The sequence below is a fragment of the Campylobacter sp. TTU-622 genome, assembly GCF_016598965.1.
Lineage (GTDB): Bacteria > Campylobacterota > Campylobacteria > Campylobacterales > Campylobacteraceae > Campylobacter_D.
In genome coordinates this window covers 1-41,071 of the sequence record NZ_JAENKR010000004.1, presented here as the reverse complement: position 1 = coordinate 41,071, position 41,071 = coordinate 1, and the positions used below count along the sequence as shown (strand labels likewise).

The 41,071-nt window shown below is 27.7% G+C and carries 41 protein-coding genes; 30 read left to right on the top strand and 11 right to left on the bottom strand.

Going from position 1 to position 41,071, the window contains the following annotated elements; all coding sequences use genetic code 11:
• Positions 1 to 2 precede the first annotated feature (2 nt).
• Complete coding sequence (locus JG677_RS01275) at positions 3 to 443, top strand: hypothetical protein (protein ID WP_325099496.1); 441 nt, start codon at positions 3 to 5, stop codon at positions 441 to 443.
• 3 nt (positions 444 to 446) lie between these two features.
• On the opposite strand, the gene rpsR is transcribed toward JG677_RS01275, so the two are convergent.
• Genes rpsR through rpsF form a run of 3 tightly spaced genes read right to left on the bottom strand, consistent with a single transcriptional unit; the run spans position 447 to position 1,647 of the window.
• Complete coding sequence (rpsR, locus tag JG677_RS01270; protein WP_131162951.1) at positions 447 to 707, bottom strand: 30S ribosomal protein S18; 261 nt, start codon at positions 705 to 707, stop codon at positions 447 to 449.
• Between the two features lie 11 nt (positions 708 to 718).
• Complete coding sequence (locus JG677_RS01265; protein ID WP_200284738.1) at positions 719 to 1,261, bottom strand: single-stranded DNA-binding protein; 543 nt, start codon at positions 1,259 to 1,261, stop codon at positions 719 to 721.
• Between the two features lie 8 nt (positions 1,262 to 1,269).
• Entirely contained in the window at positions 1,270 to 1,647 is a 378-nt protein-coding gene (gene rpsF / locus JG677_RS01260; protein WP_200169562.1) for a 30S ribosomal protein S6, read from the bottom strand.
• 211 nt (positions 1,648 to 1,858) lie between these two features.
• Here rpsF and JG677_RS01255 point away from each other — a divergent pair, with 211 nt between their 5' ends.
• Both JG677_RS01255 and JG677_RS01250 read left to right on the top strand, forming a co-directional pair.
• The gene (locus JG677_RS01255) at positions 1,859 to 3,133 is read left to right on the top strand and encodes an MFS transporter (protein ID WP_200217401.1); all 1,275 of its coding nucleotides are present in this window, start codon (positions 1,859 to 1,861) and stop codon (positions 3,131 to 3,133) included.
• Positions 3,130 to 4,131, top strand: coding sequence for a sugar phosphate isomerase/epimerase family protein (locus tag JG677_RS01250; protein ID WP_200217402.1), 1,002 nt, complete (start codon positions 3,130 to 3,132; stop codon positions 4,129 to 4,131). Before JG677_RS01255 ends, JG677_RS01250 begins: the two co-directional genes overlap by 4 nt.
• Here the strand turns inward: JG677_RS01250 and JG677_RS01245 are convergent.
• From JG677_RS01245 to JG677_RS01230, 4 genes are all read right to left on the bottom strand, one after another.
• Positions 4,124 to 4,978: a VirK family antimicrobial peptide resistance protein gene (locus JG677_RS01245; protein ID WP_200169565.1), complete on the bottom strand. Its 855-nt coding sequence runs from the start codon at positions 4,976 to 4,978 to the stop codon at positions 4,124 to 4,126. The genes JG677_RS01250 and JG677_RS01245 overlap by 8 nt on opposite strands.
• Positions 4,975 to 6,078, bottom strand: a complete 1,104-nt coding sequence (gene rseP / locus JG677_RS01240) for an RIP metalloprotease RseP (RefSeq protein ID WP_200169566.1) — start codon at positions 6,076 to 6,078, stop codon at positions 4,975 to 4,977. Before rseP ends, JG677_RS01245 begins: the two co-directional genes overlap by 4 nt.
• On the bottom strand, positions 6,075 to 6,599 hold the full coding sequence (gene pgsA, locus JG677_RS01235; RefSeq protein WP_200169567.1) for a CDP-diacylglycerol--glycerol-3-phosphate 3-phosphatidyltransferase: 525 nt from the start codon (positions 6,597 to 6,599) through the stop codon (positions 6,075 to 6,077). The genes rseP and pgsA overlap by 4 nt, the downstream gene beginning before the upstream one ends.
• A 218-nt stretch (positions 6,600 to 6,817) precedes the next feature.
• A complete protein-coding gene (locus tag JG677_RS01230) occupies positions 6,818 to 7,906 on the bottom strand; it encodes a CinA family protein (RefSeq protein ID WP_200169568.1) in 1,089 nt (362 codons plus the stop codon).
• Positions 7,907 to 8,009: 103 nt separating this feature from the next.
• Between JG677_RS01230 and ileS the strand changes: the two genes are divergently transcribed.
• The 23 genes from ileS (at position 8,010) to feoB (ending at position 34,059) form a co-directional block, all read left to right on the top strand.
• Positions 8,010 to 10,766: an isoleucine--tRNA ligase gene (gene ileS / locus JG677_RS01225; protein ID WP_200284736.1), complete on the top strand. Its 2,757-nt coding sequence runs from the start codon at positions 8,010 to 8,012 to the stop codon at positions 10,764 to 10,766.
• A gap of 106 nt (positions 10,767 to 10,872) precedes the next feature.
• Positions 10,873 to 12,237: an Asp-tRNA(Asn)/Glu-tRNA(Gln) amidotransferase subunit GatA gene (gene gatA / locus JG677_RS01220; RefSeq protein WP_200169570.1), complete on the top strand. Its 1,365-nt coding sequence runs from the start codon at positions 10,873 to 10,875 to the stop codon at positions 12,235 to 12,237.
• Positions 12,238 to 12,245: 8 nt separating this feature from the next.
• Positions 12,246 to 13,703, top strand: a complete 1,458-nt coding sequence (guaB, locus tag JG677_RS01215; RefSeq protein WP_200284734.1) for an IMP dehydrogenase — start codon at positions 12,246 to 12,248, stop codon at positions 13,701 to 13,703.
• The gene (gene xseB / locus JG677_RS01210) at positions 13,700 to 13,873 is read left to right on the top strand and encodes an exodeoxyribonuclease VII small subunit (protein ID WP_200217409.1); all 174 of its coding nucleotides are present in this window, start codon (positions 13,700 to 13,702) and stop codon (positions 13,871 to 13,873) included. Before guaB ends, xseB begins: the two co-directional genes overlap by 4 nt.
• The gene (locus tag JG677_RS01205) at positions 13,866 to 14,651 is read left to right on the top strand and encodes a carbon-nitrogen hydrolase family protein (RefSeq protein WP_200284731.1); all 786 of its coding nucleotides are present in this window, start codon (positions 13,866 to 13,868) and stop codon (positions 14,649 to 14,651) included. Before xseB ends, JG677_RS01205 begins: the two co-directional genes overlap by 8 nt.
• An 18-nt stretch (positions 14,652 to 14,669) precedes the next feature.
• Positions 14,670 to 16,487: a motility associated factor glycosyltransferase family protein gene (locus tag JG677_RS01200; protein WP_200284729.1), complete on the top strand. Its 1,818-nt coding sequence runs from the start codon at positions 14,670 to 14,672 to the stop codon at positions 16,485 to 16,487.
• 138 nt (positions 16,488 to 16,625) lie between these two features.
• Positions 16,626 to 17,921: a UDP-N-acetylmuramate--L-alanine ligase gene (murC, locus tag JG677_RS01195; protein WP_200284727.1), complete on the top strand. Its 1,296-nt coding sequence runs from the start codon at positions 16,626 to 16,628 to the stop codon at positions 17,919 to 17,921.
• Positions 17,914 to 18,264, top strand: a complete 351-nt coding sequence (locus JG677_RS01190; protein ID WP_131162936.1) for a hypothetical protein — start codon at positions 17,914 to 17,916, stop codon at positions 18,262 to 18,264. Before murC ends, JG677_RS01190 begins: the two co-directional genes overlap by 8 nt.
• Positions 18,257 to 20,464: an endonuclease MutS2 gene (locus JG677_RS01185; protein WP_200284725.1), complete on the top strand. Its 2,208-nt coding sequence runs from the start codon at positions 18,257 to 18,259 to the stop codon at positions 20,462 to 20,464. The genes JG677_RS01190 and JG677_RS01185 overlap by 8 nt, the downstream gene beginning before the upstream one ends.
• An 11-nt stretch (positions 20,465 to 20,475) precedes the next feature.
• Positions 20,476 to 22,422 (top strand): HsdM family class I SAM-dependent methyltransferase, encoded by a 1,947-nt coding sequence (locus JG677_RS01180; protein WP_200284723.1) that lies wholly within the window; start codon positions 20,476 to 20,478, stop codon positions 22,420 to 22,422.
• A complete protein-coding gene (locus JG677_RS01175; protein WP_200284721.1) occupies positions 22,412 to 24,079 on the top strand; it encodes a restriction endonuclease subunit S in 1,668 nt (555 codons plus the stop codon). Before JG677_RS01180 ends, JG677_RS01175 begins: the two co-directional genes overlap by 11 nt.
• Before the next feature lie 61 nt (positions 24,080 to 24,140).
• Positions 24,141 to 24,836 carry an SIR2 family NAD-dependent protein deacylase gene (locus JG677_RS01170; RefSeq protein WP_200284719.1) on the top strand — a complete coding sequence of 232 codons (696 nt, stop codon included), beginning with the start codon at positions 24,141 to 24,143 and terminating at the stop codon, positions 24,834 to 24,836.
• Positions 24,836 to 25,435, top strand: a complete 600-nt coding sequence (locus JG677_RS01165) for a LysE family transporter (protein WP_200284717.1) — start codon at positions 24,836 to 24,838, stop codon at positions 25,433 to 25,435. Before JG677_RS01170 ends, JG677_RS01165 begins: the two co-directional genes overlap by 1 nt.
• 3 nt (positions 25,436 to 25,438) lie before the next feature.
• Entirely contained in the window at positions 25,439 to 26,536 is a 1,098-nt protein-coding gene (gene dapE, locus JG677_RS01160; protein ID WP_200284715.1) for a succinyl-diaminopimelate desuccinylase, read from the top strand.
• 41 nt (positions 26,537 to 26,577) lie between these two features.
• Complete coding sequence (thiS, locus tag JG677_RS01155; protein ID WP_200217417.1) at positions 26,578 to 26,769, top strand: sulfur carrier protein ThiS; 192 nt, start codon at positions 26,578 to 26,580, stop codon at positions 26,767 to 26,769.
• The gene (thiF, locus tag JG677_RS01150; protein ID WP_200284713.1) at positions 26,766 to 27,575 is read left to right on the top strand and encodes a thiamine biosynthesis protein ThiF; all 810 of its coding nucleotides are present in this window, start codon (positions 26,766 to 26,768) and stop codon (positions 27,573 to 27,575) included. Before thiS ends, thiF begins: the two co-directional genes overlap by 4 nt.
• On the top strand, positions 27,565 to 28,329 hold the full coding sequence (locus JG677_RS01145; protein ID WP_200169584.1) for a thiazole synthase: 765 nt from the start codon (positions 27,565 to 27,567) through the stop codon (positions 28,327 to 28,329). The genes thiF and JG677_RS01145 overlap by 11 nt, the downstream gene beginning before the upstream one ends.
• Positions 28,330 to 28,346: 17 nt before the next feature.
• The gene (dcm, locus tag JG677_RS01140; protein ID WP_200284711.1) at positions 28,347 to 29,309 is read left to right on the top strand and encodes a DNA (cytosine-5-)-methyltransferase; all 963 of its coding nucleotides are present in this window, start codon (positions 28,347 to 28,349) and stop codon (positions 29,307 to 29,309) included.
• Entirely contained in the window at positions 29,302 to 30,069 is a 768-nt protein-coding gene (locus tag JG677_RS01135) for a type II restriction endonuclease (protein WP_200284740.1), read from the top strand. Before dcm ends, JG677_RS01135 begins: the two co-directional genes overlap by 8 nt.
• A gap of 3 nt (positions 30,070 to 30,072) precedes the next feature.
• Positions 30,073 to 31,218, top strand: coding sequence for a 2-iminoacetate synthase ThiH (thiH, locus tag JG677_RS01130; protein WP_200169585.1), 1,146 nt, complete (start codon positions 30,073 to 30,075; stop codon positions 31,216 to 31,218).
• A complete protein-coding gene (locus tag JG677_RS01125; protein ID WP_200284710.1) occupies positions 31,208 to 31,819 on the top strand; it encodes a thiamine phosphate synthase in 612 nt (203 codons plus the stop codon). Before thiH ends, JG677_RS01125 begins: the two co-directional genes overlap by 11 nt.
• A gap of 183 nt (positions 31,820 to 32,002) precedes the next feature.
• The gene (locus tag JG677_RS01120) at positions 32,003 to 32,227 is read left to right on the top strand and encodes a FeoA family protein (RefSeq protein WP_200217422.1); all 225 of its coding nucleotides are present in this window, start codon (positions 32,003 to 32,005) and stop codon (positions 32,225 to 32,227) included.
• Positions 32,224 to 34,059, top strand: coding sequence for a ferrous iron transport protein B (feoB, locus tag JG677_RS01115; protein ID WP_200284709.1), 1,836 nt, complete (start codon positions 32,224 to 32,226; stop codon positions 34,057 to 34,059). Before JG677_RS01120 ends, feoB begins: the two co-directional genes overlap by 4 nt.
• 34 nt (positions 34,060 to 34,093) lie before the next feature.
• Here the strand turns inward: feoB and JG677_RS01110 are convergent, their stop codons facing one another.
• Entirely contained in the window at positions 34,094 to 34,579 is a 486-nt protein-coding gene (locus JG677_RS01110; protein ID WP_200284708.1) for a peptidylprolyl isomerase, read from the bottom strand.
• Between the two features lie 9 nt (positions 34,580 to 34,588).
• Positions 34,589 to 35,296, bottom strand: coding sequence for a YebC/PmpR family DNA-binding transcriptional regulator (locus JG677_RS01105; protein WP_200169590.1), 708 nt, complete (start codon positions 35,294 to 35,296; stop codon positions 34,589 to 34,591).
• Positions 35,297 to 35,373: 77 nt separating this feature from the next.
• Between JG677_RS01105 and JG677_RS01100 the strand changes: the two genes are divergently transcribed.
• The 4 genes from JG677_RS01100 to JG677_RS01085 are packed head-to-tail and all read left to right on the top strand — an operon-like array spanning position 35,374 to position 39,173.
• Entirely contained in the window at positions 35,374 to 35,907 is a 534-nt protein-coding gene (locus JG677_RS01100; RefSeq protein WP_200284707.1) for a GNAT family N-acetyltransferase, read from the top strand.
• A gap of 8 nt (positions 35,908 to 35,915) precedes the next feature.
• On the top strand, positions 35,916 to 36,851 hold the full coding sequence (locus JG677_RS01095; protein ID WP_200284706.1) for a cation diffusion facilitator family transporter: 936 nt from the start codon (positions 35,916 to 35,918) through the stop codon (positions 36,849 to 36,851).
• A gap of 1 nt (position 36,852) precedes the next feature.
• Positions 36,853 to 37,053 carry a heavy-metal-associated domain-containing protein gene (locus JG677_RS01090; RefSeq protein ID WP_200169593.1) on the top strand — a complete coding sequence of 67 codons (201 nt, stop codon included), beginning with the start codon at positions 36,853 to 36,855 and terminating at the stop codon, positions 37,051 to 37,053.
• A complete protein-coding gene (locus JG677_RS01085) occupies positions 37,053 to 39,173 on the top strand; it encodes a heavy metal translocating P-type ATPase (protein WP_200284705.1) in 2,121 nt (706 codons plus the stop codon). The genes JG677_RS01090 and JG677_RS01085 overlap by 1 nt, the downstream gene beginning before the upstream one ends.
• 86 nt (positions 39,174 to 39,259) lie before the next feature.
• Here the strand turns inward: JG677_RS01085 and JG677_RS01080 are convergent, their stop codons facing one another.
• Together JG677_RS01080 and JG677_RS08760 are read right to left on the bottom strand one after the other, a co-directional pair.
• Positions 39,260 to 40,798: a DNA polymerase III subunit gamma/tau gene (locus JG677_RS01080; RefSeq protein WP_200284703.1), complete on the bottom strand. Its 1,539-nt coding sequence runs from the start codon at positions 40,796 to 40,798 to the stop codon at positions 39,260 to 39,262.
• Between the two features lie 199 nt (positions 40,799 to 40,997).
• On the bottom strand, positions 40,998 to 41,071 hold a 74-nt coding region (locus JG677_RS08760), incomplete at its 5' end, for a hypothetical protein (protein ID WP_234284611.1).

Below are 41,071 nucleotides of genomic sequence, written 5' to 3'. Positions count from 1 at the left end.
ATATATTAATCAGTGTTGTTTTTTTAATTACTTTAGTTTCTTTTCTTATAAATTTAAGTTTTAATATTTCAAGTTATATACCAAGAATGTTAAGAGATGAATATTATTATATTCAAGCTAGAATTTTAAGTCTTAATGCAAAAGAACTTTCTAAATATTTTTTATATAAAGCTAAGCAAGAAGGTAAAGAATGTATTGATTTTGTAAAATTTAATTATCCAAAATACAATGACATAGTAAGAATTGATTATTTTTATCCTATTGCTGAGTGTGATAATTTTAAATTTAAAAATATCAATCAAGATGCCAATCTATCAAAAGATGGAGTTATTATTATAAATATTAGTATTCTTTTAAATTCAAATCAAGCAGTTAATGAGGAAATTTTTATCAATAAAAAAGAGTTAATTTATACAAACCAAGACTTTTGGAAGTCTTGGTAAATATTATAAACCTTCAAAAGGGTTTTCTTTAACTTGTTTTCTATCTACTATATAAGGGATAAGAGCCACGTGTCTTGCACGTTTAATTGCAACTTCAACCATTTCTTGGTATTTTTTGCTTGTTCCAGTTAAACGACGTGGCATAATTTTAAATCTTTCAGATAAAGCGTGTTTTAACATTGCAGTATCTTTATAGTCGATAAATTCAACTTTTGCTTCTGTATATTTACAATATTTACGTGAGTATTTTCTTTTTTCTGCCATAATTTTTTCCTTTAAAATGGTAAATCTGTATCATCGCTTTCGTAAGCGTCAATATCTATTTCTTTAATTTTTTCTTGGTTTTGGCTAGGACTTTGTTTTTGTGGAGCATTTTGTGGAGCATTTTTTCTAAAATTATCACTCATATAAGGATCATAGCTTTGACTCTCATAATTGTTGTTATAATTTCCATTATAGTTATTTGTATTATTGAAATTTCCATTTTGCTGTGGAGCATTTCCACCTAGCATTTCCATATTTTCAACCTGAACACTATGTTTAGAGCGATTTTGACCATTTTGATCACTCCATTGTTCAAATCTCAAACGACCTTCTATAAGAATTTTGCTACCTTTAGAGAGATATTGATTGGCTATTTCAGCCATTCTTCCATAGAAAGTAATATCAATAAAACAAGTTTCTTCTCTTTTTTCTCCATTTGTTGTAAATCTTCTAGTTACAGCAATAGCTGAAGCTCCTATAGCATTACCACTTTGTGCATAACGCATATCTATATCTCTAGTAAGATTTCCTACCAAAACAACTTTATTAAACATTTTTTTCCTTATTGAATTTCTGGAGCCTCTATAGGTTTAATTTCTTTTTTTGATTGCTTAATACCTTGGCTAAGCTTTTCCCATGCTGCAATTTCTTTTTTATTTTCATATTTTACAATTAAAAATCTTATCACTTCTTCAGTAATTCTTAAAACCCTTTCAAGTTCTTTGATTAAATTTGTAGGAGCTTTAAAATAAATTACAAAATAAGTTCCTCTTTCATATTTTTTGATTTTATATGCAAGTTTTCTAGTTCCCATTGGAACAGTTGTTTCGATGCTTGCACCATTTTTTGTAAGGACTTCTTTAATGAATTCCAACTTAGTATTTACTTCCTCTTCTGTTAAAGTAGGCTTTAAAATAAATAAAACCTCATAATGTTTCATTGTTTTCTCCTTGTGGATATTAAGCCTTAAAGATTATCTCTTGTAGGCAAGGAACTTAACATTATATCAAAAAATACTTAATATATACTTTTTAAAATTATTACAAAAAGTTACAAAATTTTAAACATTGATAATAAATTTTTAATATATGATTAATATTGATTTATTTTTAGTTATTATTTATTTCAAATTAATTAAAAAAGGTTTTATTATGTCAAATAATAAACAGCCTATTCGTTGGCTTACTTTTATTGTTTTGGTTATGGGTGGAGGGACTGTATTTAAACTTTCTTCATTAAAAGATGCTTTTTATGTACCTATGCAAGAATTTATGAGTCTTAGTAATACTCAAATTGGTCTTGCTCTATCTGTTTATGGTATAGTTCAAACAATCGGAAATTTTGCTTCTATTTATATTGCTGATAGATTTTCTAAAAAAATTCTTATCCCTTTATCGTTAATTTGTGTTGGACTTATTGGAATTTATATTTCAACCTTTCCTTCTTTTTATGGAATTTTAATTGCTTGGGGATTACTTTCTTTATTTGGAGAAGTGATTTATTGGCCTGTGTTATTAAAAGCTATCCGTTTGCTTGGAGACTCTACACAACAAGGAAGACTTTTTGGATTTTTAGAAGCAGGACGCGGAGTTATTGATACTATAGTTGCTTTTAGTGCTTTAGGAATTTTCTTATTTTTGGGTTCAGGTGCTGGTGGTTTAAGAGCTGCTATACTTTTTTATAGTGCTTGTGTAATTGTAGCTGGAATTTTGGCTTATTTTTTACTTGAAGATGATAAAATAAATACCAAAGATGAAAAAGGTAATGAGATTAGTAAAAATAAAGCTGCTTGGAATGGAGTATTAAAAGCGGTTAAAACACCAGAAATTTGGGTAGTATCATTAACTATTTTTACCATTTATTCAGTTTATTGCGGGCTTACTTATTTTATCCCTTTTTTAAAAGATATTTATGGTATGCCAGTAGCTTTAGTAGGTGCTTATGGAATCATTAATCAATATACTTTAAAATTGGTTGGCGGACCTATTGGGGGATATTTAGCAGATAAAAAATTTCACTCATCTACTAAATATTTACGTTTTGCTCTTATTTTGGCCGTTATTGCAATTTTGATTTTTATTTTTATGCCTCATCACAGTTTAAATATCTATTTTGGAATGAGCTTAACTCTAGGTTTTGCAGCTTTAGTTTTTACAATGAGAGCAACATTTTTTGCTCCAGTAGATGAAATTCAAATCCCAAGAGAAATTAGTGGGGCAGCTATGAGTATAGCTTGTATATTTGGATATTCTCCGCAACTTTTTTGCTTTGCACTTTATGGTTTTATTATTGATAAATTTCAAGGTTTGTTTGGATATCAAATTGTTTTTGGGCTTATGGGATTTTTTGCAATTTGTGGAGTTATTGTAACTTCGATTTTACTTAAAATGATAGCTAAGAAAAAATTACAAGGAGTAATTCAATGAAAATAGGTTTAGAGACAGAAAGTATGCATCTTTGGTTTCAAAATGGTAAAATGGATATATTTTCTTATATAGATTTTGCTAAAAATTTAGGATGTGATGGTGTTATTATAAATATTATTAAAGATTTTGGATTAGATGAAGAGTGGGGATGTTTAGGAAGTGATGATGAAAAACATCTTTTAAAGATAAAGGCTAAGCTTGATGAATATAAAATGTATTGTGAAATTGATGCTAAAGGTTTTGATTTAAACAAATTTGAAAAAATCAGTAAAGTTTGTAAAATTTTAAATGCAGATATTATAAGATCTTATGTGCCTTTAACTGATAACACCAAAAAGGTAAAAAATGCAAGTGATGGGGCTTTTGATGATTCTAAAATTACTGCAAGATTTAATAAAGAAGAATTTTTAAGCGTAGCCAGTGAGATTAAAGCTTTAATTCCACTTCTAGAAAAAAATAACTTAAAACTTGCAATTGAAAATCACGAGTATCAAACATCTACTGAATTGCTTGAGCTTTTAAATTTAATCAATCATCCTAATATCGGCTTTTTGTATGATTTTGGAAATTCGATGATGGCTTATGAAGATCCAATTGTTGCTTGTAAAAATATGGCTAAATATACTTTTAGTACTCATTGTAAAGATCATATTGTTTTTATAGAAGATGATACTGCATATGTTTGTGGAGTTCCTTTGGGTGATGGTAATTTAGATATAAAAACTTGTATTAAGATTTTAAAAGATCAAGGTTTAGAAAGGATAAATATAGAGCAATGTTTTCCATATTGTGCTACTTTTAAAAGAGAAAAAGGTACAGGTGGAGTAAAAGAATTAGGTAGTGGAGCTTTTAAAATAGAACAACCTTTGTTTAATGATTTAAAAGCGATGCAGTATTATTATCCTCAAGAAGTTTCAAATGAATATTTAGAAAAACTTTTAAAACTTCAAAAACAAGGTTGTGAAAAAAGTATTAAATATTTAAAAAGCATTATTTAGACAAAATTTGATTTAAATTTTGTCCAATTTCTTTAAACATAATAAAACGTTTTTTATACATAGAGCGTTTATTGCTAGGTATTTCTTCTAGACTTTTTTGTTCGTGTGAAAGCTCATAATATTTGTGATTATTTATTTTAACGAGCTTTCCTCCATTTTCAAGCCAAATTTTTTTATAATTAACAAAATAACCTTTATCATATCCCTTTTGAGATCTGATTTGGTTTTTTTCATAAACTCCAAGTGTAACGTTAAGTTTTAAACATTTGCAAAGTATTTTAACACATTCTATAAGTAAAGCTATAGGACGTGATCCATGACATTTTTTGGTAAAGATTTTATTTATATCTAAAGCATTAAAATTAGCGTGTTTATAACCTTGAATGCAAGAAATTAAAAGATTGTTTTCCAAAGTAAAACAAAAACAACATTGTTCAATAATATGCTTTTGATATTTAAGAGAAAAAGCCCAAAAACCTTCTTCGTGGACATGATGATTTTTTCCTAAATAAAGTTCAAAATCTTCACCAAAATTAAAGATAAGTTGATCTTTGGGTAAAAATTTAAAATTTTTAAGTCCTTGATTTGCGTCATAGATTAAAGTTTTGACACGCTCATTTGCATTAAAACTTTTATCACAAAATCTTCTTATGGCGTTATAGCAAATTTCTGGTTTATTAAAAAAATTTTTTAAATGTTTGTTTTCTTCTATATTTAGTGTTTTTTCGAGAAATCTAATTTGAGGATAATATAAAAGTTTTCTTAAATAAAAACGTATGCGACGTCTAAAGCTAATCATTTTACTTTTATCATCAAATTTTGGCGTAGGGAATTTAAATTGATTCATTGTATTATTCTTTTAATATCATTAAATGTTGCAAAAAGCATTAAGGCTAATAAAATAGCCATACCACCATAGCTTAAATATTCAAAAACTTTTTGTGGAACCTTACGTTTAAAAATCATTTCATATAAATTAAAAAGTATGTGCCCTCCATCAAGCATAGGTATAGGCAAGAGATTTAAAATTCCAAGATTAATGGAGATTAAAGCTGTAATAATTAAAAGCATCGAAATACCATTATGCGCTGCTTTAGAAGTTATATCGACCATAGTGATAATGCCACCTAAATTTTTTGCATCAATTTCAGAACTTAAAAGTTTTGCTATACCTTTTATGATAAGTGTTGAAGCATTTAAACTTTCATCATAGGCATATTTTAAAGCACTAAAACCTTTATAATATATAGTACTTAGCTCTCCATTTGGTGAAATTCCAATCAATGGCTTTTGAACTGGCTGTAAAAATTCATTATAAGAAGATGCTATTTTTGGTGTTAGTTCTATTTGTAATTTTTCATTATTTCTTTGGATTAAAATTTGTAATTTTTCATTTTTAACTAGTTTAGAAATTTCATCAAAACTTTTAATTTTATGATTATTGATCTCTAAAATTGTATCATTTTTTTGGATTCCTGCGTGAAAAGCAGCAGAATCTAAAGCTACATTTCCAACTATAGGAGAAAATTTTTGTATGCCTAAATTTGCGATTATGATATAAAGTAAAAAAGCTAAAAATATATTAAAAAATGGTCCTGCAAAAAGTATGTAAATTTTTTTTATAGGATTTAAAACACTATAGCTATCTTTATCTAAATTTTCAACCCCTGGTCTCATATCATCTTGTCCTTTGAGTTTTACATAACCTCCAAGTGGCAAGGTGCTTAATCTATAAATTGTTCCTTTAAAGTTATATTCTAAAAGACTTTTTCCAAATCCTATGCTAAAAATTTCAACCTTTACTCCTAAAGATTTTGCTGCCAAAAAATGTCCAAGTTCGTGGAAAAAAATTAAAAATGAAATAACCAATAAAGTAACAAGAAAATTAATAGAATAAAATTTAAATCCTATTATAAGAATTAAAGCTAAAAATAATAAAGATCTCATTTTCTTCCTTTTATATAAGCATAAATATATTCATAGCCAGAATAAAGAGTAAGGATTAAAGCAATATAAAGCAAAATTTGTGCGAAGGGCCACTGCATTATTAAAAACCCAATAGCTACCATTTGAAATCCGGTTTTTAATTTTCCAGCAAATGATGCGCTAATATCTAAATTTTCACTTACCATAACGACGCGAAATCCTGTGATAAAAAATTCTCTTACCAAGATAATATAAATAATCCACTCATTAGCTCTACCCATCATTAAAAGTCCAATAAATGCTGCTAAAATGAGCATTTTATCAGCTAAAGGATCTAGAATTGATCCAAGTTTTGTTATTTGTCCCCAAGTCCTAGCAATATATCCATCAAAAAAATCACTTAAAGCAGCTAAAGAAAAAGTTAAAGCCGCAAAATAATTAATCCAACTTTGATGAATTTCTTCAAAAGAATGAGTAAGTAGAAAAAATAATAAGGGTGCAAATATAATTCTTAAAGATGCTAAAGCATTTGGCAAATTCATAAAAAACCTTAAAATAATAAAATTAATTATATTTTATAAAAATAAGACAAAAACTTGGTAAAAATTTTTAAAAAATAAGAATAAAATTTTTATAACAATTAAAATTTTCTCAATATTATATATTTTAATTTATTACTTAAAGTAATTTAAATATTTGTCAATTCTTTTTTAAATACTAGTTAGATTTAATTATAACATACTATGAAAGTAAAAAAATATTAAAATTCAAAGATTTCTGGTTTTAATTTAAGCATTAAACAAAAGGCCCCTAAAACTGCTTGTTCTTTTACAAATTCCCTATCTCCTTTAAGATAGAGTATTTCTTGTATATAGGTTCCATCTTTAAACATTGCTCCAATGTAAATTGTTCCTGCTTTATGTTCTTTAATATCTTCTTTATCTGCTATACCACTGATTGCTAAAGCAAAATCTGGTTTAGCAGTTTTAAAAATACCTTTTAACATAAAATAAATACATTTTTCACTGTATGCTCCATTATTTTCTAAAATATCTTCGCTTATCCCAAGCCATTCGTGTTTAATACGATTAGAATAGCTTACAATAGAACCTTCAAAGATTTGACTAATTCCTGGAATTTGAGTAATTGTTGATGCACAAAGCCCCCCAGTACAACTTTCAGCGAAAGAAATTTTCATATTTTTTTCTAAGAGTTTTTTACTTATAAATTCAATAGGATCTTTTCCTAGGAAAAATTTTTGTCCGAATAAATTTTGAACACTTTTTAAAAAACTTTCAAGTTTTCCATATTGAGAACTTGAGACTCTAATAAGATTTATATGTTCTAAAAGCTGGGTAACTTTGATTTTTACTTCATAAGATTTTGTTAGAGTTTCAAGTAGTAAGCTTGCACTTTGGCTATCTATACCAAAAAGACAAAAATATTTAAAATTTAGTGTTATTTCTCCGATTAAATTTGGGATTGTATGATTTGTTTGAATTTTTAAAACATTAATTTTACAATTTGCAAATTTAATCATAAAGCTATCTTTTTCGTAAAGAGATTTACTTGGAACAAGAGTATTTTCTTCTAAAACAAGATTATCTTCATTTAAAGTTGCAAGAATTTTTGCTACAGTAGGATAATATTCAAAGCTAGAAAATATAGTAATAAAATCGTATTTTTGCATTAAATTTTCAAGTAAAAATGGCAAATCTTTATCAGTTTTATTTTGGATCTTAATTTCATTTATCTCTTTAAATTTTTTTTCATAAACTCTATAAATATAATTTTTATAATTTGTATTGGCAATAATCTCATCTCCTAAAATAAAAAGCAAATGTTTCATTATATATTTCCTTGATATTTATACTAATTTAATATTATATCTAAAAACAAAGGCTAAATTAAAGCTATTTAGAGTAAAATTACATTATTTTTTAGGTGGATTTATGGATTATAAAAATACTTTACTTTTGCCAGATACAAGTTTTCCCATGAGGGCTAATTTAGGTGAAAATGAAAAGCAACGTTTTTATAAATGGTTTGATAAAAATTATGCTTATGAAAAAATAAAACAAAAACGTAAAAATGCAAATAAAAGTTTTACTTTACACGATGGCCCTCCTTATGCAAATGGTCATATCCATATAGGACATGCCTTAAATAAAATTTTAAAAGAAACTATTATAAAACTTCATTATTTTCAAGGCGAAAAAGTTCGCTTTACTCCAGGTTGGGATTGTCACGGACTTCCTATAGAACAGCAAGTAGAGATAAAAATTCAAGATAAAAAACATTTGCTTAGTAAAAATCAAATTAGAGAATTATGTCGTGAGCACGCTAAGGAATTTGTTAATATTCAAAAGCAAGAATTTAAAGACTTAGGCATCATTGCTGATTGGGATAAGCCTTATCTTACAATGGATTTTACTTTTGAGGCAAATATCTATAGAACTTTATGTCAGATTGCAAAAAAAGGTCTTTTATTAGAAAGATCTAAGCCTGTTTTTTGGAGTTGGGCTGCAAAGTCTGCTTTAGCGGAAGCTGAGGTAGAGTATCAAGATAAAGAAGATTATTCTGTTTTTGTAAGTTTTGATTTGGATCAAATTTCTTGTGAAAAATTAGGGGTAAAAAAAGCTAGTGCAGTAATTTGGACTACCACACCTTGGACTTTGCTTGCAAATCAAGCTATTGCCTTAAATCCTGATGAAATTTATGTTTTAACAAAAGAAGGATTTATTTTTGCCAAAGCTTTGCTTAAAAACATGGTAGAAAAAAATCTTACAACAGGAGAGATAGAAAAAGAATTTCAGGCTAAAGATTTAGAAAAATTAGAAGCAATCAATCCTTTAAATTCAAGAAAGTCTATTTTAATTCTTGCAAATCATGTTTTAATGGAAGGTGGAAGCGGGCTTGTGCATACAGCTCCAGGACACGGAGAAGATGATTATTATGCTTGTTTGAAATATGATATTGAAACCATAATGCCGGTAGATGATAGTGGTTGTTATGATGAAACTTTAAGACTTAAAAAACTTTTACCACAAGATTTATTAGATGAATTTATCGGACTTCACGTTTTTAAAGCAAATGAAAGAATTTTAGAACTTTTAGGAGAGCATCTTTTGCATTCTTCTAAATTTATACATTCTTATCCATTTTGCTGGAGAACACATAAGCCAGTAATTTATAGAGCGACTAAGCAGTGGTTTATAGTAATGGATGAACTTAAAAATGGAAATACTTTAAGAGAGTGCGCTAAAGAGCAAATTGCTAAAGTAAAATTTTATCCTCAAAGTGGTATTAAAAGAATTGGCTCTATGATTGAAAATCGTCCTGATTGGTGTATATCAAGACAAAGGGTTTGGGGAACTCCTATAGCCTTTTTTAGAGATAAAAATTCAAAAGAAGTAATTTTGGATGATGAAATTTTAGAATTTATTGCAGATATTTTTGAAAAACAGGGTTCTGATGCTTGGTGGAGTCTTGAAATAAAAGATTTATTACCGCCTAATTCAAAATATGAAGCACAAAATTTAGAAAAGATCAATGATATACTTGATGTTTGGTTTGATAGTGGAAGTACTTGGAATGCTGTTTTAAAATCTTGTAATTATGATGCAGGAGAATTATCTGCTGATATGTTTTTAGAAGGAAGTGATCAGCATAGAGGATGGTTTCAAAGTTCTTTGCTTACAAGTGTTGCTATTAATAATCAAAGTCCATTTAAAAGTATTTTAACACACGGTTTTAGCATTGATGAAAAGGGACAAAAAATGTCTAAGTCCAAAGGTAATGTAATAGCTCCAAATTATGTTGCTAAAACTTATGGAGTAGAGATTTTAAGATTATGGGTTTTATTAAGTGATTATTCAAGTGATTTAAAAATTTCAGATAATATTTTAAAACAAGTTAGTGAACAATATAGAAAAATTAGAAATACCATAAGATTTTTACTTGCAAATATTAATGATTTAAATGATTTAAATGTTAAAGAATTTTCTTTTATAGATCAATGGATACTTTCTAAAGCTAAAATGGTATTTAAAAATACTAAAGAATCTTTTAAAAATTATGAATTTGCAAAAGGTTTTAATTATCTTCTAAATTTTTTAAGCTCTTATTTAAGTGGAATTTATTTAGATATTAGCAAAGATAGACTTTATTGTGAGCAAAAAGATAGCTTAAAAAGAAGAAGTACTCAGGTAGCTATGGCTTTAATTACTAAAGAATTATTTAATATTTTAGCACCTTTTTTCACTTATACCATTGATGAAGCTTTAGAGCATAGTAATAAAATTATAAAAAATAATGATATAGTAGATGTATTTGATCTTAGTTTTAATGAAGAATTAAATATAGCTTTTGATATAGAAGATAAATTTTTGTTAGAAGCAAGAGAAAAATTCTTTGAAAAAATAGATATTTTGAAAAAAGATAAAATTATTAGATCTACTTTAGAACTTAAGCTTTATACCACTTCATCTTTTATTTTAAATTTAGATAAAGATGAAATGATTGATTGGTTTATGGTAAGTGATATAAGCATAGATGAAAATAATGAAATTCTAAGCGAATTTGAAGTTAATAATGAAAAATTTATTATTTCGAAAGCTAAAGAGTATAAATGCCCAAGATGTTGGAGATTTAAAGCTATAAAAGAAGAATGTTTATGTGATCGTTGTTCTAAGGTATTGGATTTATAATGTTTTTAGAACCTATGCCTTTTAGTATTATAATTGCAACGATTGTTATTGTTTTGCTTTTAAGTGCCTTGGCTGTATTTTTTATAAAATTAACAAAGGATAAGAAATGATTACTTTAAAAGAAGCTTTGACATATTCTAAAGAAGAACTTGCAAATTTAAAAAAAGAATTAAATGAAAAAGCAAAAAAGCAAAAGCAAATTGGTGCCTTTGTTGAACAATTTCTAGATAAAGATTTAACAGATAGTATAGAAGGTATTCCAGTTGCTATTAAAGATAATATTTGTGTAAAAGATTGGGAGCTTACTTGTGCTTCAAAAATTTTACAAGGTTATGTTTCTCCTTATGATGCAAGTGCTATAAAAAAATTAAAAGAAAATGGTTTTTCACCTTTTGGACGCACTAATATGGATGAATTTGCTATGGGAAGTTCTACTGCAAATTCTTATTACGGTAAAACTTTAAATCCTTTAGATTTTAGTAAGGTTCCAGGTGGAAGTAGTGGTGGAAGTGCCGCTGCAGTTTCTAGTGGTTTAGCTTTAGCAAGCTTAGGAACAGATACAGGTGGATCAGTAAGGCAACCCGCTGCTTTTTGTGGATGTGTAGGTTTTAAGCCAAGTTATGGCCGCATTAGTCGTTATGGCTTGGTAACTTATTCTTCAAGTCTTGATCAAATTGGTGTTTTAACTCAAAATGTAGAAGATGCTGCTTTACTTTATGATGCGATCGCAGGATATGATGAATTAGATAGCACGAGTGCTAAAATAGAATTTGCCAAAACAGCACCAAATTTAAATTCTGATAAAAAATTAACTATAGCTGTTATACAAAATTATATTGATGAGGCAAGTACTGAAGTAAAACAAACTCTTTTAAAAACTATAGAATTATTAAAATCATATGGGCATAATATTATTTATAAAAATTTACTTGATTCTAAATTTGATATAGCAGCGTATTATATTATCGCTGCAGCTGAAGCAAGCACAAATTTAAGTCGTTATGATGGAGTGAGATTTGGACGAAGAAGTGAAAAACAAGATAGCTTAAATGAAATGTATATCAATACAAGAAATGAAGGATTTGGAGATGAGGTTAAGCGTCGTATTTTATTAGGAACTTTTGTTTTGAGTAGTGGGTATTATGATGCTTATTATATAAAAGCTTTAAAAGCAAGAACTTTCATCAAAAATAAATACAAAGATATTTTACAAGATTGTGATCTTATTTTTATGCCAGTTACCCCAACTACTGCTTTTTCTTTTGATACTCAAAAAACTCCTATGCAAAATTATTTAGAAGATGTTTATACGATTTCAGTGAATTTAGCAGGACTTGGAGGTATTAGTATTCCTGTAGGAAAAGATAAAAATAATCTTAATATTTCGGCTCAGCTAATATGTAAGCAATTTGATGAGCAAACTCTTTTAGATGGTGCATTAAATTTAGAAAAAATTATAAAAAATAAATAGGGATTATTATGAAAATCATTAAACGTGCTTTAACTTTTGAAGATGTGCTTTTGTGTCCAGGATATTCTGAGGTTTTACCTAAAGAGGTAAAAATTGATACAAAATTAACCAAAAATATCACTTTAAATATTCCTTTAGTATCTGCAGCTATGGATACAGTAACTGAACACAGAGCAGCTATTATGATGGCAAGACTTGGCGGTATTGGAGTAATCCATAAAAATATGGATATAGCTTCACAAGCTAGAGAAGTTAAAAGGGTAAAAAAAAGTGAAAGTGGTGTAATTTATGATCCTATTTATATAGGTGCTAAAGCTAGTGTTAAAGAAGCTTTAGAACTTATGGCAGAGTATAGAATTTCTGGCGTTCCTGTTGTTGATAAAAATAAAAAATTAATAGGAATTTTAACTAATCGTGATTTAAGATTTGAAAGTAATTTAAATAATTTAGTTGAAAATGTAATGACTAAACCACCTTTAATCACAGCTCCAAAAGGTTGTACTTTGGATGATGCAGAGAAAATTTTTAGCACTAATAAGGTTGAAAAACTTCCTATAGTAGATGAGAAAGGATATCTTGAAGGTCTTATTACTATAAAAGATCTTAAAAAGAGAAAAGAATATCCTAATGCAAATAAAGATAAATTAGGAAGATTGCGTGTAGCAGCTGCAATTGGAGTGGGTCAAATGGATAGGGCTAAAGCTTTAATTGAAGCAGGTGTTGATGCTATAGTTCTTGATTCAGCTCATGGGCATTCAAAAGGAATTATGGATACTATAAAAGAACTTAAAAAAACTTATTCTAATGTAGATATAATAGCTGGTAATATAGCTACTGCAAAAGCTGCTAAAGCTTTATGTGAATTAGGTGTTGATGCTATTAAAGTAGGTATTGGACCTGGGAGTATTTGTACAACAAGGATCGTTTCAGGAGTTGGAGTTCCTCAAATTTCAGCTATTGATGAGTGTGCTTTAGAAGCTGCTAAATTTAATGTTCCTGTTATAGCAGATGGTGGGATAAAATATTCTGGAGATATTGCCAAAGCTTTAGCTGCTGGGGCAAGTTCTGTGATGATAGGTTCATTGCTTGCTGGAACAAATGAAAGCCCAGGAGAGCTTTTTACTTATCAAGGAAGACAATATAAAACTTATAGAGGTATGGGTTCTCTTGGTGCTATGCAAAAAGGAAGCTCTGATAGATACTTTCAAGAAGGAACAGCACAAGAGAAATTAGTTCCAGAAGGCATAGAAGGACGCGTGCCTTATGTTGGAAGTATTAAAGATGTGGTTCATCAGCTTTTAGGGGGTTTGAGATCTTCTATGGGTTATGTAGGAGCAAAGGATATACAAGAATTTAAAGAAAAAGCTGAATTTGTAGAAATTACTAGCGCAGGTTTAAAAGAAAGTCACGTTCATGATGTAACTATCACACACGAAGCGCCAAATTATAAGGTAAATAATCAATGAGTTTTGAGGAAAAATTAGAAAAAGCTAATGAAGCTTTAGAGAAATTAAACAATGATGAATTAACTTTAAATGAAAGTGTTAAAATTTACAAAATTGGTTTAGAAAATATCAAAAAAGCTAGAATGGAATTAGATAAAGCAAAATTAGAGGTGGAAAAAATCAATGAGTAAAATAGCTGCTTTACAATTTCCTACTTTGGCTTTAAGTGAGTCAAGACTTGATTATTATTTGCAAGCTTCAAAAGAAAGTGGTGCAAATTTAGTTGTACTTGGAGAATATGTTATCAATAGCTTTTTTACAGAATTGCTTTCTATGCCAAAAAGTATGATTAAAGAACAAAGCGAAGTTAAAAAAGAAAGTCTTATAAAACTTTCTAAAAAATATGATTTAGAAATTATTGCACCTTTTATCAGCGTGGAAACTAAAGGATATAAAAAAACCTGTCTTAAAGTTTCGCCTAAGATGATTAAAATTTATGAACAACAAATTTTAATGCCCTATACTCATTGGAATGAAAAGGCTTTTTTTAACAATAAAGAACAAGACGAGCTTAAACTTTTTCATTTTAGCTATGAAGGATTAAAGTGTGCATTAATTTTTGGTTTTGAGGCTCATTTTGATATTTTTTGGAAAAAAATTATGGAAAAAAAGATTGATCTTGTTATTATTCCTACTGCTTCTACATTTGAAAGTAAAAAACGTTGGGAAGAGCTTTTAAAAATAAGAGCCTTTTTAAATCATACTAGTGTTTTAAGGGTTAATCGTATAGGGACTTCAAAACATAGTGAAGAATGGAATTTTTATGGCGATACTATGTTTATTAATGCTTTTGGGGAGATAGAAGAAAAGCTTGGAAATGAAGAAGAAATGCTTATTGTAGAACCAAAAAAAGCTAACGAAGCAAGAAATTTATGGGGATTTGATAAAATTATAAAAAATAAAATTTGATATTTCTTAGGATTAAATGTGGATATTTTTTTTAAAAATATAGAAAGTTTAAAGATCTCAAATTATGATCTTGCTTCAAAAATCTTAACCTTTTTAAATGAGTCGAAATTAAGCTTTAGAATAGATGAAAATTTAAATATTTATGATTCTCAAAAAAGGTATTTATATGAAAATAAGGAGCAAATGAATCAATTTATCAGTTCTATTTTCAATGAAAGTAAAAATTATCCTTTTATTTTTATCTATGGTATAGCTAATGGGGAATTGATTAAAAATTTAAGTTATAAATATAAACATATTTTTGTTTTTGAAAGTGAAATTGAACTTTTAATTTTAGCTTTAAATATTGTAGATATCAGCGAAGAATTAAAAAATTATAAAATTATTTTATTTGATCCTAATGCTTTTGATTTTGAAATTCAAGTTGCTATGTTTTTTGATCATCAAGATATACTTGAATATTTAAGTTTATATAGGCTTTTTACTAGTTCTTTATATTATAAAGATTTTTTTAATAATGAGATATTAAAAGTTAATGAGATATGCATAAAAATGGCTGATGTAGCTATAAGAAATGCTGATAGAACTTGCTATCTTCCTCTTTTAACTTATAAGCAATTTCTTTTCAATACTCCTAAAATGTTAGAAAATATTCCTTTTCAAAGACTTATAGCTCAAAGAAAAAATGCCTTTGATACAGCCATAGTAGTTTCAGCAGGACCTTCACTTACTAAACAACTTCCTTTACTTAAAAAATATCAAAATAACGTTTTTATTTTTTGTGCTGATGGAGCTTTAAACATCTTGCTTAAAGAAGACATTAAACCTGATTATGTAACAAATTTAGATTTTTCTGATGAACCAATTAATTTTTTTAAAGATGCATCCTTTAATAATACTTTAATAATGCTTGAATGTGCAACATCACCAAATGTTGTTGATTTTTTAAAAAAAGAAAAAATTATTCTTTGTATTAGAAATAAACCTTTGTATATGCGTTATGATTTAAATGATTTTGGCTATATAGATACAGGAACTCATGTAAGTCATTTCTCTTATACTCTAGCTCTTGCTTTAGGATTTAAAAATATTATTATGATAGGACAAGATTTAGCTTATGATGAAAAAGGAAATTCGCATTCTGAAAATTATATTTTTGGAGTAGATAATGAAAGCACAGATAGTATTCAAAGGTTAGAATGTTTAGCTTATGGAGGCAAAGGGAAAGTTTTAACCCATAGAACTTGGAATGATTATCGTATCAAATTAGAATACCTTTTTGCTTGCAATAAAGAAGTAAATTTTTATAATGCTACAGAGGGTGGAGCAAGGATAAATTTTACCAAAGAAGTATCTTTTAAAAATGCTTGCGAAACTTTACTTCATAAAGAAAAACCTAAATTTGAAAATTTAAAACCCTTAACTAAAAATAGAAGTGCTAAACTCATTGCTAAATTCTTTGAAAAATTAAAACAAGATAAGCAAACTTGTGAAAATTTATTAAATGATGCTAAAGCTTTAAAAGATGCATTAGACAATATTTTAAGTAAAGATATCATCTTGCCACAAGAATTTTTACAAAATGTTTATCAAAATATAAGTAGTTTTAATAATACTTTAGCAAATGATGAGTTTGTGCAAGATGAAACCTTAAGAGGTAATTTTGTTTATCGTGGATATTTGATTTCTTGCGCTATAAGAGATAAGAATGATGAGAGAGAATATTTGTTTGCTTATATAAAAGCTTATAAAGAATGGTTGCAAGAATTTTTAGAAAAATTAAATACTAAGTATGAAAATATCCTTGAAGCTTTAAGTATAGGGCAATATAAATAAATTTTAATTTTATAAAGTGATTTTTATCTAAAAAATTTAAAATTTTTTAGATATTTTTTATCAAGATTTTTTAGGGGTATTTTAGTGAAAAAGTGTTAGAATCTTTACTTTTGATTTCTTAAGATATTTGAGGCAAAGATGCAAAAAATTCATTTTATAGGTATAGGTGGCATAGGTATTTCAGCATTAGCAAGATTTTTAAAAGAGAAAGGTTTCATAATCAGCGGGAGTGATTTAAAAGAGAGTAAAATCACTAAAAAGCTTGAGAGTGAAGGTGTATGCGTATCAATCCCACACAATAAAGAAAATATTATCGGAAAAGATTTAATAATCTATTCAGCTGCTATAAAAGAAGAAAATCCTGAATTTAAATATGCTAAAGAATTAGGTATAAAAACTCTTTCGCGTAAAGAAGCTCTACCTTTGATTTTGCAAGATAAACGTGTTTTTGCAGTTGCTGGAGCGCATGGAAAAAGCACTACTTCAAGTATTTTAGCTTCTTTAATACCAAATTCATCAGTTATTATCGGTGCTATTTTAAAAGAATTTGGATCAAATATGATTTATAAAGAAAGCGAGAATCTTATTTTTGAGGCTGATGAAAGTGATAGTTCATTTTTAAATTCAAACCCTCATTTAGCCATAGTTACAAATGCAGAAGCAGAGCATTTAGATCATTATGGTAATGAAATTTCAAGGCTTCATCACGCTTATACTAGTTTTTTAGAAAATGCTAAGATTCGCGTTATTAATGCAGAAGATGAATTTTTAAAAGATTATAAAGGTGAAGCTTTGCGTTTTTATCCTAGCAAAGATATTAAAAATTGTGTTATGGAGCTTGAAAATTTTAAACCTAAAACAAGTTTTGAGCTTAAAAATCTAGGTCGTTTTAGTGTATTTGGTATGGGTTATCATTTAGCCATTGATGCTTCTTTAGCAATTTTAGCGGCATTAAATTATGAAAATATAGAGCAAATTAGATTGAATTTAAAAAAATATCAAGGTATTAAAAAAAGATTTGATATTTTATATGCTGATGAAGATTTGGCTTTAATCGATGATTATGGTCATCATCCAACAGAGATTAAAGCTACTTTAAATGCTGCCAAAGAATATGCAAAATTAGCAGGATATAAAAAAATAATTGCTATTTTTGAGCCTCATCGCTATACACGTTTATTTGCAAATTTAAAAGAATTTGTTTTAGCATTTAAAGATGTTGATGAACTAATAATTTTACCTGTTTATGCTGCAGGAGAAGAAAAAATAGAAATTGATTTAAAAAAACATTTTGATAATGCCTTATTTGTTGATGATATTAAAAGAGAGGGTAAATTTTTAGTTACAGATAAAGGAAGAGTCTTTGATAAAGGTTTGATTATAGGTTTTGGAGCAGGAGATATTAGCAATAAATTAAGGCAAAATAATGAGTAAAATTTTATTTTATCTTTTAATTATTTTAATTTTACTTTTAATCACTCTTATGTTGCGTAAAAAACTAGGATCTAAAACCAAACCTTTTTTTGTAATTTTACTTTTAGCTACTATTATTTTTTCTGTATTTTTTGAAATACAAAATATTAAAAAAGCAGAAAAAAATCGTGAAGTTCTTACAGCTTTTAATCAAGGTAAAAGCATCATTTGTAAAGATTTAAATATTTCTAATGATTATTTTAATTATGAATTTGGCACAGCGAGTTTTATTTCTAAGGATAACAATCTTAGCTTTAAATCTTTAATTATTGATATAAATCATTGCAGGTTAAAAAATGAGTGAAAATAAAGAAGAACTTATATCAAAATTGGATTTAAATGGTTATTTAGAAGAGTTTAAATCCTTTTTTTCAAGGGATAAAGATATATTTTTACAAGGCGATTCTTCACTTCATTTAAAGCGTATTGATGAGCTTTGCAAGATCAATTTCCCGCAAATTCCAGAAGTTTTAAATTTGGATAAAGCTTTGGCACATTTAAGCAAACAAGGGGTTTTGCATTTAGATGAAATCTATGAGTTTGTGAAAATTTTTTGTTATTTTGAAAAACTTAAAAAAATTAATTTTGGATTTAATCTAGACTCTTGGCTTGAAAAAATTCAGCTTTCAGAAGAAATTTTAGAACTCACCTTAAAATTTGATGATAAAGGAGAACTAAAAGAAAGTTTAGATGAAAGACTTATAAATTTAAATACAGCTTTAAGACTTAAAAATGAAGCCATAAGAGCCGAGTTTAAAAAACTTATTTATACTAAATCGCTTAGTCCTTATTTAATCGATACGCAAATTCATTTTATCAATGGTTTTGAAGCATTGCTTGTAAGAGGAGGGTTTAATTACACTTTAAAAGCTAAGATTATAGCTAGAAGTAGTAGTGGAGGTTTTTATATTATCCCTTTAAATATTGAAAATTTACAAGATGATATAGAAAAAATTAAAAATCAAAAAGAAGAGATTTATTATGAATATGCCAAAAATTTTTCTATTTTTCTAGCTAAAAATCTACCTTTTTTGAAATTTATTAATAGTGCTTTTGATTTATTTGATCATTATAGTGCTAGAGTTTTGCTTGCTAAAAAGAAAGATTATGAATTTATTTTATGTGAGAATTCAAATGAAATTATACTTAAAGATTTTGCGCATCCAGCTCTTGATAATCCAAAAAGCATTTCTCTTGATTTTAAAAAGCAAGTTTTAATCATCACAGGAGTAAATGCAGGCGGAAAATCTATGCTATTAAAATCTTTACTCGCTGCTGCTTTTTTAGCCAAACATCTTTTACCTATGAAAATAAAAGCAAATGAAAGCAAAATAGGCTCTTTTAAAGAATTTGATGCTATTATTGAAGATCCGCAAAATGTTAAAAACAATATCTCAACCTTTGCAGGCAGGATGCTTCAAATCTCCAAACTTTTTACTAAAAAGAATTTATTATTAGGAATTGATGAGATAGAACTTGGAACAGATTTTGAAGAAGCTGCTTGTTTATATAGTGTTATTATTTCTCATCTTATAAAAAATAAACTTAAAATCATCATTACAACACACCATAAGCGTCTTGCTATGCTTTTAGCACAAAATGAAGAAGTTGAACTTATCGCTGCTTTATATGATGAAGAAATTTCAAAACCAAAGTATGAATTTCTAAAAGGTACTATAGGAAAATCTTATGCTTTTGAAACAGCTTTGCGTTATCAAATTCCAGCTAATTTAGTAGGAGAAGCTAAAAAGCTTTATGGCGAAGATAAAGAGAATTTAGAAGTAATGGTGAGTAAAAATATCAATCTTGAACTAGAGCTTAAATCTAAGCTTCAAAATATACATAAAAAAGAGCAAATTGCTGATGAGATTTTACAAAATCTAAAAGAACAAAGGCAAAAACAAGAAGAAAAATTTAAAAATACTCTAAGAGAATTAGAATTTAAATTTTATAAAGCCATAGAAGAAGCTAAAAAAACTATAAATTTAAAAGATATTAAAGAAAAACAAAGAAGTTTAAATAAAGCCAATGAGCTAAAAAAAGAAATTATCTTGCCAAGTATAAAACAAAATGAAGAGCTAAGAGTAGGAGATTTTGTAAAATATGAAAAGATTAAAGGGGTGATTAAAGCTATTTCTAAAAATGAAGCTTTGATAGAATGTGAAGGGCTTAATCTAAGAGTAGGACTTAATTTGCTTAAAAAAAGCGTAGCGCTTCCTAAAAAAAGTCCTAAAACAAATATAAGTATTACTAAGCCAAGCAATTTAAATATCACTTTAGATTTACACGGACTTAGAAGCGATGAAGCCATTTCTAGGCTTGATAAATTTATTTCAGATGCTTTGATTGCTGGGTTTGATGAAGTTTTAGTATATCACGGCATAGGAACAGGAAAGCTTGCTTTTGCTGTAAAAGAATTTTTAAAAACACATAAAAGTGTAAAAAGTTTTAGTGATGCACCGATCAATCAAGGTGGTTTTGGTGCTAAGGTAGTGAGGTTTTAGAAAGGTTAGTTATGGCAAAAAAAGAAGCACAAACAGATTTATTTGTATATAAGCTTTTAGAAGAAGCAAAGATAAATTTAACTTATCAGGGTTCAGATATTAAAGAATTAAATGAAGCTTTAAAAAACGCTTCAAAAAAAGGAACAAATAAACAAGGATATCCCGAATATTGTGGAGTAGTAAAAGATTTTGTAATTGTGATTGAAAATAAGGCAGATCTTAGCAAACATATCAAAAGAAATGAAAATAATCTTATCTCGCAAGAGCAAAAAGATATAGAAAATTATGCTTTAAATGGTGCTTTATGGTATGCAAAGCAAATTATTAATAATCAAAATACTTATAAAAAGGTTTTTGCAATTGCTGTAAGTGGCGATAGTAAGAAGCATAAGATTACTCCAATGTTTATTGATAATGGAGCATTTATTAGAGAACCTTTAGAAGATATAGAAACTTTTATGCTTTTAAATGAGAAAAAGATAGAAGATTACTATAGAAGGGAAGTATTAAAAGAAGAGTCAAGTAAGCAAAAAACAAAAGAGGAGATAGAAAAAATTGCAAGCATTTTGCACGAAGACTTGCGTAATTATGGAGCATTAGATGATAGAAATAAGCCTTTAGTGGTAGCTGGAATTTTATTAGCATTAGATGAGATGAAAGTAAAAAATTTAGATTTAGATTATTTAAATAATGACTCTATAGATACAGATGGCTTTAAAATTTATGAACTCATTAAGTCAAATTTAAAAAGATCGGATTTAGCTCCACAGGTAAAATTTGATAAAGTTTTAACTCAATTTTCAGTGATTAAAGATACAAAAAAGATTAATGAGATATGTGAGATTGTAGATAAAAAAGGTCTTAGGATAAATTCTACTCCTTTAAAACACTATGCTAAATTTATCAAAGAAAATATTTTTGATTCTATTGATAGAATTAAAAATTCTAATGATTATTTAGGGATTTTTTATAGTGAATTTATGCGTTTTAGTGGAGGCGATGGACAAACTTTAGGTATAGTTTTAACCCCGCATCACATTACAGAGCTTTTTTGTGATTTGATTAATTTAAAACCTAGCGATAGAGTGCTTGATCCTTGTTGTGGGACAGCAGGATTTTTAATCACAGCTATGGATTATATGCTCTTACAAGCTAAAAATGAAAGGCAAAAAGAAGAGATAAAGAAAAATCAACTTTTTGGCTTTGAACTTCAATCTTTTATGTTTGCTGTTGCTACTGCTAATATGGTTTTAAGGGGCGATGGTAAAAGCAATTTAGATGATGAAGATTTTTTAAAGCAAAATCCACTTAGACTTCAAGAAGACTTTAGGGCTAATGTAGGCTTTATGAATCCACCTTATTCTCAAGGTAAGATTGATAAAAATTTAACAGAAATTGCTTTTAGTGAACATTTGTTAAATTCCATACTAAAAGATGGAAAAGTTGTAGTAATCGTTCCACAATCTGCAATGACTGGAAAAAGCAAAGAAGAAAAGATAATCAAAGAAAGCATTCTTAAAAATCATACCTTAGAAGGAGTGATTACTTTAAATAAAAATACTTTTTATGGAGTAGGGACAAATCCTTGTGTAGCAGTTTTTACAGCAGGAATTCCGCACTATAAAGATAAGATAGTTAAATTTATCAATTTTGAAGATGATGGTTATGAAGTGCAAAAGCATAAGGGTTTGGTTGAAAGCATACATGCACAAGATAAAAAAGCTTATCTTTTAAAGGTATGGCGTGATGAGATAGAAGCTCCAAGTAAATTTTGCGTTAAAACTACTATAGAGCCAAATGATGAGTGGCTACATAGTTTTTATTATTTTAACGATGAGATTCCAACGCATGAAGAATTTGAAAAAACAATGGCAGATTATTTAACTTTTGAGTTTAATATGATAACACATGGCAGAGGCTATCTTTTTGGTTTAGAGGATAAAAAAGATGAAAAATGATTTAGCTAGTGTTGAGTGGAAAGAATTTAAGATAAGTGAAGCGTTTGAAAATTTTCATGGAAAAAGATTAGTTGAAAAACAAAGAATAAAAGGAAAAATTCCGCTACTTACAGCTGGTGAAAATAATAATGCAATTGCTTCGTTTATTAATAATGCAAGTGTAATTTATGAAGATTTTATTTCTATAGATATGTTTGGCAATGCTTTTTATCATCCATACAAAGCTTCAGGAGATGATAATATTTATTTTTTTCTTAATCAAAAACTTTCAAAATATGTAAAATTGTTCATTGTATGTTGTATAAATATGCAAAAGAGTAAATATTCTTATGGAAAGCAATTTAGGCAGACAAATGCTGATAATTGTAAAATAATGCTCCCGATAGACTCTAAAGGCAATCCAAATTATAGCTTTATGGAAAGCTATATGAAAGAAATAGAACAGAACTATATAAAAAGCATCTTAAGTTATTACAATAAAAAACTATTAAGTTACGGGGGGGGGGTATTACCTAATTGTAATAACACCTTTAGAGAACAAAGCATTTTCATTGAGGATGGCCTCATGAAAATTGCAGGAGAAAAATTAAAATTAGAAAATATAGAGTGGAAAGAATTTACTTTAGAGCAAATTTTTAGTGAAATTAAAAGGGGTAAAAGGTTAATTGAAAAAGATAGGATAAAAGGTAATATACCTTATTATTCAGCAAGTAAAGAAAATAATGGATTAACGGATTTGATCAGCAATCCTTTATTTGTAGAGAAAGATAAAATTATTATTACGACATTTTGTGATTGTTATTACATAGAAGGAAATTTTACTGCTAGTGATGAGATTACAATGCTTGGAAATGAAAAATTAAATAAATATAATGGTTTATTTTTAGCAAATATTATTAAAAATAATGCTTCAAAATTTGCTTTTGGATATAAAGCTTTTACAGAAAGATTAAAAAGACAAATCATACAACTCCCAAAAGATGAAATGAATAATCCAAATTGGCAATTTATGGAAGATTATATGAAAGCTATAGAAAAAGAACATTTGGAAAAAATTACAGCTTATTATAATGCTAAATTAAATGAAAACAACTGGGGGGGGGGATTTGATTTAGATGAATATAAAAAATTTATCCAAAATCAAAAGCAGTTAGAAAATGTTGAGTGGAGAGAATTTAAAATAAATGAAATTTTTAATGTTTATACAGGAGGAGATTTAATATTATCCAAAATTAAAAAAGGGAATATTCCTATAATTAGCCATAGTGTGCTAAATAATGGAATTAGCTCATGGAGTTCGCAGATTAAAGATAGAAAAATTTTTAATTATAAGACAACAATTTCATTAGCTGATAGAGGTAATTTTTTTGCATTTACGCAAATGCAGAATTTTTATATAGGCACACGAGTAAAAGCCTTAGAGATAAAATATAATGTTGATTTTGATGTGCTAAAATTTATTTGCGTATGTATTAATAAACAATCTGATAGATTTTCATACGGAAGAAATTGCTGCGCAAATATAGAATTTTTAAATATTATTCTTCCCATAGATTCTAAAGGTAGTCCCAACTGGCAATTTATGGAAGATTATATAAAACATATAGAATATAAAAAGATAAAAGATATTGTAGTTTATTATCAAAGAAAATCATAAATCCACAAATATTTCTTAAAGCATTTTTCGCTAAACTTCATAAATTTTATAAGGTTTAGCGATGAAAAACATTATGATATTAAGTGGAGCTGGACTTAGTGCTCCAAGTGGGCTTAAAACTTTTAGAGATAATGGTGGGCTTTGGGATGAGTATGATGTGATGGAGATTTGCTCTGCAACAGGCTTTAGAAAAAATCCCAAAAAAGTGCTTGATTTTTATGATGCAAGACGCCTAGAGCTTGCAAATGTAAAACCAAATTATGCCCATAAGCAAATTGCTAAATTAAAAGAAAAATGGGGTAAAAATCTTTTTGTTTTAACGCAAAATGTTGATGATTTGCTTGAGTGTGCAGGGTGCAAAGAAGTCATTCATTTACATGGCTTTTTGCCTGAACTTCGTTGTTTAAAATGTGGTGAAATTTTTAATATAGCTTATAATTTAATGGCAAATAAAAAATGCCCTAAATGCAAAAGTGAAAATTTAAGGCATAATATTGTTATGTTTGAAGAAGCAGCCCCAGCTTATAACACACTTTACTCTCTTTTAAGTCAAACTTCACTTTTTATAAGCATAGGCACAAGCGGAGCTGTTTTGCCCGTGGGTGAGTATGCAAGAATGTGTGAAAAAAGTATTTTAAATATCTATGAAAAGGATGAAAATTTAGAGACATTTTTTGATAAAATTTATATAGAAAATATTTTAAGTGCTATTGATAAAATAGCACAAGATATAGATGAATTTATGAAAGATAGCTAATGTTTGATTCTTTGTTAAATGGGATGATTTTGGGTTTTGGGGTAAGTGTTCCTTTTGGACCTGTAAATATTTTGATCTTAACTTATGCTCTTAGAGTTTTTAAAAATTCTTTAGCTGTAGGTCTTGGTGCTTTTAGTATTGATATGCTTTATTTCTTTCTTTTAAAATTTGGACTTATTGGTTTTTTGGACAATGCGATATTTATGAAGGTTTTAGCTGTATTTGGATTTGTTTTTTTAAGCTATATGGCTTTTTTGATGCTTGTGAAAAAAAATAAAGATTTAAATTTAAAAAATGTAGAATTTAAAGAAAAATTGTTTAAAAGTTATTTAAAGGGTGTATTTTTAAATGGCTTAAATCCTTTTGTAATAGGATTTTGGCTTAGTGTTGCAGGTATTGCTATAAAAGAAAGTCATCCTAATGCTATGGTAATTGGTCTTATTGTAGCTATACTTTCTTGGATCTTTGCCCTATCTTTTTTTGTAGCAAGATATAAGGATTTTTTTAGTGCAAGGATTATTAAATTTATCAATATTATTTCAGCTCTAATCATAGAGTATTTTGCTATAAATTTACTTTATAAAACTTTTATAGGATAAAAAATGAATGCAAAAGAATTTTTAATAGAACTTTTAAAATTTAAATCTATCACACCAAAAGATGATGGAGCTTTAAATTTTATCGCTTTGGAGTTAAGCGAGTTTGAAGCTTTTTTTATAGAAAAAGAAGGTATCAAAAATCTTTTGCTTACAAAAAAATTTAAAGATGAAGGCGAGCATTTAGCTTTTTGTGGGCATATAGATGTTGTTCCTGCAGGAGAAGGTTGGCAAAGCGATCCTTTTAAACCTATAGAAAAAGATGGTTTTATCTATGCAAGGGGAGCACAAGATATGAAAAGTGGCGTGGCCGCTTTTGTGTATGCTTTAAAAGAAGCTAAATTTAATGGTTCAAGACTTTCTTTAATGCTTACAAGCGATGAAGAAGGCGAAGCAAAATATGGAACTTTGGAGCTTCTTAATTTTATGAAAGAAAAAGATCTTTTGCCTGATTTTGCTTTGGTAGGAGAACCAACCAGTGATAAACATTTTGGCGATACCATTAAAATAGGGCGTCGTGGATCTATTAATGCAACGCTTATTATAAAAGGTAAACAAGGGCATGTAGCTTACCCTGAAAAATGCATTAACCCTATACACGATTTTGCCCCAGTTTTAAAATTTTTAGCTGGATTTGATCTAGATCCTGGAAGTGCTGAATTTGATCCTTCAAAGATTGTTATTACAGATATTAGAGGAGGATTAGAAGTTAGTAATGTAACGCCAAATGATTTAAAAATTATGTTTAATATTAGAAATTCATTAGATACAAATGTAGATGATGTTAAAGCTTATGTAGAAAAAATTTGTGAAGGGTTAAACTATGAGCTTAAGATAAGTCAAAGCTCTAAACCTTTTTTAACCAAAAGTGATAATAAAATTGTTCAAAAAATTAATCAAAGCGTTCAAAAAATCACTTCTCAAGTTCCAAAATTTAATACCAAAGGTGGCACAAGTGATGCAAGATTTTTAGCTGAGTTTGGTGTAAGCGTATGTGAATTTGGTGTGCGTAATGATACAATCCACGCTGTAAATGAAAGAGTAAGCGTAGAAGAATTTGAAAAGCTTTGTTTAATTTATAAAGATTTCGTAGAAAATTTTTAAATAATATTTATTTTTTAATATTAAGAATTAAAAGAGTTAAAATGATTATAAATGGACAAAAATTTGATCTTAAAGAGCTTAAATTTATAGATTTTTTAAAAGAAAAAAATTTAAAAATAGAATTTATTGCCTTAGAATTAAATGGAAGAATAGTATCCAAAAGCGAATTTGAAAATTTAATTTTAAAAGAAAATGATAAAGCTGAAATCGTAAGTTTTGTAGGGGGAGGTTGATGAGAGTTAAATTCAATGGTGAGTTTTTAGAAACAGAGCATAAAAACACTTTAGATTTTTTTCAAAGTGTGAGTAAAAATGAAAGTGATGTGTGGATAGTAAATGGTTTTGCAACAAAGGAAAATATAAATTTAAATGAAAATGATGAGCTTTTTTGTATAGAAAAAAATGTTATGCCACCTAAAGATGCTTTAGATGCCATGATGAGATCACGCCATACTCCAAAGCTTCATGATAAACTTAAAAAAGCAAGTGTAGCAGTATGTGGGCTTGGCGGACTTGGATCACATATAGCCATAATGCTTGCACGTAGTGGTATAGGGCATTTAAAACTTATAGATTTTGATATAGTTGAACCTAGTAATCTTAATCGTCAAGCTTATCGTGTAAGTGATTTGGGTAAATTTAAAACCGAAGCTTTAAAAGAACAAATTAGCGAGATAAATCCTTATATTAGTATTGAAATTTGCACTTTGAAGATAGATGAAAATAATTTAAAGCTTTTATTTAAAGATATAAATATAGTTTGTGAGGCTTTTGATACTGCACTTGCAAAAGCTATGATAGCACAAAATTTTCATAAATATTTTCCAGATAAAACTTTAATTTGTGCTTCAGGTCTTGCAGGATACGGAGATAGTAATAGCATACAAACAAGAAAGATAGCACAAAATTTCTATGTTTGTGGAGATTTGATAAATGGGGCTAAAGTAGGCAATGGACTTATGGCTCCACGTGTAAATATTTGTGCAGCTCATCAGGCTAATTTAGTTTTAGAACTTCTAGCGAGAAATAATGATGAATGATATTTTAAAGATAGGAAAATATGAATTTCAAAGTCGTTTTATATTAGGTTCAGGTAAATTTTCACTCGATCTTATAAAATCAGCTATTGATGAGGCAAAAGTAGAGATCATTACTTTAGCTTTAAGAAGAGCTTATACTGGAAATGTTGAAAATATACTTGATTTTATTCCTAAAAATATCACGCTTTTACCCAATACCTCAGGCGCAAGAAACGCTAATGAAGCTTTGCGTATAGCAAGACTTTCAAGAGAACTTGGTTGTGGAGAGCTTATAAAGATAGAAGTAATAAGTGATAGTAAGTATTTATTGCCTGATAATTATGAAACAATTAAAGCTTGCGAGCTTTTAGCTAAAGAGGGTTTTACACCTTTACCTTATATGCATGCTGATCTTTATGCGGCTAGAGCTATGAGAGATGCAGGAGCTGCGGCTATTATGCCTTTAGCTGCACCTATTGGGAGTAATAAAGGCCTATGTGCTAAGGAATTTATACAAATTTTACTTAATGAGATTGATTTACCAATTATTGTTGATGCAGGCATTGGAACCCCTGCACAAGCTTGTGAAGCCATGCAAATGGGAGTAAGTGCAGTGATGATAAATACAGCCATAGCTGAAGCAAAAGATATCGCTTTAATGGCAAAAGCTTTTTCTTTGGCAACTCAGGCAGGAAGAGTGGGATATTTAGCAGGCTTAGCAAGTGTAAGTGAAGCTAAAGCAAGTTCTCCATTAACAGGCTTTTTAAGGGATTAGATTAAAGGGGATATTATTTGACTTTTATTGATTTTTGTAGTGGTATTGGCGGTGGGCGACTTGGCTTGGAAAAAGCAGGATTTACTTGTATAGCTTTTAGTGAGATTGACAAGGCTGCTATAAAAACTTATAAAAAATTATTTGATACTAAAAATGAGCTTGAATTAGGTGATTTAACTAAAATTAATCCTGAAATTTTACCTGATTTTGATTTGTTAATTAGTGGTTTTCCTTGTCAAAGTTTTAGTATTGCTGGTAAAAGAGAGGGTTTGGATAATAAAGAAAAAGGACAGATTATTTTTTATTTAGCAGATATTTTAAAGATAAAGCAACCTAATTTTTTTATACTTGAAAATGTAAAAGGTTTATTAAATCACGATAAAGGACAAACATTTCAAAAAATTTTAGAACTTTTAAAGTCTTTAGATTATGAGGTAAGCACAAAGCTCTTAAATAGTCTTGATTTTTCTTTGGCTCAAAGTAGGGAAAGGGTTTATTTTATAGGAATAAAAAAATCTTTAAATAGGATTTTTAAATTTGATTTTAAAGAGAAAAAAAAGCCTAATATAAAAGATTTTTTAAATCCTAGTGATGAAAATATTTTAAATAAAAACAAATATGAAACTTTTTTAAGATATTTACAAAATAAATACAATAAAAATCGTTTTTGTCTAGAAGAATTGTTAAAAAATGATTTTTTGATATTAGATACTAGACAAAGTGATTTAAGATGTTATCAAGGCAAAATTCCAACACTTAGAAGAGATAGGCAAGGAATTTTATATGTTTATAATAAAAATTTTTATATCTTAAGCAAGATTGAAGCATTAAAACTTCAAGGTTTTGGAAAAATAAGTAATTTAGAAGATAAAATAAAAAATATAAAACAAAGCGATATATTAAGACAATGTGGCAATGCAATGAGCGTAAATGTGGTAGAAAGTATTGCTAAAAGTTTAAGGGAGCAAATTGATGAATAAGGTAGAGCTTGGTTCAAATACAGCTAAAAATGGTTTTAAAAATGAAAATTTCGTAGTTAATACTTTTAATAATTGGCAAAATGATACTTTGGCACAATCTTGGCTAAAAGCTATGAAGTATAATTTAAGAGATATTCAAAGTGTGAAGGCACAAAAAATTAAAGGAGGTTTTAAAGCTGATGTTCAAGTTGTTATTTTAGTGCAAATTAAATTGCAGAATTTACAAGATGTGCAAAATATACAAGTAAAATTAGTGTCAAATCCACAAGGCTTTAATCAAGTTGATAAAAGATGGTTGAAAAATTATAATGAATTGTGGAATTTTCCTGATGAACTTTTGGAAATTTTACAGTACTTTACAGGTGAAAAAAGCCCAAAAATAAAAAATCCTAAAGATAAAAGAAGAATGTTTTTAACTGAATTCACAAAAGAAGAGCAAGAGCAGGTTATAAACTTCTTTATTAAAAATCAAGCCTTGGTTGTTAATGATATTTTAAAAGGTAGGGGACAATTTGCTAGCGAATGGTTTTTAGTGATTTTAAAGATTGAAAAACAAGATTTAAAATGGCTTTTAAAACCCATTAATGAAGTAATAAATTTTTATAGCGGGGAAGTGCTTATTACAGACAGGGGAAGTTTAAAAATTGGTAAAATTACTATGCAAAGAAAAGGTGGAGATAATGGAAGATTGAGTGCAAATATGTTGCAATTTAAAATTAATCCTTGCGAATTATTCATTGAAGTTATTAAAAGGGATTAATTAATGCAAGATTGTATGGAGTACTTACCTCATATGCGAAAGATAGAAAGTGAAATTTTAACCAAGGTTTTAAGCGAGGTTCAAGCTTATGATGAGAATAAATATAGTGCTAAAGATGTTAAAAATGCATTAAATTCCGTGCATTTAAGCATAGAAAATCTAAAAGCCTTGCTTTCAAGTGCAGCAGAAGACTTTATAGAGGAGCTTGCTTTAAAATCTGCCAAAATTAAGCAAAAATATTTTGGAAATGCGATTTTGCTTTTTACTCCACTTTATTTGTCAAATTATTGTAATTCAAAATGTGTTTATTGTGGTTTTCAAAAAGGAAATAAAATTACAAGAGCAAAACTTAATGAAGATGAAATTCATAAAGAAATGCAAGCAATTGCTAAAAGTGGATTACAAGAAATTTTATTATTAACAGGTGAAGGCAGAGAATTTGCAAGCGTAGAATATATTGCTCGTGCTTGTAAAATAGCTAGAGAATATTTTAAGGTTGTAGGAGTTGAAATTTATGCTTTAAATGAAGATGAGTATAAAATTTTACATGAAAATGGCTGTGATTATGTAACTATTTTTCAAGAAACTTATAATCCTTTAAAATATTCTAAAATTCATTTAGATGGTGAAAAACGTATTTTTCCTTATCGTTTTAATGCGCAAGAAAGAGCTTTAAGAGCAGGTATGAGAGGAGTTGCTTTTGGGGCACTTTTAGGGATTGATGATTTTAGAAAAGATGCACTTGCTACAGCTCTCCATGCGCATTTTTTACAACAAAGATATCCGTGGGCTGAAATTTCTCTTTCGATTCCGCGTTTAAGACCCATAATTAATAATGCTAAAATAGATTCAAAAGATGTGAGTGAAAAAAGACTTTTTCAAGTTCTTTGTGCTTATAGGATTTTTTTACCTTATGCAACAATTGTTATTTCAAGTCGTGAAAGAAAAGGCTTTAGAGATGAGGTAGTGAAATTTGGAGCAAACAAAATGAGCGCTGGAGTAAGTGTGGGGATAGGTGAGCATCAGGGTAATAAAAAAGGAGATGAGCAATTTGAAATTTCAGATAAAAGAAGTATAAATGAAATTTTAACTATGCTTAAAAAATCAAATTTACAGGCTGTGATGAGTGATAGTATCTATGTGGGATAAAAAAATTATTGCTATTAGTGATAGAAAATGTATTGAGGGTGATTTTTTAAAATATATCGAAAAACTTGCAAAAGCTAAAGTTGATGCTATAGTTTTAAGAGAAAAAGATCTTAGTGAATTTGAGTATTACGATTTAGCTAAAGAAGTTTTAGCTATTTGTGCTAAAGAAAAAGTTACTTGTTTTTTGCATTTTTTTGATAGAGAGTGTTTAAAATTAGGGCATAGATATTTTCATACCCCGCTTAGCTTATTAAGAAAAGATCCAAAAATTGTAAGATATTTTCATATTTTAGGAACTTCTGTGCATAGTAAAGAAGAGCTTTTAGAGGCTATGAATTTTAAAGTAAATTATGCCTTTGTAGGACATATTTTTGAAAGTTCTTGTAAAATCGAACTTGCTCCTAGGGGCTTGGAATTTTTAAAAGATTTGCTTGAATTTAGCAAAATTCCTCTTTATGCTATAGGAGGTATTAATCTTAATAATATTTCTGAATTTAAGAATTTAAATATAGCTGGTATTTGTATGAGAGAAGCTCTTATAAAAGAAGATAATCTTAAAAAATATATAAAAGAATGTAGAGAAAAACTATCAATTAGATAAATGATTTTATTTGATTTATAAAAATAAAATGAAGTTAAAATCAATCTTTATATTTAGATATTAAAATACTTATTTTATAGTTTATTTTTTAAAAATTTATTTTATATTTTTTAAAAATTTAACTTTATTTAAGCATTATTACTATAATATTGATATCAATTATCATTTATATAGGAAGTCATTATGAATCTTAATGAGTTAAAAGATGGTCAAAAGGCTATTGTCAAAAATATAAATGCCGATAAAGAGTTATTAAATAGACTTTTGAGTTTTGGATTTACAAAAAATAAGAATCTTACTAAGATACGATCTTCTTTGAAGAATGCTACTATTATGATAGAACTTGAAACAACTTGTGTAATTTTACGTTCAAGTGAAGCAGAAACAATCGAGGTACAATTAGCATGAAACAAATAAAAGTTGCTTTGGTAGGACAACCAAATGTTGGAAAAAGTTTGCTTATTAATAAGCTTTGTAAAGCAAATATGAAGGTGGCAAATTTTAGTGGAGTTACTATAGAAAAGGCGAGTGCAAAAACTTTCTATAAAGATTATGAAATTGAAATTATAGATTTGCCTGGTACTTATGCTCTTGATGGTTATAGTGAAGAAGAAAAAATTACACGCTATTTTTTAGATCATGAGCAATATGATATTATAATAAATGTTTTAGATGCTACAAATTTGGAAAGAAATCTTATTTTAAGTTCTGAGCTTTTATTGTTAAATAAAAAAATGCTTCTTGCATTAAATATGTGCGATGAAGCAAAAAAAGAAGGCATTGAGATTGATATTAAAAAACTTAATTTATTATTTAAAATACCAGCTTTACAAGTAAGTGCTAAAACTAAGGAAAATTTAGATCTTTTACTTGAAAAAGTTGTATTGCTTTATGAGAGTAAATTTAGAGTTAAGAGTGATTTTTATTCACATTTTTGTCAAAATGGCATACAAAAAGAAAATTTAATACAATATGCAAGTAATGTATATTCTCAAATTATAGTAAAATCTTCAAATTTTAGCCCTTTAAGTAAAAAAATAGATAAAATTTTAATTCATCACTTTTTTGGATTACCTATATTTTTATTTTTAATGTGGTTTTTATTTCAACTTACATTTACTTTAGGGCAAATTCCTATGGATTATATTGAAGAAGGTTTTGGTATGTTGGGTGATTTTTGTAAAGAACATATATCCAATCCTTTACTCGCTTCAGCTTTAAGTGATGGAGTTATAAATGGAGTGGGCGCTGTTGTATTATTTTTACCTAATATTATTATTTTATTTTTAGGAATTGCACTTTTAGAAACAACTGGTTATATGGCTAGAGTTGCTTTTTTACTTGATGGTATTTTGTATAAATTTGGCTTACATGGAAAAAGTTTTATTCCGCTTATCACAGGTTTTGGTTGTTCTGTGCCCGCTTTTATGGCAACTAGAACATTAAAAAATAAAAAAGATAGACTTTTAACTCTTTTTGTTATTAATTTTATGAGTTGCGGGGCACGTTTGCCTGTATATGTTTTATTTATAGGAGCCTTTTTTCCAAGTGATAAGGCTGGAAATTATTTATTTGGAATTTATATTTTGGGTGCTATTTTAGGTCTTTTTGCAGCAAAACTTTTAAGAATTACCGCTTTTAAAGGATTAAATGAACCTTTTGTTATGGAAGTACCAAAATATCGTATGCCAAATTGGAGTTTGGTTGCTTTTATGGTTATTAATAAAGCTAAAGCTTATCTTAAAAAAGCAGGAACCTTTATACTTTTGGCATCTTTATTTATATGGTTTGCTAGTAATTTTCCAAGAGAAAGGGTTCAAGGTTTAGATGAAGAACGAAATGAAGCAGTTGTTGAGCAAAGTTATCTTGGTCAATTTGGTAAAGCAATAGAGCCTGTTTTTACTCCTTTAGATTTTGATTGGAGACTTAGTGTTGCTCTAGTGAGTGGTTTAGCTGCTAAAGAAACTATGATTTCTACAATGGGAGTTCTTTATTCTTTAGGGGATGATATTGATGAAAATAGTCAAGATTTAAGAAGTATTATTTCTAAAAGTGTCTCTTTTCCTAGTGCTGTAGCTTTTATTTTATTTGTAATGATTTACAATCCTTGTTTTGCTGCAACTATAGTATTTTCAAAAGAAAGTGGAAAAACAAAATATACAATTTATTTATTTCTCTTTACTTGTATAAGTGCTTATATAGTAGCTTTAATAGGATTAAATATAGCAAAACTATTATGAAATTTTATCTTTGCTTAAAATAAGCAAAGATAAATTATTTTATTTCTTTTAAAATTTTAATATTTATAATCTTATCTCCTTGTTTAATAGAGTCTAAGACTTTTAAACTTTCTTTATCATCTTTATCAATTTGTCCAAAAATAGTATGTACTCCATCTAAATGAGGTTGTGGGCTATGACAAATAAAAAATTGTGATCCACCTGTATCACGCCCAGCGTGAGCCATAGATAAGCTCCCTCTTTCGTGTTTATGTTTTTGATTATCGCATTCGCAAGCTATCTTATATCCAGGTCCGCCTGTACCTGTACCATTAGGACAACCCCCTTGTATAACAAAATCTGATATTACGCGATGAAAAGTTAAATCTTTATAAAAATTTTCATTTGCTAAATTTGCAAAATTACAAACTGTTTGAGGAGTCTCATCTCCAAAAAGCTTAAGTTTCATTACCCCTTTTTCGGTTTCTATAAGAGCAAATTTATATTCTTCAACTTTGCTTGTATCTATTGTTTTAAGCATTTTCTCTCCTTATTCTATATTTGTATATACAGCTTGAACATCATCATCATCATCAAGTTTATCAAGAAGTTTTTCTATATCTAAAAGTTGTTCTTCACTAAAAGCTATAGGATTATTTGGGATATACTCAAGTCCTGCTTTTTTAAGAGTTAAACCTTTAGCTTCTATAGCAGTACTTAACTCTCCAAAAGAGGTGTAATCTCCACTGATTACTAATTCTTCATCATTTTGTTCAAGTTCTTCAAGTCCAGAATCTATTAAATCAAGTTCAAGTTCTTCCAAATCACCACTAAATTTTTCAAGATGAAATACTGCTTTTCTAGAAAACATAAAACCTAAAGACCCATTTTGTAAAATTTCTCCACCATTTTTGCTAAAAATTGCTTTAACATTTGCAACCGTTCTAGTAGGATTATCACTCATACATTCAACTATAACTAAAGCCCCGTGAGGAGCTTTGCCTTCATAGTGGATATTTTTAATATCAGCGCTATCTTTACCGCTCGCTCTTTTAATTGCTGCATCAATATTATCTTTTGGCATATTATTGGCTTTTGCTGTAGCAATAGCACTTCTTAATTTAGGATTCATATCAGGATCTATTCCACCTTCTTTTGCGGCAACTTGTATTGCTTTTGCTAACTTAGGAAAAAGTTTGCTCATTTTATCCCATCTTGCTTCTTTTGAAGCTCTGCGGTATTCAAATGCTCGTCCCATAATTCTCGCTTTCTTATATTTTTTTAAAGATAAAAGTATAAACTAATATCTCTAAATTTGTTTTTAAAAGGTTAAGAATGATCCGCAAAGCTAAAAAAGAAGAGGCAAGAAAAGTTATAATTTTATTAGCAAAAGCTATGGATGATATGATATATCATTTAAGCGGTTGTAATGATTATGATCAAGCCATTAATACGCTTTGTAAATTTTATGAGAAAGAAAATAATCGTTTAAGCTATAAAAATATTTATATATATGAGCTAAATAAAGAAATTTTAGCAGCACTTTGTTGCTATGATGGAGCCTTAGCTGATGAACTTGATAAACCTTTAAATGAGATTTTAAATCCTTTAAATAAAAAGGTCTTAAAAGAATGTGAAAATGAATTTTATCTTGATAGTATAAGCGTAGAAGAAAAAGCAAGAGGCAGGGGTATAGCTAAAGAACTTATAGAATACGCTTATAAGAAAGCTTTAGAAAAAAATAAAAAACTTTCTTTAATTGTTGAAGAACATAATAAAAAGGCAAAGAGTCTTTATGAAAAAATGGGTTTTAAGACTATAAAAGTTAAAACTTTATATGGTCATATTTATAATTATATGGAAAAATAAGGAGAAAAATGAAAGAATATCTTTTACATAAGCCATTATTAAAAACAAATTTTTGTTCTCACGCTCACGAGCATAATCATGAGCATCACTCTCATTTTGATGCAAGAAATACAGATAAAAAAATTTTAATGATTTCTTTGTTTATGACAGGTTCTATGATGATTGTGCAATTTATCTATTCATTGCTTTCAAATTCTTTAGCACTTTTAAGTGATACTTTGCATATGTTTTCTGATGTTTTTGCTCTATTTCTTAGTTATATAGCTATCATTGCTGTTCAAAATTTTAAAAACAAGCAAAAAACATTTGGATATTTTAGACTTGAAATTTTAGTAGCATTTATTAATGCTTTAAGTATTATTTTTTCAGCAATTTTTATTATATATGAAGCTATAAATAAACTTTTAAATCCAGTAGAAATTGATGCAAAAACTATGATTATAGTAGCATTTATTGGACTTTTGGTCAATGCGATTAATGGTTTTATGATGTTTAAATACGCAAATTTGGATAATATCAATATGAAATCAGCTTTTTTGCATATGCTAAGTGATTTATTTGGGTCTTTATGTGTTGTAATCGGTGGAATTATAGTTTATTTTACAGGGATTGTTTATATTGATACGATTTTGGCTATAATATTATCTTTATTGCTTTTAAAATGGTCTATTTCCTTATTAAAACAAAGTATTAATATTTTGCTTGAAAGCTCTCCTGTAGATATAAAAGATGTTGAAACAACTTTATTAGAATATAATGAAATTTTAGAAGTGGTAGATTTGCATATTATAGAAATTACAAATGAAATGTTTGTTGCTTTTATGCATTTAAAACTTTCTATAAATAATTTAGATGAATTTGAAGAAATTTATAAAAAAATATCTAAAATTCTTTTAGAAAAATTTAAAATAGGACATATTACTATACAACCATTAAGGAGTTAAAATGAAATTTAAAGTTGCTAATATTAATTGTCAAAATTGTGCAAATTTAATTAAAAATTCTTTAGAGGATGAATTTGGAAAAATAGAAGTTGATTTAAATGTTACACCAAGAGTTGTTGCAGTTAATATCAATAAAGAAAAAATAGAAGATTTTAAAAAAGAAATGAAAGATTTAGGTTTTGAGATTTTAGAGGAGCTTTAATGCAAGAATTAAAAATCAAAATAGAAAAAATGACTTGTGTTAATTGTGCTAATTCTATTGAAAAGATAAGTAAAAAAATCGAAGGCATTAAAGATGCAAGTATTTCTTATGTAAATTCAAGTGGTGTTTTTCTGATTGAAAATGAAAAAGTAAAAAATGAACTTTTTAAAAAAATAAAAAATTTAGGATATGAAATTTTAGATGAAGAACAAGATTTAGAGAAATATAAACTTAAGCAATTTTCTAAAATGAAACTTAATTTCTTTTTAAGTGCAATTTTGAGTATTTTGATTATGTATTTTGAAATGTTTGTAAAGAATTCTTTTTCTAAAGATATGCAATTGTTAATTAGTATTTTTGCTATTTTTTATTGCGGGAGAGTTTTTTTTATCAATGCCATTAAAGGATTAAAATATAAAAATTTAGATATGAATACTTTAGTAGCTTTGGGTTCTTTTATGGCATTTGTGTATTCTTTGCTCGTATATTTTAAGATTTTTGAAAAAGATGAACATCTGTATTTTAGTGGTGCAAGCATGATTATAAGTTTTGTTTTGTTTGGAAAACTTTTAGAAGAATATGTAAAATTTAAAGCTCAAGATTATCAAAAAAAAATTAATAGTCTCAGTATAAAAAAAGCTAAAATTTTAATTAATGATGAACTTAAAGAAATTCCAAGTTCTTTTGTTAAAGTTGATGATATTCTTATAGTAAAAGAAGGTGAAAGTATAGTTGCTGATGGTGTAGTTATAGAAGGTAAAGCTGAGCTTGATACAAGTTTTTTAACAGGAGAATTTTTACCAGTTTTAAAACAAAAAGATAGCATAGTTAGTGCAGGAAGTATTGTTTTAAATGGTTTTTTAAAAATTAGGGTAAGCAAAAAGGCTATGGATAGCACTTTAGAACAAATTAAAGATCTTATTTTTAAAGCAGGCAATATTAAAACACCTATTGCGACTTTAGTTGATAAAATTTCAGCTTATTTTGTGGGTTTTATTATAATTATCGCAAGTATAGTTTTTATTTTTTGGAGTTTAAAATCAGGTTTTAATGAAGCTTTTTTATATGGTTGTGCTGTTATTTTAATCTCTTGTCCTTGTGCTTTAGGACTTGCAACACCTATTGCTATAGTGGTAGCTTTAGCAAATGCTGCTAAAAAATCTATTTTGATTAAAAATCCTAGTGCTTTAGAGAATTTAAATCAAATTAAAGAGATAGTTTTTGATAAAACAGGCACTTTAACTGAAGATAAACTTAAAATTTATAAGCATAATCTTAGTGAAGAAAATTTCAATTTACTTGCACAAATAGAAAGTTTTAGTTCTCATCCTATAGCAAAAGCTATTTCTAAAAATTTAAATTTAAACACTTGCTTAAAAGGTGAAGTTAAAATGCATATTGGAAAAGGTTTAGAGTATCAAGGAGAAGATGCTATTTATTTCGCAGGAAATGAAGAATTTTTACAAGAAAAGGGCGTTGATATATCTAAAACTAAAGAATTTTTTGAAAAATTTTTAGATAAAGCACCTGTTTATGTGTATTTTGCTAAAGATAAAGAATGTTTAGGCGGAGTGTGTTTAAGCAACACTTTAAAACAGGAGGCAAAAGAACTTATATTATCTTTAAAACAGAAAAAAATTCATAGCATTATTTTAAGTGGGGATAATGAAAAAAGTGTTAAACAAATAGCTAAAGAATTAAGCATTGACGAATTTTATGCAAGTTTAAAACCAGATGAAAAGCTTAATTTTATACAAAAAAAACAAAACAAAAATCCTATAGTTTTTGTTGGAGATGGTATAAATGATGCTCCATCTTTAAATTTAGCGGATATTGGCATTAGTTTTGCTAAAGCAAATGATTTGGCAAAAGAATCAGGAGATTTTATTTTAATAAAAGATGATTTAGGATTAATTGATTATTGTTTTAAAATTTCTCATAAAACTAGAAATATAATTAAACTTAATCTTTTTTGGGCCTTTTTTTATAATTCTCTTTGTATTCCTATAGCAGCTGGTTTTGTGCCCTATATCACTTTAAACCCTCATCTTGCAGCTCTTGCTATGTGCTTTAGTTCTATAGCTGTTGTTTTAAACTCTTTAAGATTAAAAAATATTTAGCTTTAAGGCTAAATATAAATTTTATTATTTTTTATTTTTGAGAAAATTTAAATAGTATAAGAGATTTTTTTATTGTAAAATATAAATTAATTCTCTATTTTGGGTTCTCCAAAACAATCTCTTAAAGCATTTTTAGTATCTTCTAAAGGATCAAATTTTTTAGCGTCTTTTTTAAATTCATCAAATTGCGAATTAATATCTATTTTTTTATTTTGTGAATTTGATAAGTCTTGAGTAATAGGTTGAAGCTTACTCTCATCTATAAAAATTTCTTTTTGTACAGAAATCTTAGCATTTGCTCCAAATTTAGTTTTAAAAAGCTCTTGTATAAGTTTAAAACCTTTATTAAGCTTATCTCTATCTTCTCCTTGTGCATTTGAAGTAATGGCTAAAATTTCATTTTCATAATTTATAAATTTCGTATTTTTTTTAAAGCATTCTCCAAGATCATAATCTCTATCATAGATAAGATCGGTTAATATTTCATAAGGGTTTTTATGATTGTTGTCTTGTTCTATAGGGCTTTTATTTTCTTGTATGGAGCTTTTTAAATAATTATTTTCTTCTTTTTTATTATTAATTTTAAATTCATTAATTTTTTCATCAATTTCTTTTAAATAGCTTGCTTCCATCATCATAAAAGCCATAACACAAAGTGTAAATCCATCATCATCACTAGTTATACTTTTAGCACGTGAGAGTATCCTAAAGAATCTTTCATAAATTAAAGTAGAAAATTCAGTGCTTTTTGAAAAAAAACTTTCCTTAAGATAAAAAAGCATTTCATCAATAACATTTGAGGCTTCATAATCTTGAAATTCTTTTAAAAATTCAAAAACTTTTCCTTCATCTTTTTTCAAAATGCTATTATAAAATTCCTTTATTTTTAAAGGATCCAAAAGACCTAGCATATCAGTAATTTTAGTAACACTGATATTATTTTCACAAAAGATAATAGCTTGATCAAGTAAAGTTAAAGTATCTCTCAAAGAACCATTACCACTTCTTGCTATAAATTTTAAAGCTTCATCTTCGTAATTTACATTTTCCTTCATAAGAATTTCTTTAAGATGATTAAAGATATCATTTTGAGAAATTTGTTTAAAGCGAAAATGTTGAGTTCTTGAAAGAACAGTTGCTGGTAATTTTAAAGGATCCGTTGTTGCTAAAATAAATTTTATATAGCTTGGAGGTTCTTCTAGGGTTTTTAGTAGTGCATTTGCAGCTTGAGAAGTAAGCATATGAACTTCATCGATAATAAAAATCTTAAACCTTGCCATTGACGGGGTGTATTTAGTTTGTTCAATTAAAGCTTGAATATCTTCTAAGCCACGATTGCTTGCTGCATCCATTTCTATAATATCAATATGCTTACCCTCAAGTGCAGCTAAACATTGCTTACAAATTCCACAAGGATTTGAGCTTGGTCCTTGATCACAAACTAAAGCACGCGAAAAAATTCTTGCACTTGAAGTTTTTCCACTTCCACGCAAGCCAGAAAATAGATAAGCGTGAGCAAGTCTTTGATTGTCAAGTGCGTATTTTAAACTAGTGCTAACAGTTTTTTGCCCTATAAGTTCATCAAAAGTTTTTGGTCTATATTTAATAGCTAAAGCTTGAAGCATTTTTCTCTCTTTATAAAACCTTTTTTTGCTATCATATTATGTATTATTTTTTGATTTATAATAAAATTTTGTTTCTTTTTTAAAGCTAAAAATTTATAATTTATTTTAATATTAAATAAAAAAATAAGATAGGCATATAATAAATACATATTTGACTTAAAAAATACCTATTTTTTTCATTACTTGTTTTTCTTTTAAACTATTCATTCATTATAGATAAAAGTTCAATGTTGTTTTTTGTTTTTAACATTTTAGAATATAAAAATTTAAGAG

Bases quoted from the DNA above. Each gene is read 5' to 3' on its own strand.
- JG677_RS01185 (WP_200284725.1), top strand. From the start codon at position 18,257: ATGAGTGAAAATAAAGAAGAACTTATATCAAAATTGGATTTAAATGGT.
- feoB (WP_200284709.1), top strand. From the start codon at position 32,224: ATGAAACAAATAAAAGTTGCTTTGGTAGGACAACCAAATGTTGGAAAA.
- JG677_RS01100 (WP_200284707.1), top strand. From the start codon at position 35,374: ATGATCCGCAAAGCTAAAAAAGAAGAGGCAAGAAAAGTTATAATTTTA.
- JG677_RS01110 (WP_200284708.1), bottom strand. From the start codon at position 34,579: ATGCTTAAAACAATAGATACAAGCAAAGTTGAAGAATATAAATTTGCT.
- JG677_RS01165 (WP_200284717.1), top strand. From the start codon at position 24,836: ATGTTTGATTCTTTGTTAAATGGGATGATTTTGGGTTTTGGGGTAAGT.
- JG677_RS01190 (WP_131162936.1), top strand. From the start codon at position 17,914: ATGAGTAAAATTTTATTTTATCTTTTAATTATTTTAATTTTACTTTTA.
- thiS (WP_200217417.1), top strand. From the start codon at position 26,578: ATGATTATAAATGGACAAAAATTTGATCTTAAAGAGCTTAAATTTATA.
- ileS (WP_200284736.1), top strand. From the start codon at position 8,010: ATGGATTATAAAAATACTTTACTTTTGCCAGATACAAGTTTTCCCATG.
- dapE (WP_200284715.1), top strand. From the start codon at position 25,439: ATGAATGCAAAAGAATTTTTAATAGAACTTTTAAAATTTAAATCTATC.
- JG677_RS01095 (WP_200284706.1), top strand. From the start codon at position 35,916: ATGAAAGAATATCTTTTACATAAGCCATTATTAAAAACAAATTTTTGT.
- JG677_RS01245 (WP_200169565.1), bottom strand. From the start codon at position 4,978: ATGAATCAATTTAAATTCCCTACGCCAAAATTTGATGATAAAAGTAAA.
- rpsF (WP_200169562.1), bottom strand. From the start codon at position 1,647: ATGAAACATTATGAGGTTTTATTTATTTTAAAGCCTACTTTAACAGAA.
- JG677_RS01105 (WP_200169590.1), bottom strand. From the start codon at position 35,296: ATGGGACGAGCATTTGAATACCGCAGAGCTTCAAAAGAAGCAAGATGG.
- JG677_RS01230 (WP_200169568.1), bottom strand. From the start codon at position 7,906: ATGAAACATTTGCTTTTTATTTTAGGAGATGAGATTATTGCCAATACA.
- JG677_RS01175 (WP_200284721.1), top strand. From the start codon at position 22,412: ATGAAAAATGATTTAGCTAGTGTTGAGTGGAAAGAATTTAAGATAAGT.
- gatA (WP_200169570.1), top strand. From the start codon at position 10,873: ATGATTACTTTAAAAGAAGCTTTGACATATTCTAAAGAAGAACTTGCA.
- JG677_RS01170 (WP_200284719.1), top strand. From the start codon at position 24,141: ATGAAAAACATTATGATATTAAGTGGAGCTGGACTTAGTGCTCCAAGT.
- thiH (WP_200169585.1), top strand. From the start codon at position 30,073: ATGCAAGATTGTATGGAGTACTTACCTCATATGCGAAAGATAGAAAGT.
- JG677_RS01265 (WP_200284738.1), bottom strand. From the start codon at position 1,261: ATGTTTAATAAAGTTGTTTTGGTAGGAAATCTTACTAGAGATATAGAT.
- rseP (WP_200169566.1), bottom strand. From the start codon at position 6,078: ATGAGATCTTTATTATTTTTAGCTTTAATTCTTATAATAGGATTTAAA.
- JG677_RS01205 (WP_200284731.1), top strand. From the start codon at position 13,866: ATGAGTAAAATAGCTGCTTTACAATTTCCTACTTTGGCTTTAAGTGAG.
- JG677_RS01120 (WP_200217422.1), top strand. From the start codon at position 32,003: ATGAATCTTAATGAGTTAAAAGATGGTCAAAAGGCTATTGTCAAAAAT.
- JG677_RS01125 (WP_200284710.1), top strand. From the start codon at position 31,208: ATGTGGGATAAAAAAATTATTGCTATTAGTGATAGAAAATGTATTGAG.
- guaB (WP_200284734.1), top strand. From the start codon at position 12,246: ATGAAAATCATTAAACGTGCTTTAACTTTTGAAGATGTGCTTTTGTGT.
- JG677_RS01250 (WP_200217402.1), top strand. From the start codon at position 3,130: ATGAAAATAGGTTTAGAGACAGAAAGTATGCATCTTTGGTTTCAAAAT.
- pgsA (WP_200169567.1), bottom strand. From the start codon at position 6,599: ATGAATTTGCCAAATGCTTTAGCATCTTTAAGAATTATATTTGCACCC.
- JG677_RS01080 (WP_200284703.1), bottom strand. From the start codon at position 40,798: ATGCTTCAAGCTTTAGCTATTAAATATAGACCAAAAACTTTTGATGAA.
- xseB (WP_200217409.1), top strand. From the start codon at position 13,700: ATGAGTTTTGAGGAAAAATTAGAAAAAGCTAATGAAGCTTTAGAGAAA.
- JG677_RS01135 (WP_200284740.1), top strand. From the start codon at position 29,302: ATGAATAAGGTAGAGCTTGGTTCAAATACAGCTAAAAATGGTTTTAAA.
- JG677_RS01090 (WP_200169593.1), top strand. From the start codon at position 36,853: ATGAAATTTAAAGTTGCTAATATTAATTGTCAAAATTGTGCAAATTTA.
- murC (WP_200284727.1), top strand. From the start codon at position 16,626: ATGCAAAAAATTCATTTTATAGGTATAGGTGGCATAGGTATTTCAGCA.
- rpsR (WP_131162951.1), bottom strand. From the start codon at position 707: ATGGCAGAAAAAAGAAAATACTCACGTAAATATTGTAAATATACAGAA.
- JG677_RS01255 (WP_200217401.1), top strand. From the start codon at position 1,859: ATGTCAAATAATAAACAGCCTATTCGTTGGCTTACTTTTATTGTTTTG.
- JG677_RS01180 (WP_200284723.1), top strand. From the start codon at position 20,476: ATGGCAAAAAAAGAAGCACAAACAGATTTATTTGTATATAAGCTTTTA.
- JG677_RS01145 (WP_200169584.1), top strand. From the start codon at position 27,565: ATGATGAATGATATTTTAAAGATAGGAAAATATGAATTTCAAAGTCGT.
- JG677_RS01085 (WP_200284705.1), top strand. From the start codon at position 37,053: ATGCAAGAATTAAAAATCAAAATAGAAAAAATGACTTGTGTTAATTGT.